The organism is Gimesia aquarii (genome assembly GCF_007748175.1).
GTDB classification, from domain to species: domain Bacteria; phylum Planctomycetota; class Planctomycetia; order Planctomycetales; family Planctomycetaceae; genus Gimesia; species Gimesia aquarii_A.
This window is the reverse complement of sequence record NZ_CP037422.1, coordinates 1,346,629-1,404,299: the sequence shown is the minus strand read 5'-3', so window position 1 is coordinate 1,404,299 and position 57,671 is coordinate 1,346,629. Positions and strand designations below refer to the sequence as shown.

44 protein-coding genes (2 of these 44 only partly in view) are annotated in these 57,671 nt (G+C 44.7%); 24 read left to right on the top strand and 20 right to left on the bottom strand.

The genetic code is table 11. The annotated features are described in order from the left end of the window. Window positions 1-1,007, bottom strand: the 5' portion of a protein-coding gene (locus tag V202x_RS05715) for a hypothetical protein (RefSeq protein WP_145172034.1). It extends 622 nt beyond the left edge of the window; the window shows 1,007 of its 1,629 coding nt (coding positions 1-1,007); it begins with the start codon at window positions 1,005-1,007; its stop codon lies off the left edge, out of view. A 544-nt stretch (window positions 1,008-1,551) separates the two neighbouring features. Here V202x_RS05715 and V202x_RS05710 point away from each other — a divergent pair. The 4 genes from V202x_RS05710 to V202x_RS05695 all read left to right on the top strand — a co-directional run bounded on the left by V202x_RS05710 (window position 1,552) and on the right by V202x_RS05695 (window position 6,860). Beyond that, window positions 1,552-2,448, top strand: coding sequence for a DUF58 domain-containing protein (locus tag V202x_RS05710; protein WP_145172032.1), 897 nt, complete (start codon window positions 1,552-1,554; stop codon window positions 2,446-2,448). Window positions 2,449-2,895: 447 nt separating this feature from the next. Next, on the top strand, window positions 2,896-3,801 hold the full coding sequence (locus tag V202x_RS05705) for an ABC transporter ATP-binding protein (RefSeq protein ID WP_144983683.1): 906 nt from the start codon (window positions 2,896-2,898) through the stop codon (window positions 3,799-3,801). A 120-nt stretch (window positions 3,802-3,921) separates the two neighbouring features. Continuing rightward, window positions 3,922-5,535, top strand: a complete 1,614-nt coding sequence (locus tag V202x_RS05700; protein WP_145172030.1) for an ABC transporter permease — start codon at window positions 3,922-3,924, stop codon at window positions 5,533-5,535. Further along, window positions 5,532-6,860: a hypothetical protein gene (locus V202x_RS05695; protein WP_144983676.1), complete on the top strand. Its 1,329-nt coding sequence runs from the start codon at window positions 5,532-5,534 to the stop codon at window positions 6,858-6,860. Before V202x_RS05700 ends, V202x_RS05695 begins: the two co-directional genes overlap by 4 nt. Before the next feature lie 75 nt (window positions 6,861-6,935). On the opposite strand, the gene V202x_RS05690 is transcribed toward V202x_RS05695, so the two are convergent. After that, the gene (locus V202x_RS05690; protein ID WP_145172028.1) at window positions 6,936-8,588 is read right to left on the bottom strand and encodes a LamG-like jellyroll fold domain-containing protein; all 1,653 of its coding nucleotides are present in this window, start codon (window positions 8,586-8,588) and stop codon (window positions 6,936-6,938) included. Between the two features lie 297 nt (window positions 8,589-8,885). Here V202x_RS05690 and V202x_RS05685 point away from each other — a divergent pair, with 297 nt between their 5' ends. The 4 genes from V202x_RS05685 to V202x_RS05670 all read left to right on the top strand — a co-directional run bounded on the left by V202x_RS05685 (window position 8,886) and on the right by V202x_RS05670 (window position 12,280). Further along, the gene (locus V202x_RS05685; RefSeq protein ID WP_145172026.1) at window positions 8,886-9,599 is read left to right on the top strand and encodes a GntR family transcriptional regulator; all 714 of its coding nucleotides are present in this window, start codon (window positions 8,886-8,888) and stop codon (window positions 9,597-9,599) included. 177 nt (window positions 9,600-9,776) lie between these two features. Next, window positions 9,777-10,073: a hypothetical protein gene (locus V202x_RS05680; protein ID WP_145172024.1), complete on the top strand. Its 297-nt coding sequence runs from the start codon at window positions 9,777-9,779 to the stop codon at window positions 10,071-10,073. 494 nt (window positions 10,074-10,567) lie between these two features. After that, window positions 10,568-11,746: a hypothetical protein gene (locus tag V202x_RS05675; RefSeq protein WP_145172023.1), complete on the top strand. Its 1,179-nt coding sequence runs from the start codon at window positions 10,568-10,570 to the stop codon at window positions 11,744-11,746. A 222-nt stretch (window positions 11,747-11,968) separates the two neighbouring features. After that, window positions 11,969-12,280: a hypothetical protein gene (locus tag V202x_RS05670; protein WP_145172021.1), complete on the top strand. Its 312-nt coding sequence runs from the start codon at window positions 11,969-11,971 to the stop codon at window positions 12,278-12,280. Between the two features lie 80 nt (window positions 12,281-12,360). On the opposite strand, the gene V202x_RS05665 is transcribed toward V202x_RS05670, so the two are convergent. Next, complete coding sequence (locus V202x_RS05665; RefSeq protein ID WP_197993246.1) at window positions 12,361-14,628, bottom strand: bifunctional SulP family inorganic anion transporter/carbonic anhydrase; 2,268 nt, start codon at window positions 14,626-14,628, stop codon at window positions 12,361-12,363. Window positions 14,629-15,155: 527 nt separating this feature from the next. On the opposite strand from V202x_RS05665, the gene V202x_RS05660 reads away from it, so the two are divergent. The 3 genes from V202x_RS05660 (at window position 15,156) to V202x_RS05650 (ending at window position 18,991) form a co-directional block, all read left to right on the top strand. Beyond that, on the top strand, window positions 15,156-16,409 hold the full coding sequence (locus tag V202x_RS05660; RefSeq protein WP_145172017.1) for a PQQ-binding-like beta-propeller repeat protein: 1,254 nt from the start codon (window positions 15,156-15,158) through the stop codon (window positions 16,407-16,409). 2 nt (window positions 16,410-16,411) lie between these two features. After that, on the top strand, window positions 16,412-17,914 hold the full coding sequence (locus tag V202x_RS05655; protein ID WP_232098867.1) for a deoxyribodipyrimidine photolyase: 1,503 nt from the start codon (window positions 16,412-16,414) through the stop codon (window positions 17,912-17,914). A gap of 141 nt (window positions 17,915-18,055) precedes the next feature. Next, window positions 18,056-18,991 (top strand): sugar phosphate isomerase/epimerase family protein, encoded by a 936-nt coding sequence (locus tag V202x_RS05650; RefSeq protein WP_145172015.1) that lies wholly within the window; start codon window positions 18,056-18,058, stop codon window positions 18,989-18,991. Window positions 18,992-19,061: 70 nt separating this feature from the next. Here the strand turns inward: V202x_RS05650 and V202x_RS05645 are convergent, their stop codons facing one another. The 3 genes from V202x_RS05645 to V202x_RS05635 form a co-directional block, all read right to left on the bottom strand. After that, complete coding sequence (locus V202x_RS05645; RefSeq protein ID WP_145172013.1) at window positions 19,062-19,505, bottom strand: nuclear transport factor 2 family protein; 444 nt, start codon at window positions 19,503-19,505, stop codon at window positions 19,062-19,064. 183 nt (window positions 19,506-19,688) lie between these two features. After that, window positions 19,689-20,231, bottom strand: coding sequence for a dihydrofolate reductase family protein (locus V202x_RS05640; protein ID WP_145172010.1), 543 nt, complete (start codon window positions 20,229-20,231; stop codon window positions 19,689-19,691). Between the two features lie 25 nt (window positions 20,232-20,256). Beyond that, the gene (locus V202x_RS05635; protein ID WP_145172008.1) at window positions 20,257-21,246 is read right to left on the bottom strand and encodes a metallophosphoesterase family protein; all 990 of its coding nucleotides are present in this window, start codon (window positions 21,244-21,246) and stop codon (window positions 20,257-20,259) included. Between the two features lie 180 nt (window positions 21,247-21,426). On the opposite strand from V202x_RS05635, the gene V202x_RS05630 reads away from it, so the two are divergent. Next, entirely contained in the window at window positions 21,427-21,630 is a 204-nt protein-coding gene (locus tag V202x_RS05630) for a hypothetical protein (protein ID WP_145172006.1), read from the top strand. Between the two features lie 46 nt (window positions 21,631-21,676). Here V202x_RS05630 and V202x_RS05625 read toward each other — a convergent pair whose 3' ends face one another. The 3 genes from V202x_RS05625 to V202x_RS05615 form a co-directional block, all read right to left on the bottom strand. Beyond that, window positions 21,677-22,822, bottom strand: a complete 1,146-nt coding sequence (locus tag V202x_RS05625) for a lactonase family protein (protein ID WP_145172004.1) — start codon at window positions 22,820-22,822, stop codon at window positions 21,677-21,679. Between the two features lie 89 nt (window positions 22,823-22,911). Then, window positions 22,912-23,241 carry a rhodanese-like domain-containing protein gene (locus V202x_RS05620; RefSeq protein WP_145172002.1) on the bottom strand — a complete coding sequence of 110 codons (330 nt, stop codon included), beginning with the start codon at window positions 23,239-23,241 and terminating at the stop codon, window positions 22,912-22,914. Window positions 23,242-23,320: 79 nt separating this feature from the next. Then, window positions 23,321-24,781: a sulfatase gene (locus V202x_RS05615; protein WP_145172000.1), complete on the bottom strand. Its 1,461-nt coding sequence runs from the start codon at window positions 24,779-24,781 to the stop codon at window positions 23,321-23,323. A gap of 277 nt (window positions 24,782-25,058) precedes the next feature. Between V202x_RS05615 and V202x_RS05610 the strand changes: the two genes are divergently transcribed. From V202x_RS05610 to V202x_RS05590, 5 genes are all read left to right on the top strand, one after another. Beyond that, entirely contained in the window at window positions 25,059-26,351 is a 1,293-nt protein-coding gene (locus tag V202x_RS05610) for an Nramp family divalent metal transporter (protein WP_197993245.1), read from the top strand. Between the two features lie 35 nt (window positions 26,352-26,386). Next, window positions 26,387-27,826 (top strand): sulfatase-like hydrolase/transferase, encoded by a 1,440-nt coding sequence (locus V202x_RS05605; protein WP_145171996.1) that lies wholly within the window; start codon window positions 26,387-26,389, stop codon window positions 27,824-27,826. A 493-nt stretch (window positions 27,827-28,319) separates the two neighbouring features. Continuing rightward, a complete protein-coding gene (locus tag V202x_RS05600) occupies window positions 28,320-28,880 on the top strand; it encodes a DUF309 domain-containing protein (RefSeq protein ID WP_144983624.1) in 561 nt (186 codons plus the stop codon). Between the two features lie 75 nt (window positions 28,881-28,955). After that, on the top strand, window positions 28,956-30,410 hold the full coding sequence (locus V202x_RS05595) for a sulfatase (RefSeq protein WP_145171994.1): 1,455 nt from the start codon (window positions 28,956-28,958) through the stop codon (window positions 30,408-30,410). A 622-nt stretch (window positions 30,411-31,032) separates the two neighbouring features. Beyond that, on the top strand, window positions 31,033-31,473 hold the full coding sequence (locus tag V202x_RS05590) for an STAS domain-containing protein (RefSeq protein ID WP_145171992.1): 441 nt from the start codon (window positions 31,033-31,035) through the stop codon (window positions 31,471-31,473). 12 nt (window positions 31,474-31,485) lie between these two features. Here V202x_RS05590 and V202x_RS05585 read toward each other — a convergent pair whose 3' ends face one another. Beyond that, the gene (locus V202x_RS05585) at window positions 31,486-32,409 is read right to left on the bottom strand and encodes an HDOD domain-containing protein (RefSeq protein ID WP_145171990.1); all 924 of its coding nucleotides are present in this window, start codon (window positions 32,407-32,409) and stop codon (window positions 31,486-31,488) included. Between the two features lie 405 nt (window positions 32,410-32,814). On the opposite strand from V202x_RS05585, the gene V202x_RS05580 reads away from it, so the two are divergent. After that, complete coding sequence (locus V202x_RS05580; protein ID WP_145171987.1) at window positions 32,815-33,873, top strand: M42 family metallopeptidase; 1,059 nt, start codon at window positions 32,815-32,817, stop codon at window positions 33,871-33,873. Between the two features lie 30 nt (window positions 33,874-33,903). On the opposite strand, the gene hemL is transcribed toward V202x_RS05580, so the two are convergent. Both hemL and V202x_RS05570 read right to left on the bottom strand, forming a co-directional pair. Then, complete coding sequence (hemL, locus tag V202x_RS05575) at window positions 33,904-35,199, bottom strand: glutamate-1-semialdehyde 2,1-aminomutase (protein ID WP_145171985.1); 1,296 nt, start codon at window positions 35,197-35,199, stop codon at window positions 33,904-33,906. A gap of 14 nt (window positions 35,200-35,213) precedes the next feature. Then, the gene (locus V202x_RS05570; RefSeq protein WP_145171983.1) at window positions 35,214-36,485 is read right to left on the bottom strand and encodes a PQQ-binding-like beta-propeller repeat protein; all 1,272 of its coding nucleotides are present in this window, start codon (window positions 36,483-36,485) and stop codon (window positions 35,214-35,216) included. 155 nt (window positions 36,486-36,640) lie between these two features. Between V202x_RS05570 and V202x_RS05565 the strand changes: the two genes are divergently transcribed. Further along, window positions 36,641-38,347, top strand: coding sequence for an ABC1 kinase family protein (locus V202x_RS05565; protein WP_232098865.1), 1,707 nt, complete (start codon window positions 36,641-36,643; stop codon window positions 38,345-38,347). 54 nt (window positions 38,348-38,401) lie between these two features. Here the strand turns inward: V202x_RS05565 and V202x_RS05560 are convergent, their stop codons facing one another. After that, on the bottom strand, window positions 38,402-42,163 hold the full coding sequence (locus V202x_RS05560) for a family 16 glycoside hydrolase (RefSeq protein ID WP_145171981.1): 3,762 nt from the start codon (window positions 42,161-42,163) through the stop codon (window positions 38,402-38,404). Window positions 42,164-42,529: 366 nt separating this feature from the next. Then, complete coding sequence (locus tag V202x_RS05555; protein WP_144983599.1) at window positions 42,530-43,594, bottom strand: protein arginine kinase; 1,065 nt, start codon at window positions 43,592-43,594, stop codon at window positions 42,530-42,532. Window positions 43,595-44,051: 457 nt separating this feature from the next. Between V202x_RS05555 and trpE the strand changes: the two genes are divergently transcribed. From trpE to V202x_RS05535, 4 genes are all read left to right on the top strand, one after another. After that, window positions 44,052-45,560 (top strand): anthranilate synthase component I, encoded by a 1,509-nt coding sequence (gene trpE, locus V202x_RS05550; RefSeq protein ID WP_145180385.1) that lies wholly within the window; start codon window positions 44,052-44,054, stop codon window positions 45,558-45,560. An 87-nt stretch (window positions 45,561-45,647) separates the two neighbouring features. Further along, complete coding sequence (locus V202x_RS05545) at window positions 45,648-47,333, top strand: Nramp family divalent metal transporter (protein WP_145171979.1); 1,686 nt, start codon at window positions 45,648-45,650, stop codon at window positions 47,331-47,333. Between the two features lie 270 nt (window positions 47,334-47,603). Then, the gene (locus V202x_RS05540) at window positions 47,604-47,951 is read left to right on the top strand and encodes a histidine triad nucleotide-binding protein (RefSeq protein WP_144983593.1); all 348 of its coding nucleotides are present in this window, start codon (window positions 47,604-47,606) and stop codon (window positions 47,949-47,951) included. Window positions 47,952-48,134: 183 nt separating this feature from the next. Beyond that, the gene (locus V202x_RS05535) at window positions 48,135-48,773 is read left to right on the top strand and encodes a hypothetical protein (protein WP_145171977.1); all 639 of its coding nucleotides are present in this window, start codon (window positions 48,135-48,137) and stop codon (window positions 48,771-48,773) included. Between the two features lie 23 nt (window positions 48,774-48,796). Here V202x_RS05535 and V202x_RS05530 read toward each other — a convergent pair whose 3' ends face one another. Then, the gene (locus V202x_RS05530; protein WP_145171975.1) at window positions 48,797-49,084 is read right to left on the bottom strand and encodes a hypothetical protein; all 288 of its coding nucleotides are present in this window, start codon (window positions 49,082-49,084) and stop codon (window positions 48,797-48,799) included. 352 nt (window positions 49,085-49,436) lie between these two features. Continuing rightward, the gene (locus V202x_RS05525) at window positions 49,437-52,889 is read right to left on the bottom strand and encodes a pyruvate carboxylase (protein ID WP_145171973.1); all 3,453 of its coding nucleotides are present in this window, start codon (window positions 52,887-52,889) and stop codon (window positions 49,437-49,439) included. Window positions 52,890-53,266: 377 nt separating this feature from the next. Between V202x_RS05525 and V202x_RS05520 the strand changes: the two genes are divergently transcribed. Beyond that, window positions 53,267-54,247, top strand: a complete 981-nt coding sequence (locus V202x_RS05520) for a class I SAM-dependent methyltransferase (RefSeq protein ID WP_145171971.1) — start codon at window positions 53,267-53,269, stop codon at window positions 54,245-54,247. Window positions 54,248-55,363: 1,116 nt separating this feature from the next. Here the strand turns inward: V202x_RS05520 and V202x_RS05515 are convergent. The 4 genes from V202x_RS05515 to V202x_RS05500 all read right to left on the bottom strand — a co-directional run. Next, window positions 55,364-55,705 (bottom strand): hypothetical protein, encoded by a 342-nt coding sequence (locus V202x_RS05515; protein WP_145171969.1) that lies wholly within the window; start codon window positions 55,703-55,705, stop codon window positions 55,364-55,366. 63 nt (window positions 55,706-55,768) lie between these two features. After that, the gene (locus tag V202x_RS05510) at window positions 55,769-56,362 is read right to left on the bottom strand and encodes a hypothetical protein (RefSeq protein WP_145171967.1); all 594 of its coding nucleotides are present in this window, start codon (window positions 56,360-56,362) and stop codon (window positions 55,769-55,771) included. Between the two features lie 266 nt (window positions 56,363-56,628). Beyond that, window positions 56,629-56,808, bottom strand: a complete 180-nt coding sequence (locus V202x_RS05505; RefSeq protein WP_145171965.1) for a hypothetical protein — start codon at window positions 56,806-56,808, stop codon at window positions 56,629-56,631. A 302-nt stretch (window positions 56,809-57,110) separates the two neighbouring features. Next, window positions 57,111-57,671: the 3' portion of a DUF5060 domain-containing protein gene (locus V202x_RS05500; RefSeq protein ID WP_145171963.1), read on the bottom strand. The gene runs 2,109 nt beyond the window's last position; 561 of the gene's 2,670 nt are visible here — the last part of the coding sequence; the start codon falls outside the window, past its right edge — the gene reads right to left on this strand; the stop codon is at window positions 57,111-57,113.

Below are 57,671 nucleotides of genomic sequence, written 5' to 3'. Positions count from 1 at the left end.
TGTTGTTTATCTTTGTTACCTCCAAGGAGGCCACCTTTTGATAGTACCGGCAACAACATTTTTTCATTAGAAATCGCCAGATCGACTAATGTGAATGTCTTTTCCAGACTATTTGGCTTTAACTTAAGTTTTGTGGGGTCAATCGCATGCAACTTAACGTCATTGAACCAATATTTATAAGCACCAGTGTTTAATTCTGAACCACCATCTTTGCTGGACGTAGTCTCAGCTTCATCAGTTTCTGGTTTCTCTTCTTCTTTGTCTGTTGCCAAAGGTACAAGGTATAACACACCACAGGCTGGGCATTTACCGGCAGCACCTCGGTATTCTTCACGAACACGAATTCGATGCCCATTGGGGCAATAAACGACTACTCCTCCCTCGATTTTACCAGAACGACGCCTTCTTTTACCTTTGCGACGTTTTCTATCTTCCTTCTCTTCTTGCATGGCGACGTCTAACAAGACATCACCTCCTGTAGCCACCGAATGGTCTTCGGTTGGTTCTGCATTTACCTCTTTTGCTTTTGCATCCGAGGCACTCTCTGCTTCATTGGTATTGTCGGTATCCTGCTTTGTATCACTATCCTGCTCTGACTCAGCTACCGTCTCCTCTCGTGCCAGAGGGATGGTAGACTGATCTGAATCACTGATTTTCGTATTTTCAGTAAGCTGAAAATCATCATCCGAGGCTTCATATTCTGTGACTGCAATATTCTCATCTAACTCAAAATCATCGTCATCACGGCCTCCAAACGAAGACATCGTGGCTGTGGAGAGTTGGGAGTCTGCTTCAGTTCCCTCGTCGGAGTCATCAGGTAGTTTACTGAAAATCATGGGAGAGGGATTTTCCTGCATCTTACGATATGCTTCTGCAATATCTTCGCGCATAAATGCGCTGCAGTTCCAGCAACGAACCAGGCCAACACGGACCATCTCACCACAACACGGACATGGTATCTCTGTAGGATTCTTTTCGTGTTCATCCGGAGTTACGCCATTTGACATTATAAATCCCTAATACTTCGATAAATACAAATTATAATCTTCAGAAAAATAAAATCATCAATGCTTCTGCTCTATGAAAAAGATCAGTAAATATGAGTTGATAAAATCAGAAGCAGATTCCAATTGGGAAATTGATGGATGTAAATTTCAACATCTCCTGCTGCGGAATGTCAGATTAACATAGCACCCAGGCAAATGCAGTATCGTTTTTTGTTTTTATAACTAATTCAAAGTACTGAGAACTGTCTCATATTCTCAATTCTCATGAGAACAAATTGAGCGGATTCAGTCTAGAATCTTTATGATAAACCTACTTTATTACACTTTCAAATCAAGTTTAAGATTGAGATTAGTTGATCCCATTCGGATATCTAGATTATACAAGTGAGACAAAATGTTCAAGGGTATACACTCTCGGCTCAGCCAGACCATATAATTACTGCAATCGATTCCCCTATCTTGGTAATCAGGCCCCTTACCGGCTGGGAATTGCTAACTCGCTGCTGTTATAGTAGGAGACGTATCTAAGCGGAGACTCTCACCAATGCCTAATGTGGAACAATATCTCAAACCTGAAGTCATCCAGACTGTAGCCCGCCTTGACTTGAGGGCAAAATTCATTGTGGAAGGGTTCCTCAGCGGCCTGCATGCCAGCCCTTATCATGGTTTTAGCGTGGAGTTTAGCGAACACCGCCGTTACACCAAAGGAGATGACCCGCGCGATATTGATTGGCAGGTCTACGCCAAAACTGACCGCTACTACATCAAAAAATATCAAGCAGAGACGAATCTGACCGGTTATCTGGTACTCGATTTGTCAGAGAGTATGGCCTACACCTATCGCCAGCAACTTTCGAAGTTTGACTATGCAATCTGTCTGGCAGCGTCTCTTGCTTATATGATGATCCATCAACAAGACCCAGTAGGATTGATCACCTTTGGTAATCAAATTAAAAACTACCTCCCTGCTCGCAGCAAACGAGGACAATTGGGAAATATCTTGGCCATGCTGGCAAAATCACAACCATCGGGCACCACAGAAGTTTCACGTAATGTTCAACACATTGCCTCTATGGTCAAACATCGTAGTTTAATCATGATTTTCTCTGATTTACTAACCGACCAAAAAAATGTTTTAGACAGTTTGCAAAGACTTCGTTATGCAGGTCACGATGTAATCGTTTTCCACATACTCGACGAAGCCGAAGTCTATTTCCCCTTCAAAGGTATGGTTGACCTGAAAGAACCCGAAGCAGGTGATTCACTGGTTCTGGATGCGGAAGGAATGAAAGCCGACTACCTTGAGGCAGTGAATGAACTCAGACAGACCTATCAGGAGAAGTTGCAGGCGATGAGAGCAGATTACGTGCCCCTCGATACCAGCATGCCCTTTGATAAAGCGTTGATCGAATATTTATCGCAAAGAAAAGCCCGATTCTGACTATCCGCATGAACACAGACGATTCGGTTTTTTCTTCCAACCTCATGCATAGGGGGTTAAATTATAATGATTCAGCCCTGTTTACAGGTTACCCCCTAGAGTTCTTGAAATCTTAATCTAGTAAGCTGCTGAAATAGCTTGCAAGAGCAGCCCGTCGATTTTAGAGTGTAAACCACTTTGGATCATTGTTTTGAATGGAATCCTTAGTTTCGGGCCCCTGTAATGGATGATGGCCAGGCATTGATCTTTGCAAACTCTCTGTTTTTTGATTTCCGCTACCGGGAAATTGAATTTTTTACCAACAGAGTTCTGCCACATATCGTAGTAAACTCGCAGATATTCTAGCGTTAGTTTAAATTGGTTCTCTTTTTTTAACTGAAAAACTGTTCTTTCTATTGATCATATTTTTTATCAAAATCTAACTAACAGTGGAGCAAAGAACCGTCCATGGACAATGAACCAGTCATTCAGATTAGTAATCTGACAAAGATTTACCGTGACTTCTGGGGCCGAAAGAAAGTTCGTGCTCTCAATTCTTTGAGTCTTGAAATAAAAAAAGGAGAGATTTTTGGACTCCTGGGTCCCAATGGATCAGGAAAAACCACCACTCTCAAATTGCTCCTGGGGCTGCTTTTTCCGTCTGAAGGCGACATCAAAGTACTCGGCCAACCAGCATCAAATGTAGAAAAAAATGAACGCATCGGTTACTTACCTGAAGAATCGTATCTATACCGATTCCTGAATGCTGAGGAAACGCTTGATTTCTATGGGCGACTTTTCAAAATGCCCGCAAAAGAGCGTCGTGAACGAGCTGCTGAACTGATTGAAAAAGTCGGCCTCGGACATGCCAAACGACGTCAGCTAAAAGAATATTCAAAAGGAATGACCCGACGAATCGGACTGGCTCAAGCACTCATCAATAATCCTGACCTCGTGATGCTGGATGAACCAACCAGTGGTCTGGACCCACTTGGTACAGATGACATGAAACGCATGATCCTGGAATTAAAGGAGCAGGGCAAAACAGTTCTGATGTGTAGCCACCTTCTGGCTGATGTTCAGGACGTGTGTGACCGTATTGCAATTCTGTATGGTGGTGAATTAAAAGTGATGGGGCGCGTGGAAGACTTGCTGAAGGAACAGGATGAAACGCAAATCATGACCTCCCGTCTGAGTGATGAAGCAATCAAGGAAATTGAGCAGGTCGTTGCAAAACACAATGGAAAGGTCGGCACAATCGACCATCCTACCGCAACACTGGAATCACTGTTCCTGAAAACCGTTCAGGAAAGTAAAGACCGTCCGGGACAACGGTTTGTTCCAGACACAGAAGAGAAAAAGGCTTCCGAGTAAGCAACATTATTTATAGTACGTTCCTAATGTCTTTACTCAAGATTATTAACTCTGGCTCTAACTGATCAAAACAGAAGAGCATCATTTCCTATGAGATGTTATTCACAGAAGTAAATCACTATGTCTTTTGATCCTATTCCATACGACCTGCTTGGTGCTTTTCAATATTTTCTCGTTGTATTTGGCAGCGCGATGCTCATCGCAATTGTTGTCTGCTTGATCGTGGGCACTCTCACACGGGGAGCCAAAGGTTTCACGGGCGTCTTTCGTGCCATACTCGATTTCTTTGTGCAAATCACGCATGTTTCCTGTCGTCGTGTCTGGTCGCTGACAGTTTTAACGATTCGCGAGGCTTTAAGGCAAAAAATCCTGTTCGTCTTTATCATTTTTGCAGTACTCTTCATGTTCGCAGGTTGGTTTCTTTCTGGTACTGCTGATAGACCTGACTTACAAGTCCAGTCCTACATTGATTTCGTTCTCAAAGCGATCAGTTGGCTCGTAATCCCAATCATGTTGCTGCTGGCATGCTGGTCTCTGCCAGAAGACATTAAAAGGAGAACCATTCATACCGTCGTGACTAAGCCTGCGTATCGCATTGAAATTGTCATCGGTAGAATGCTGGGCTTTACGCTTCTGGGAAGCGCTATCCTCGTTGTCATGGGAACCATTGGATACATCTGGATCAATCGCCAGGTTCCGAAGAGCGCGCAATACAAACTGGTTTCCAAAGTTCCCGTCTATGGCAGTATTTCTTTCACCGATCGTGAAGGAGCTCCCACATCATCGGGTCTTAACGTAGGGGATATCTGGGATTTCCGAAGTTATATTGAAGGGGCCACTAAAGCACGTGCGATTTATAAATTTGCAGGAATCGACGAAAGTGACGCGATTAACGACAAGCTAGTCCTGGAGTCTTCGTTTGAAGCATTCCGAACGCACAAAGGGAACATGGAAAAGGGAGGGATTCTCTACCAGTTCATTTTTGTGAATGAAGATAAAAATCTGCGAGTCCCCTCTCGACCATTAATCAATAAAGAGTATTCAGATAACGTTCTGGAAATTAATCGGAAACTCAAGTATGACAATCCGGAAGGGAACTCCGGAGAAGAACTGGATATCTTCAACGATGTAATTGACAAAGATGGAAACCTGACCGTTGAAGTCCAGTGTCTGGAGGCAGGACAATTATTGGGAATGGCCCGGCCCGACCTCTTTGTTCGTACTCCGGACCGTGCGTTCCTGGCAGGCTACTCAAAAGCTGTTTTTGGAATCTGGTTACCAATGGTGCTCGTCATCATGCTGGGAGTGACCATTAGCTGTTTTGTAAAAGGTCCTGTCGCGATTCTGACCACTCTGACGATAGTGCTGGTTGGCTTTATGTCCAAAGAATACATGAATGAGATTCTCAGTGGTCAAATGCAGGCAGCAGGAGCCATCGAAGCCTGGTACCGTCTGATTACCCACATGAATTCGCAAACAGCACTTCCAGATGGCTCCGTGAAGTTTATCATTGAATTAGTTGATGCCGGTATTATTAATTTTCTCTGGCTCTGTCAGCAGGTTATTCCGAACTTTGGCATCTTCTCAAATATGCGCGAATACGTGATCAAAGGTTTTGATGTGTCCTGGAATGCCGCCTTACTGCCGGGCATTATCACAACCGCAGCTTATTTTCTTCCTTGTTTAATTGTTTCTTTTTACAGCTTGAAGCTTCGCGAATTGGAGGCGAAATGAACAAACTCACTTCCAAACACCGTAAACTTGCGTATGTCATTGCCATTATCGTATTGCTAATCCCTGTCATCTGGCTCGGTATGCCTTCCACAGGTGAAGAAGGCTCTGGTGGTGAACTTGCACAACTACGTGTTAAACATGAACTCGGTGAAAGCACATTAGGCGATGTGGACCCTTCCAGTGCTTCCATGAATTTTGTCTTATTGGGACTACGGGGCATTGCTACAAACCTGTTGTGGATGGATGCCAATGATTATCAAAAGCGAAAAGAATGGGCTAAGCTCCGTTCTACCGTAGATTCAATCATCTTGTTACAACCTCACTACATGAAAGTCTGGGACTTTCAGGGCTGGAATCTGGCCTATAATGTTTCTGCAGAATGGGATGCCGTAGAAGACCGTTATTTCTGGGTTAAGGAAGGTATTAAATTTTTGAATGAAGGTGTTCGACGCAACGAACGCTTCCCCGAACTTGACTGGAAAGTCGCAAACCTGCATGGGCAAAAAGTAGGACGTTCCGATGAATGGAGACTGTTCCGAAAATTCTATAAAGTCGATCCTGATACAGAACGATATGAAAACGGCCCTGATCCGGAAATCAATCCCGAACGCCTGGACAATTACCAAGTCGCCAAAGAGCACTTCCTGCTGGCAAATGAAAAAGAGTTGAAGCATAAGCAACACTTGCAAATGCGTATGTTGTTCCGTGCTTCTCCCTGGCACGCCCAATTCGATTACGCCAATGCCATGCAGCGGGAAGGAACGTTTGGAAAACAGCGAACTGATGCCTGGGCACAAGGATTCAAAGATTGGACCACTATTTTTGGTCGAGAAGAATTCATTACTCCCAAAGGTCCTATCGTATTAGAATGGACCGAAGACGACATCAAGGATCTCGCGAATCGAGATGAGAATATTACCGAAGCCGATGTAAGACATTGGACGAATCGTTACCAGGATACGTCCAATTATCGCTTCTGGCGAACTCGGGCGCTCTCTGAATCGGAAACAGAAACCATCGACGCTCACAAGGCAATCTATGATGGTGAACAGCTCTTCCGCAGTGGTAAGTTCGATGAAGCGAATGCAGAACTTGAGAAAGGCATGCAGTTATATGCAAAGGTATTAAACAAATACCCCAGCCTATTGAGCGAAGATCTGGCGATAGAGGAAGGGCTACAGGCCATCATACTCTGGCGTTACATTCATGATCTGAAAGGGCTGCCTATTCCTGAAACCTATCCTCTAAAACAATTGTGGATTAAAGAACAAGGCCGTGTGCCGCAGCTAGAGAATGATTTACGTCGTCGCTACGGAATTCAATAACACACGCTTGTGACTTTAAAAAGACGAGGAGCCATCTGAAATCAGATGGCTCCTTTTTTATTGCTCGAAATGGTATTACTTATTTGACTGATATAATTTTGAAATCTCGTCAATATTCAAAGCACGCTGATAGAGTCGCAAATTTTTCATGTTCCCGTTGAAATAGTCGTGTGAACCAAAGCCAATCTTCAGCGGTTTACCGTTCGACAAATCATAATCGGCGGGGTCAAATTGAGAAGACGTTGCCACTAACTTGCCATCGACATATAGTTTGAGTCGGTCTTTTCCTTTAACAGCTACGATGTGCCGCCAGCCTGGTTTGAGAGCGGTATCGTAAGTCGCACTTTTACCTGCTTCGATCGAATGCACCCGTCCTGCAGGCAGGGTACCTGCAAATAGCCGCCCTTGATACACGGCCATTGACCAAACCCGACGGTAGCGTACATCCGGAGTGAAATCCAGTCGACCAGTATTCGTCCAGTCGACTCCACCGTCATAACGATAAACCTCAGCCAGTGGAAGCGAACCTGCATACATCTTGCCATTATAAATGGCCAACGGCATGCTCTCTTTTTCTTCACCCAATCGACCTGCGAGTGTCCATTGATTATCGCTGGTATAGCGATACACTTCTGCGTGTGGCCACTCACTTACATAGAGATTTCCTTCATAAACAGCAAATCCATAGGTTTGAGTCGACTTGCCTACTTTCCCGGCATGTGACCAGTTTTTCCCATCAAAACGATAAACTGCTCCTTCATCATAGCCAGAAGCGTAGAGATTCCCATTATAGATTGCCAAAGATTCCACACGCTTGCCATCAAAAACGCCACATGAAGTCCAGCGTTTTCCACCATCATAACGATAAAACGAAGCAGGGGCATACATCGAAGAAGCGTATAAATTTCCCTTGTAAACGACCATGCCATTGATCGCTTCGACCTCTGGTAATTTACCGCAATGCACCCAGTTACTGCCGCCTTCATAACGATAGACATTACCTCCCAGATTCGGGTTTTCTGATTCTGTTAAGGAGGAGCCTCTTAGTCGATACTTACCCGTGGCGGCATAGAGTTTGCCGTTAAAGACAGCCAGCGAAGTGACCGAGTTACACAGATCGGGTGCACCACAGTCGATCCATTTTTGATCCGCATCAAATCGAAAAACACGACCTGCTGCATCCTTGCCAGGAACGCAAGTACCCGCAAAGAGTTTTCCATCATAAACGGCCATGCTGAAAACCAGGATGGCATCCCCCAACTGTCCGTGGTCAGTCCACTTTGCATCAAGCTTACCATTATCAATCCCAAACTGAAGATGGCGGTTATTGGATTGACTGCTGGTAACTCCCGCATTATTTTTGATACAGAGTTGAAAGCCTGTTCGATTCTGGGCGTCATATTTACTAAGTACATTGCCAATGACATCTCCTAAGTCTGCCCTTGTATTCACATTCACAGAGATGGAAAATTCACCGGTTCCTAAAGCCAAAGACTTGGAATGCGGTACTTCAATGTAAGCTGACTCCCCATTAAATGTCGCTGGATGATGAGGTTTGAGAAGCACACCACGATTCAAACCATTGTTATGAAAACCCGACTGATCTTTCACATCTCCCATGAGCCGCCAATGGCCAATCAATGCATCTTCTTCAGCCAAAAGGGAAGTGGGTGTGAAATTAATTAGACAGCTTGTTATCAACATCAACGGGTATACGAGGTCTTTCATTCGAACGTGCCCTTTCGAGAATGATGCAAAAAAACGCGTGCTTTTGCATATTTTTAAGAAATCTAATAAATTTGAGGACTAAAAAATTTTTATACGAATTTAGTTGCTCTCCCTGGATAAGTCTCTTTATGACTGTTAATCACTAAAAATGAACTCATTTCAAACCTTAAAAAAGGAGATTTTTGTTAAGTCATTCGTATTTTCAGCAAAGCAGTACTATTATAATTACACATACAATGAAACCAAGTCAATCTCGACATCAATTAATGAATTCATATTTCACAGGAAATATACTGTATGAACACCTCGGAGTATCAGTCAGACCAGAGCCCCTCGGACATTTTGAATCTGTCTCGTGAAATCCCCCAAGAGACCTCGACTCTCGTCGAAACAGCATACAACCAAATTCTGCTGCAAATTGTCAGGGGAATGCTTCCGAGTGGCACCGTGCTAAAAACGACGAAATTATCTGATAAACTAGGGCTCAGCAGAACCCCCATCGTCCAGGCTTTACAACGCTTAATCGCTGATGGCATTGTGACCCAGGTTCCACAACAACGGGCCGTTGTCGCAGAGGGAGCGGAACACTGGCTCGTTGATATTCATGAAATGCGGTTACTACTTGAACCTCACGCCGTATTACAGGCGACCAGACGGTTGACTCCCGAAACATTGACATTGCTATCGGAGCATGGAAAAGCTGCTAAGCCAACGACACAACCTGACTGGATTCCCAAAGCACATGCATTTGATTATCAACTTCATACATCGATCGCACGTGCTTCTGGAAACCTGCCTCTTAGCGAGTCGATTTGCAAGTGTATGAGTTTCAAACGACTGACATATGAAATCTCAGATGATTCGTCTGAACTGTTACGGCGAGACTACGCAGAACATTTAATAATTTTAGAAGCACTACAAAAAAGACAACCAGAAACGGCTTCTGCAGCAATGTTATTTCACCTGAGAAGCTCTGTAGAATTTCGAAAAGCAGGCGGAAACATCATCTGAATCTCCTCCCCAGACCTGACATGACTCATATGATAACAGTGAAGTGTTCTAGCAAATACCCAAAGAAGTCACCAGCCCTAACGTGCTGGAACAACTACAAGCGAAAGCACAATCTAAGAGTCAAGAGAATCCTGACGTTACAAATTGAGTTTTCTTTTTCAGTCGAGAAACTGTGCTATGAGAAAACCGATTCACACAATTCAGGTGGCAACAGATTCCGAACTGGAAATTGAGAAATTATTGCGGGATGCGTATCTGAATATTCCCTCCGAGATCGAACAGCAAAACACAGAACAAGATCTTTTTGCGATTCGTTTATATATAGAGGAGTTTGTAGTCGGATTATTACCCGAAGTTAGATCAGAGACTGAATCCCCGCGTTGGAAGAGCCCACGTTATGAGATCAAAATTGAACTGGGAATCAAATATTTCTCGATCTGCTTTAATGGACATCGAAAGATATTTAATTGGTGACCAGCAGTCCGATAACATACTCGAAACTGAAACAAAAATACTAATTACACTATTCAATTTCTCTTGAGGTCTATTGCCTACAGTAAAAAAAATTTCTGAATATTAACGTCATTCTGAGTCAATCTAAAACTCTTTCAGATTAGCCTCTTAGGGTCGGTGTGAGTCCTACGATTTAACTATAAAACGACCTGTTCTCTTTACCATATTCCCTCTAGTCTCACACATATCTAAACTATTCTAAAAAAAATTATTTGACATTTTACTCATAAAAAGTAAGCTGGAAACCGGGATGAAAAAGTGACAACTATCTGTTCGTGGAAATATCAGTGTGCATACCTACTTTCCACAAGCACTCATCCATTCAAATCGTTCCATTACCGAAACCACTTCCAAACCATACCTAGTAATACCAGAGGTAAAATGCACCACATTTATTAAGACCTTCTACAACAAAGAAAAATACCACTGCTCAGGGAGGTCACAAGGAGGATCAAATGCAGTTCGGAAATTTTTTACTCCAAAGACAAAAGATAAACTGGGAAGAGTATAAGAAGCTTTTAACAGAGCAACATAGTCACATCTCACGCTCCCAAACATTCAATAATTTCCTCGATGTCTCCTACGATCTTTCAAAACGCAGACTTCATCCATTTGGTGAAGTCTTAAGGCATCATAAAATAGGCCAAATCGCCGCGGATCGATTTGGTCAGACAGTCGATGAATTCCTAAAAACATCGGTAGAAGAATGGTGGCAATGGCATTTGGATTCTTTAGAACCTCTCGGAATCTATTCCACTGCTTCTCGATATGGCACTCAGCTTTATGAAAGGCAACTCGAGAAAAAACTTGTCGGGAGACTAATCGCCAATTCTAAAGTTCGAGCAAATGGAACAGCATCCATCGTCCGAGATGGAGACAATGTAGTCATTCCCGATGGTTCAAGTTGTACTTACGCCGGTTTAGCAATCGCTTCATTCCGAAAGAATGTTCGAATTACGACTTCTAATGACGTATTAATTCGAGAGATGCGAGACAATCCATGTGTTGCCCGTGCATTCCATCGCGGTTTTTCAATAATAGGAGGTGATGCCGATTTCGATGCAAACCTGCAATGCACACAACATGGAGGTACATTTAAAACTGATGCGGAAAATCAGTTTGAACGTGCCATTTCACACGACCCTCAGGCAACAGTTGTGATCATTTCTGTAAATGGATTGTTACCGGATGATGGTCCATTCAGTAAAGATGGAGACACTTATGCCGTTAAGAAACAAATTATCGATTCTGCACTCGAAGCGAACGTAAGAGAGATCGTTTTCATAGCAGATTATCATAAACACCTCCAAAACAATCGTAGTAACTATGGGATTCCCATCTATGCAACTGCAAAAGAATGGAGGTCGACGATAGAAAAAAACTATGAACGATTTTCGATCGCGACATCACCTCCACCTGCAATTCATTCACATTTTAAATCGATTGAACCAAATATTCAGGATCGTGATATAATTTCAACTGACATTAAGGAACTCAAAGCCCCTTCTATCCGGGATTATGTGCAGGCAGCAAAAGCCTTCGATTCCATGTTGCGTAGTACACCAATGAATGAAAGCCGCTTTCATGAGGCTATTATTGATGGTAACTCTGAACAATTAAGTCAACTAAATTAGAGATTTCCCAATCAGTGGCAGACGTTTTTAAGTAAAACCAAACAGGCTTTTGGAAATACATTAGTTATTGACTGTTTATTGATAAAGGAGAAAAATCCATTTCTTACTAGCCGCAAACTCTTTAAGATCCATATGCAATATTCAAGGGATGATATTTCTGTTTATTTAACAGCATTTGTTCTTGCTGCTTGAGCAGTATTAAAAAATTAAAGAAGGGATTCGATGATGTTTCATTTTAAAACGATCATTTGTGCGTTAGTCTGTCTCTTTACGATTACCTGTTTTTCGGTGTCGGAAGGAAATCAAAAAGGGTTCTTCGAGAGTGAGATGGCAATTCTGCGTTCAATTCAAACAAAACAAGGCCCTATGATTGAAATTACAATTGGCGATCTGATTTGCACCACTCCTCATTTAACGATTAAACGCAAGCAAAAGCCAGTATCTACAGTAATTCCTGTGAAGGGGAAGATTGAAATCAAACAGGGAAAAGCATCGTATAGTGCTGCAATGTTTGAGATAGCGTTACGCGAATAAGTAGAAATCGCAAAAAAATATAATTAACGATTGCTTTGTTCTAGTTTTATCCATTCCTAACTTGAAATCCTGCTTTCAAGTTAGGAAGCTTGTGTTTCTCTCACCGGTGGTTGCTCCAGGAGAAACTCCATTTCTCCACTTTTCACGTCATATAACGCACCAACAACCATCACCAGCCCGGCATCCATTTTTTCTCGGATCGATTCACTGCGTTCTATAATTTCATGCACTGTCCTGAGAACGTTTTGCTTGGCGACATCATCTATGAATGTCTCTCGATCTGCTGGACTCATATCATTTAAGCGTTTGCAGGCTTCTTTGTCCGTAGAATGTTCGACCTCGTTGATAATTGCTTCCAGATGGGAACAACCTGTTGTTTGTTGAACATCTTTATTTTCTGCTAAAAGTTCAAGCGAAGACTTCACCGCACCACAACGTGTGTGCCCTAATACAAGAACCAGTTTGACACCAGCGACCCCCACTCCATATTCGATACTCGCCAGTGATTTCGTACCGATCACATTTCCGGCAACACGAACACTGAAAATATCCCCAATCCCCAAGTCCAGAACCAATTCAGCGGGTACACGAGAATCAATACAACTTAGCACAACTGCTAATGGGTTTTGTTCTCCAGCTGTGGCATTAACTTGCCGTCCAAAGTCTCGTGAAAGTCGATTGCCGGTGTAAAAACGTCGATTGCCTTCACGCAAAATTTCGAGAACCTGTTCCGGCGTAACGCGATCTTGCAACTCCCGTGTCGTGAAGTCTGCAAATTGTATTTCATCGTGCAATTGGTACCTTTTACGAAACCCACGCAGACTCACTGAAATACCTCGTGTTGGCGCAATATTGTATTTAAACTCTTGGATCAAACTCAAAATATCAGGATCGATATAGTCAGTCCCAGTAGCATCAATCAGCAAATGAGTGCCGCGTTGTGCGTCATCGAATAGTCTATTGAGCGCTGCACGGTTCAGAAAACTAACCTGATTTGCCAATTCGATATGCAGAATATCGCCATCCAGATGGGTCTCTACAATCCGCCGAATCGGCTGGCGAAGATTGCTGTTAAGGATAAACAAGACACTGACAGCCAACCCAATCAAAATACCAACCAGCAAATCTGTGAACACGATAGAGAGCAGCGTTACGAGAAACGGTATGAACTGGTAACGACCTTCCTTCAACATTTGGCGAAATAAGGCCGGGCTTGCAAGTTTGAACCCTGTAACCAACAGAATCGCAGCCAACGCGGCAAGCGGAATCATATTCAAGTAGATGGGAAACAACATAACGGAAACCAAAAGCAGTATACCATGAAAAATGGTGGCCAGTTTGGTTCTCGAGCCAACACTTACGTTAACAGAACTACGCACGATCACAGAAGTCACTGGGAGTCCACCGATCAGGCCCGAAACAATGTTTCCTACTCCCTGCGCTACCAGCTCTCGACTGGGTGGTGAATTGCGTTTCAACGTATCAAGCTTGTCGACCGCTTCCAGATTTAGCAACGTTTCAAGCGAAGCCACAATGGCAATGGTAATACCCCCGAAATAAACGGCCGGATTATTCCACTGTGAAAAATCAGGAAACTGGAAAAAAGTCCAAAGATCATTAGCAGATTCAGCAACAGGAATCTGGACAAGATGAGTGACTCCAATCGCCCAGGGTTTGCCTAGACTTTGAAAAAATATATGAAGCAGAACACCAAGCAATACAACAACCAGCTGTCCTGGAATCAGCGAATTTTTTAAGAATCGAACTCGTCCCCACACTACCAGCAAGGCGATCGAAAATAGCCCCACAACAGCAGCTCCAAAATGAATATCCCCTGCAATAACCGTGAGGATTTCTGAAAAGGTATTTTGCTCATCAGGCTGAGAAAACGACATTTCCCCTTCCGGATCGGTATCGTGCCCCAGCACATGGGGGATCTGTTTCAGAATGAGAATCACACCAATGGCAGCCAGCAAGCCCTTGATCACACTTGAAGGAAAAAACGCTGATAGTGATCCAGCTCGGATGATCCCCAGTCCAATTTGAATAATACCACCGATAAAAACGGCTAACAGAAAAGCTTCAAAAGACCCCAAAGCAGCAAGCTGTGCGATAACAATCGCTGTCAATCCTGCTGCCGGCCCACTGACACTAGTACTGGAGCCACTGATAGACCCGACAACAAGCCCACCAACAATCCCGGCTAACAAACCGGAGAATAAGGGAGCTCCGGAAGCCAGTGCAATTCCCAAACAAAGAGGCAACGCCACAAGAAAGACGACTAACCCCCCAGTCAGATCTCGTGGAACGTCAGAGAAAATAGAATCCGAGAATTGTTCGTCTGCCATATTTATTACTCAGAGTTGAAGCGATCTTAGTGAAGAATTTAGAGCAAACAAAGTCATTAAAAATTGGTTATCTTCCAGAATGAGAATTCCGGAATCCTTCCATTACATTCAACGAACTAACGTACTAAAAAACAACTCTATCCCACTCCTCTTTTTTTCTACCACGGTATGATTTACAGATTTCGTATTATAACCACTAACTTCGGATTCTAAATAGACTTTGGATATTTTACAGAACTATCTCAATAGTGAATGTTGGAGCATCAAAACGATATTAATATCCAATTAATTCAATCGGTTTTCTAATAAAAAGTGGTCGAATCACTGAAAACGTCTAAAATCTACTGTTAAATAGTAGTGATGAAATACCAGTCATTGGAAAAAAATTCCATACCAATTTGCATGCAAAATTATAGTATTTATTTTCACACTCTATGACAGATACCCCTCCAATGTTGCTTATGAATGATTCTTAGGGCTTCGAATCACTCAAAAAAAGAGATCTAAATAGGGAGAAACAAACAACGATGATGAAACAGAATCTGTTGTTAACGACTTGTCTCATACTGCTGCTCGTTCCTAAGAATACTCCCCTAGTTGGTGCAGACCCAGTCAAAAGTTCATGGACGCAGTGGCGAGGCCCCAGTCGCGATGGTTTCATTCAAGGAATAAAACTACCCGAATCACTGTCAGAAAACCGCTTGAAACAAATCTGGCAAGTCAAGCTGTCCCCCAGTTATTCAGGTCCTATTGTCAATGCTGATCGAGTCTTCGTAACTGAAACTCAGGATAAGAAAAATGAGGTCGTTCGTGCATTGGATCGCAAAACGGGGCAAGAGCTATGGAAGCAAGATTGGCAAGGCGCGATGACTGTTCCTTTTTTCGCAAAAGCAAATGGTGACTGGATTCGCGCCACGCCGGCTTTTGACGGTGAACGCCTCTATGTCGCTGGCATTCGTGATGTGCTGGTTTGCCTCGATGCTGATTCCGGCGAAGAACTCTGGCGACTGGATTTCGTTAAAAAATTAGGTACGAATCTTCCCGCATTTGGATTTGCTTCTTCACCCCTCATAATCGGCGACCATGTTTTTGTGCAAGCTGGAGGTGGTTTGTGTAAAGTTGATAAACTTTCTGGTGAGATTCAATGGCGTGTACTCGATGATGGTGGAGGCATGTTTGGCAGCGCTTTCTCTTCACCATACTATGCACAACTAAATGGTGAGCCTCAACTCATCGTACAGACTCGAACTAAGTTAGCTGGCATCGACCCCGAAGATGGCAAGATCCTTTGGAGCCAGAAAATCCCTGCATTTCGTGGCATGAATATTCTGACCCCTACAGTCTATAAAAACTCAGTCTTCACCAGTAGCTATGGTGGTGGCTCATTTCTATTTACAACTTCGAAAAATGAATCAGGATGGAACCTGGCTGAAACCTGGACAAATAAGACACAAGCTTATATGTCTTCACCTATTATCATTGACGGTCACGCCTATCTTCATCTGCGAAACCAGCGTTTTACCTGCATCGATCTTGAAACCGGCAAAGATCGTTGGACAACCACTCCTTTCGGTAAGTACTGGAGTTGTGTTACCGATGGTGAAAAGATTCTGGCGTTAGATCAAAAAGGTGATCTGCTGTTGATTCGAGCCAAACCCGAAAAGTTCGATTTGATTGACCGCCGTAAAATCGCCGATGATTCCTGGGCCCACATCGCAGTCAGTGGCAACGAAATATTTGTTCGTGCCTTGAAAGACTTATCCGTTTATCGCTGGGAATAACATTGAGCTCAATAAATGTCCCTGAAATTAGACTAAGACGACTTAACAAGCATCCCATAAACACGAACGGCGACTATGTTTTGTATTGGATGATTGCCAATCGGCGTATGGACTATAATTTCAGTTTGCAGCGTGCTGTTGAAGTTTGCGAACAATTAAACAAACCGCTGCTTGTATTTGAAGCTCTGAGATGTGGATACAAATGGGCATGCGACCGCATTCATCAGTTTGTTTTAGAAGGAATGTCTGTCAATCAGGAGCGTTTTAAAGACTCGACAGCAACCTATTATTGCTACGTTGAACCAGAACTAGATCACGGGAAAGGGCTGCTGGAAGCACTGGCAAAAACAGCTTGTGCCATTATTACTGATGATTTCCCATGTTTCTTTATTCCCAAGATGTTGAGGCAGGTTGCCCCTCGTTTACCAGTAGTCGTGGAAGCCGTTGACTCAAACGGTTTATTACCGATGAGGGCGGCCCCACAAATTTACCCAACAGCCTACGCGTTTCGCCGGTTTCTTCACAACGAACTTCCTGAATATTTGCGAGACAAGCCGCAGGCGAATCCACTCGCAGGAAAGAAATTACCAAACTTAAAAAACATTCCCAGCGAGATTCGTGCCCGTTGGAAACCGATATCTGCAAAAAGCTTACAAACTACTTCGAAGATTCTAACGAAGTTACCAATCGACCATGAAGTTGGATCTGTTGCCTTTGAGGGGGGAGCAGTGGCCGCTAAAAGGGCACTAACCAGCTTTCTCAGCAAACAGTTCGATCACTATATTGAGCAGCGTAACCTGCCTGAAGAGGAAGTCACCAGCGGTCTCTCTCCCTATTTGCATTTTGGACATATTTCCGCACACCACATTTTTAATCAAATCATCAAACAGGAAGAATGGTCGGTTGAGCAAGTGTGCGATCAAAAGGCAACGGGAAAACGTGCTGGCTGGTGGGGCATGAGTGAAACAGCCGAAGCTTATCTCGATCAACTGATTACCTGGCGCGAACTAGGATATAATATGTGCTGGCAGCGTGAAGACTATGACCAATACGAATCACTGCCTGACTGGGCTCAGACCACTCTTGAAAATCATGCCAGAGATCCACGAGAGTACTGCTATACATTAGAAGAATTTGAAAAATCAAAGACGCACGATGCACTATGGAATGCAGCCCAAATGCAACTCGTAACTGAAGGCCGCATGCACAACTATATGAGGATGTTATGGGGAAAAAAAATCATCCATTGGTCGGAATCACCGCAAGAAGCACTAAAAATCATGATTCACCTCAACAACAAATACGCAGTGGACGGTCGCAATCCCAATTCTTATAGCGGCATCTTCTGGTGTTTGGGACGTTATGACCGCGCCTGGGGACCAGAGCGTCCCATCTTCGGCAAAATTCGCTACATGAGCAGTAAAAACACCGCGCGAAAGTTCAGCGTCGACGGTTATCTGGAACGCTATGGAAATCAAAAGCGTCAAAATTCTTTGTTCGATTGAGGGTTCCCGTATAAGTTGAAATCCTTACCACATTTCATCTTTATGACTAAAACCTTTCATTGTTTCTCCAACCTTGTAATCATGGATATTACAGTCTAATACCTTAATTGCCCATTACCTGTTCGAACCGGAGAAGCGCACATGGAACTATCCAGACGACGTTTTATACATGCTGGTACTGCCACGTTCCTTTCTGGCGCTTTAGGAACCAGTTCCCAAACATCAGAAGCTCAAAGTAAACAACAGGTAGTGAATCCTCTCGACAAAGCGCTTGGGATCACCACTTCTTCTTTGACCTATCAGATGTCATCAATCCCGGCAAAGGGAAAATTTACACTAGTGGAGCTTCCTCATATTCTACGAAATGAACTGGGGATGACTGTGATTGACCTCAACACTTCTACTCTGGCTAAGACCGATCAAAAGTATCTTGATCAGGTTCGAGACGCAGCGGAAAAAGCAGGTTGTATTCTCACCAATTTAAAGATGAACCAGCGCAATTTGGATATGGACAGTATCGATGCAACAACGCGCAATAAAGCACTCACTGTCTATAAAAAATCGATCGATGTTGCTGCACATCTGGGTTTGAAATGGGCACGCCCCTTACCTCTTGTTAAACGTCCCGATATGAAAATTCACGTTGCCAGCTATCGGGAATTGTGTGAATATGGAGCCGAGCGTAATGTGCAACTGCTGGTAGAAAATTATGGCTGGATGCAAAATGATCCGGAATCAGTTGTGAAGTTAGTCAAAGCCATCGGTGGCAATGTTGCAGCGTCCCCCGATACAGGAAACTGGGACAGTAATCCCATACGTTACGCCGGACTGGAAAAAACATTTCCCATCGCCGTTACCTGTGATTTCAAAGCTCGTACGATGGGCCCCAGGGGAGAGCATTCTCTCTATGATCTAAAACGTTGTTTCGAGATTGGTTGGAATGCCGGTTTTCGTGGGCCGTGGTGTTTCGAACATGCTAACAAAGATCAAAGGCAACTCTTTCGTGAACTGTCACTATTGCGCGACATGCTGCAAGGTTGGATGAAAGAAGCAGCAAAAAATAACTCTGATTGTTAATTCAGAGATGATGTGGTATTGCCCGTTCTGGACCTCTCTCTTCGAATTCAACATATTGTCTGCAATAACTTCATGGTAACGGAGTTTCCTGGTAAGAGACTTCTATCCATTTTCCCTTACGCTTTACCCATGATTCAAGAATCTGTACGCGGGCGGGTAATTTCTCCCCGGCATAGGTTCCCGCCAATTTTGCTTTATATGTAATTAATGCAGTTTTAGGAGTCACGTGCAAAATCTTTTTAGGCTCTGCTTCGAACAACGTAATTTTCAGTTCTGGCAATGCTTTCAACTGATCTTTTCGATTAAAGAACTGATAGGAGGGAGCAATCGAAATATGGTTGGGATCGATCAACTTTCGTATCGTAGCGTCATCCTGTTTTTCAAAAGCGGTATCCAAAATTTCAACGGCCTTAAGAAGTTCGGTATTTTTACCGTCGGCGTGATCTTCTGCGAACAAAGTGGTTTCTGCTAACAGATTGAAAATGATGGTCATGACAATAAGACGAATGAACATGAGCTATTCCTTTCGAAGAAAATCGAATGTGTCAATGATGAGTGAGTTTTCAATTTCGACAGGGTTGGGACTTGAGAACGATTCGAGAAGCTTTGAGAGAAAATATATTATATTAGAAAACTGATGTGTGACATAAAATTCCAAGTAATTAATCGAAAATTCAAGGAAGACAAGTCATCCTGATTACTTCACCAATTCGTACCTGCTTTGGACAAATCCATTTTCATATGTAAGAGTTTCGATGTGCTGTAATTTTTTGTCTTTGTCCAAAGGTCCAAATAAAGGAATGCCACTCCCAATCAGAACAGGAACTTTAGTTATGATCAGTTCTTGTATCAAACCGGCTTTCAGAAAACTTTGAATTGTTTTACCACCATCAATGTATAAGTGCTGTAGCCCCTCATCTGAAAGCTTCTGTACTAAGTCAGATGGGGAACACGATGTCGACTCTACCGTAGGAGGCAAGTGGCTCGGAATTGGAAGCGGTTTGCTGCTGAGCACGATCACCCGTTTGGATCCATAAGGCCACTCTCCAAAGGAGAGTACTAATTCAAACGTGTTACGCCCCATTACCAGAGCATCGACCGAATCCATGAATTCGTGATAGCCATAGTCTTCCCCATTAGGATCACTTTGCCCATCACTGCCGGGCAACCAATCGAGTTCTCCATTTTCTCGGGCGATAAAACCATCCAGACTGGTGGCAATGTAAACCGAAGCTTTCACAAGTCACTCCATTTTCGTTTAAAACTCAGTGTACTGGATCGGGGGTAATGGGTGGTTTTTCTTGTGCAACCGAGTAATCACGTTCATTCACAGGGGGATGTCCCAATGGACCGAACGTACCAAATTCTTCACATTGATCGTTGCCTAAAATAAACTTCACGTCGATACCTGCTTCACTCACATCACAGCGATGAAAGCCAAATCGAGTATCTGCATCCGGCCAGCGTTCAGACAATTGTCCTGTATTACCAGCAGCCTGTGTGCGGTATACGCGAATGTTATCGACGACTTGAACGGGACGCCCTGTGTGAACGTGCCCACAAAATAGAATTTCAACTTTGGATGCTTTGAGAATTTCCCATAGCCGCTGTCGGTGTGGAGGATCAATCGAAAAATACCAGTTGTCATACTGATCTCCATCAGTCAGATCCCATGCTGGTTCGTCAGGTTGTTCCATAAACGGCCAATAATGCATTACAGCCACATGGTGCTTTGCTGGCGGAAGTTGGGGCAAACGTTCCATCATCTGCCAGAAGCGTCGTTCGTGTGGGAGCCCCGTGCCTGCGACGGCAGCATAAAAACCGGTGAATCGCACATCACGATGTCGAAACGACCATTGAAGCGGGCCAAAATAGGCGCTAAACAGGTCCAGACGCTGGGCTGTCATATTCAAATCGGGATCATGCCAACCTAACCCCAATGGGTCCCAACGATTTTTTATACCGTTTTGAGAGGCGTGTTTGTTGCCTACATCCATATTTCCGGGAATCACAAATGCGGGAAAGGGGAGTGTATCCAGATCTTCGCGTGCTTGCTGATATTCAAACTCATGTGTGTCTCCGTCACGGGTGAGATCACCACCATGTAAGAGCAAATCAGCATCAATGGCAGCAATTTGTTGCTTAATCGCTGCCCAGCGTTTGTTGATCGCAGGCCGAAATCGATACGAACGGGGAGTTCCCATATGGCTGTCATTAACATGCAGGAAAGTCCATGGATGGTCTGGTTGATTCATGTTTTACTCATGCAAAATAAGTGAAAGCTTCTGATAATCCCGAATGCGATTGCTATTGCACACTCAAGTGCAAATACATAAAAATAAAGGTAATGGAGTTCAATTTTGATATCATCCCATAATCGGGATTCCAGTAACGTTAATTTGTTTGACGGTACAATAAAAAGGAGTAGACAAATCATGGTTTGCACACACCTAAAAGAACTATATCAACTTTGCGAGAAGAATCAGTTGAAACTCGCAGGAGCTGACCTGATTCACATTATTTGCAAACAATGTGAGCAAGAGGAAACCTGTCCTTCTACCTTGATGGATGAATATGATTTCAATCACGCTGATGATGACGAATCTGCTTCCAAAACGGAAGGTAAACATCCTGCCTGAACCCAGTTTGTCAATGGCGTATTATTTCCAGAATCACAACGTTGCTTTAACGAATCATGATACAGGACGGACTTGGCACTGAAACTGGCTCGCCTACGGGTGTCAGGCCACCAGTTTCTTTACCGATTCGAAATACCACTACATTATTGCCGGGCATATTCGCGCAAAGTAGGAATTTGCCGTCTGCCGTGATCGCCAGGTTTTGTGGGCCTTTGCCAAGGCTTGGTTCAATTCCCAATAGAGTCAACTGCCCTTGATCATCAATCCGATACGCTGCAATGCTGTCGTGCCCGCGGTTCGTACCATACAAAAAACGACCATCAGGCGTAATTTTCAAATCGGCAGTATGGCTTGTGCCTTCAAAATCTTCGGGCACTGTGGATATTGTTTGACGTTCAATGAGCGTTCCAGTTTTGGGATCATAATCAAATTCAGAGATGGAATTCTTTAGTTCGTTGATGACATAAAGGTGTTTTCCATTGGGATGAAATGTCAGATGTCGAGGACCGGCACCGGGAAGTGTTCTCACAAACGGTTGCGGACTTTCCGAAAGCTTGGCTGTTTTGGGATCAAGCGCATAAGCTAATACCTTATCCAGGCCTAAATCTGCAGCATAAACAAATTTCTGATCGGGACTGACAACAATGCTGTGTGCATGCGGTTCTTTCTGACGTGCGGGATTGACGCTCGAACCGGTATGTTGGATAAACGAGGCCGCTTCTTCTAACGAACCATCTTCTTTGACGGGCAGAGATGCCACACTACCCGATGAATAGTTGGCAACGACGACTGCTTTTCCTGACTTATCAATATCCAAATAACAGGAGGCCGTTCCCAAAGAAGACTGTCGATTCAGTAATTTCAATTTTCCGGTGCGACCAAGCAATTCGTAAGCGGCAACATATTCGTTTTCTTTACCGCCAAATTTTCCTGGTGCATGAATTGAATATAGGTATTTGTTATCCGGTGAAACTGCCAGAAAAAAAGGATGTTCGACATCGGTTGTCCGCTGTACCAGTTTCAATTCCCCAGTTTCAGGATTCAATTGATAGGCATGTATAGCTCCCTTATCACCAGGAGCAAACGCCGAGATAAAAACGAGTGGTTCTTCTGCAGCCACTTTTTGTGCGGTAGAACTGAAAACCAAGCCTGCGATAATCGGATAGAGAAATAATGCGTAGTCGTATGACATACCAAACTTCCAAGTAGAGACAATGGGTGAATACTCAAAGTTGATCAACAAATTATATCAACAGAACAAGGCAACTTCCATATCGTCGTTCAATATCGTATTTTCGAATTATCAATTTCACAGGACCAGGCATCAATTCCTCCCTGCATGCTTTTGACATTTGCAAAGCCCTGCTGCAACAACCAGTTAGTCACTTGCAAACTACGCATACCATGATGGCAGTAGACAATAATCTCTTCTGAGCGATGTACTTCCAACTCCGATACACGCTGCTGAATCTCACTCATAGGCAACAGTCGGGATGCTGAGATATTGACTAAGTCATATTCTTCTTGTTCCCGACAATCGAGTAAGATAAATTCATGATTTGCATCGATTTTTTGTTTGACGGTGTGACAATCAACTTCATGAGGAGACATGAATGAATTCTCTATTCTTTAAAAATGCACGATCGTAAAAAAATTGGAAGCTGCCTGAATAAAGTGCTATTGGGAATGACTAATTTCTAGACGTTGTTTCAAGCGTGGGTGGCAGGGGGTTCTCAATTTTCCCGGGTTTTCGTTGATTGGCGCCAGGACGATTTGTATCGCCTAAATCAGCGCGGCCTTTTTCCGCTAGAATCATCAGTTCTTTCACAATCTCCGGATGTTGCTCAGCCACATTGTGTTCGGAACTAATGTCGGTCACCACATTAAACAAAAGTGGTTTTGAGCTTTCTCCCTTTTTAAAGTGAGGATGGCGACTGAAATTTTTTAGAGGCAGGAAAAGTTTCCAAGGCCCCTTACGCACTGCTTGTAACTGATCCATTGCATAATAGTAAAAAACATCATACGGCGTTTTCGCACCTGCTTTGCCGACCATGAGTGGACGGATATCATGACCATCGATGATCCGATCCGTGGGCACTTTTGCCTTTGAAAGATGTGCAAAAGTAGGCAGTAAATCCATGGTCGTCGTTAGCTCTTCACAAACCGTTCCCGCGGGAATCGTTTTCGGCCACCACATGATTGTTGGCACACGGAACGCTCCTTCCGCCGTCGTGTATCCACGACCGTGCAATGGATTATTGGTACCTCGCTCGGTGCTGGCCATGTTCCTGGCCATTGGCGAGCCGTTGTCTGACGTCCAGATGACAAGCGTGTTTTGGTCGATGCCCAACTCAACAAGCTTATCCAGAATTTGTCCGGTTGACCAATCGAGTTCTTCGATGCTGTCTCCCCAGGGACCATTTTTACTTTTGCCACGAAAAGCTTCACTGGAAAAAGGTTTTTGTGTACTGCCTGGCATTGCTTGAGGAAAATAGAGAAAGAATGGTTGATCTTGATTCTGCTCAATAAATTCGACTGCCTTCTCGGTATATTGTTTAGTTAACAAATTGCGATCGACGCCTGCTTCGATAACCTTGTCATTTAACATCACAGGCAGGGGAGGCCATTGATTTCCTTCAAACCGTTCTCCGAGTCGTTTGCCAACAGCTTGAGTCATGTCATCACTGTAAGGAATCCCATAAAAGTATTCAAAACCTTGTGCCGTAGGGAGAAACGGGGGCTGATCACCCAAATGCCATTTCCCGATCATCCCGGTTTTGTAACCTTTGTCTTTCAAAATTTCCGCCACAGTGATCTCGTCCGGATGTAAACCATAGGGAGAAATCGGGCGTAGAACTTGACCATCGCGGGGATTCCAATGCATACCAACCCGTTGAGAATAACAACCCGTCATAATCGAAGCACGAGAAGGAGTGCAGACACCGGCGGTCACACAGAAATGGGTAAACTTACGACCTTCTCTCGCCATTCGATTTAAACAGGGTGTCCGGTTGACGGTAGAGCCAAAGGGTTCGATATCACCATAGCCCAGATTATCACAAAAGATGACAATAAAATTGGGAGGCTGATGATGAGAAGCGGCAGCTTGTTTCGGTTCAGCAGACACCGATTCCAGCACGAGGCCTGACATTACTCCTGTTAATAAGAGTAAATTCCATAGACATTTCACTTTGCTACCCTTTATTTTTTATAGATGTGGCTTTGATCAGCCAGTTCAAATTGAGCGAGTGAACGAGAATCATTTTAGTCTCACTAAGATTTCATCTTAAATGGTACACCGACTGTTTCCAAAATAAAACCGGACAAACGAGCAAATGGATTGTGAATCGTAGCAGGATTCGCATAATAAATATCATAGAGCTTTGATTTGACACACTATGAGTGACTCCCTAAGGATACCCGGTAACGTGACTGAAGAACAATCGACAACTGTCAGGCCACATTGGTGGCAGCGAATTGGCCCTGGATTAGTAACCGCCTGTGTTGTGATTGGCCCGGGCAGCATTTTGACGAGTTCCAAGCTTGGTTCCGAGCATGGCTATAGCATGATCTGGGTTGTACTCGTCTCGGTCATCTTCATGCTCATCTATACTTCATTGGGCGCAAAGCTGGGAGCGGTAACCAATGAATCAACTTGTACATTATTAGCTCAAAAGGTTGGCAGACCATTAACTGTGTTAATAGGATGTGGCGTCTTTTTCATTTCTGCCGCCTATCAGTTTGGGAATAATCTGGGTGTTCACTCGGCCCTCGAAAATTACACTGATTTTAAATACGGCATTGTAATATTCAACGCGATCTCAATTGCATTTTTGTTCGGCTTTAAGAACCTCTATAAACTCATCGAACGTCTGATGTCTGTTTTTGTTGGTCTCATGCTGGCGTCTTTCGCTATCAATCTCTTTTTTGCGAAACCGAATTTGCTGGAAATGGCACAAGGAATTATTCCCGGTTCTGGTGGGAATGGTGTCGATTCGATTCTTAATATTTCTCTCCTGGGGCTTGTTGGTACAACTTTTGTCATCACTGCCGCCTTCTACCAATCCTATCTGGCTCGGTTCAAAGGCTGGACAGTAAAAGACCTGAAAGATGGTCGGATTGATGCCCGTGTCAGTGCCGGCATTATGGCCTTAATCACGATCATGATTATGTCCACCGCAGCTGCCGTGCTTAGAGGACAAGATCTTAGAGGGGTCGGTGATGTAGGAAACGCTTTGAAGCCCCTGTTTGGCGAAAAAGGACAAGTTTTATTTTGTATCGGTTTGTTTTCTGCTGCCTATTCGTCCTTCATTGTAAACTCGATGATTGGTGGATTTATTTTATCAGACAGCCTGGGATTAGGTAGCACACCTCAACACAAATCGACACGTATACTGACAGCCGTCGTTTTACTTACAGGAATGTTTGTCGCCCTCTACGTCATCGAATCAGGAATTCGTCCTGTTGCTGCAATCGTAGCGGCACAGGCAGTCACAGTCGTAGCTGCACCGTTAGCTGCAGGTGGACTACTCTTGTTAACCGGCAGTAAAAAAGTGATGGGCGAACATCGTAATGGTGTTTTAATGAATATTTTCGCAGGTATCGGTTTCTTGTTACTCTTAGGAATGGCCTGGTATATCGCAACCCAGAAAGTGATTCCTGAAATTCAGAAAATGCGGGGGCAATCGGCGGCAGTAGCGCCGGTGGAAAATTTGGAATAGAAAAAATAGTATTCGACATTGCAAATGAGATCCCTATGAAACTTTTGATTCAAATGATTTGTTTTGTTTTTTGTCTATTCCCTATGCAGCAATCGATGCTGTTTGCAGCAAAAGCGAAAGCAGACAATCGCCCTAATATCATCTTTATTCTGCTCGATAATGTGGGAAAAGACTGGTTTCGCAGCTATGGCAGCCAGGAAAACCAGACTCCGAATATCGATCATCTGGCTTATAACGGACTACGATTTCGGAATTGTTATGTGACTCCAGTCTGCAGCACTACACGACATATGTTGCTGACAGGCCGCTATCCTTTCCAGTCTGGCTGGCATACGCATCATGACCCGGCGATCTATGGCGGCGGATATTTCGACTGGGACCGGGAAGTCTGTTTTGCGCGCATCCTCAGAGACGCCGGCTATCATACCTGTATCTCAGGTAAATGGCAGATCAATGATTTGTTTGATCCCGCTCAGAAAGATGCGCTCAAAAAACATGGATTTGAAGAACATTGCATCTTCCCGGAAGGGAAAAAAGGGCATCCGGCACATAAACAGCGTTACTGGGATCCGTATGTCATCAAAAACGGTCAGCGAATGGAGACAAAAGGGAAATTTGGTCCTGATATCTTTACTGACTATCTGATCGAATATATGAAAACACACCGGGATCGCCCCTTCTGTGCGTACTATTCCGCGATTCTCACTCACATCCCCGTTGTCTCGACTCCACATAATTTGGGGAAAGAGTTAACGCCCCGCGAAAAGTTTGCCGGGATGCTAAATTACTCTGACTACTTGATTGGTCGATTAGTCACAGCGATGGATGAACTGGGAATTCGTGACAATACAATTCTCTTCATTGTTCCCGATAATGGAACCGATAATGGAACTGATCAGAACGCAGAACAGAGCCTGGGAGGTCGCATCAACGGTCGAGTCTCTGGAGAAGGAATTTATTCTCTCAAAGAGCAGGGGATCAATATGCCATTGATTGTGAATTGCCCGAAGCTCGTCGGCGGTGAGCGCATCAGCGATGACCTGATTGACGTGTCCGATGTGCTTCCGACATTAGCCGATCTGGCAAAGGCCCCACTCCCCAAAGGAGTAAAGATCAATGGGAGATCATTTGCACCACAAATTCTGAATCAGCCTCTCAAAACTCCCTGGCGTCCCTGGTGTCTGACACAATATTACAAACAGAGAGTGGTTCGAGACCAACGCTTTAAGCTCTACTCGACGGGTGAGTTTTATGACCTTTCAGAAGACCCTCTGGAGTTGCATAATCTCGCAAATTCCAACCGGACTAAAACAGACAAGGTGAGCCTGGAATCGTACGCACAACTCAGGAATGTGCTGGACTCACTACCCGAAAACAGTAAACTACCCTGGGAATTTCGGAGTATTTCCGCCAGAAGAATACGTGCAGAAGAAGCCCGGCAGAAACAAGCTGGAGATTCAAACCTCAAACCGTAATTGTCGTCCCCAATGAAGCCAGAATCTTTCAATCGGAATCCCTGGAATTCGATAATTCATCGCTATTTCACCTGATTAGAACTGGAAAATAGGGAAATTCTCGAAATTCGCCCAAAATCCCAAATCTGCTCTTTATGTTCTAAAAAGCTCGTATATGATGGATCCATGAAAGAAAGGCTTGTAAAACAGGCTTTAGTGGCTCGTTTTTCAGTTTCCTACCCCCTTTGCTCAATACTGCATTAAATGAAATGCCTACACTTTGAGCCCAGAAAGAGCCACCCCAATATGGAAATGGGGGGAGAACCCAAATCAATGAGGTTTCTGGCGCTATCGTTGCGGAACCTCTTATGAATAAATGAGTTAGATTTGGCTAAATTATCAGGTTTGGTCTAACCAGACAGACTCACTCAATACCGTTACCTCAGCTTTTGTTGCTGAAACGCCTGAGAAACATTTACCTAATTATTTGAAGAGAAATTGGAGATTTAAAAGGATGGTTTATCCTGTTGCTGAAGTTGTGCGTTTATTACCTTCATCCCGGCTACCGGAATATACTTTTGTTCCCGGTAAAAATCTGCCGCATCCTTACCGCGATCCAAAAGGTCACAGCTATGGTAATAAACCCAAACCCCCTAAAGCTCTGACCGAAGATAATTGGGTTGAACATCGTAATTACCTGAATGCCATCGACTATTTCAATCTGGGATTCTATTGGGAAGCCCATGATGAATGGGAGCGCCTGCTGAGAGTATGTGGCCCGGATTCTATTCCTGGTCGGTTCCTCAAAGGATTAGTGAAGCTTTCCGCCGCGGGTATCAAAGTTCGAGAAGGAAGTATCCATGGCGTGCGTCGTCACGCTGCTTCCGCTGGTGAAGTCTTTGCAGACGTTGCAGCAGAATCGAACGCTGACCACTATTGTGGACTCGAACTAACGAAGCTGCAATTTGCAGCTGACCGCGCCGCTCAACTTCGTTATCCCGATGATTTAACGATGGGTGAGCCAATTCGGGTTTTCCCATTCATGCTGGAGCCGGAACCATTTCCGCTCGGTTAAATGGCATGAACCGCTGATTTGATTTTGAAGTTCTAAACTTGATATCCTCGATTCCCAATCAGGCAGGAAACCATTGTGATACGCGTTCAAAGAACATTCTTTAGTTTCGTATGCCTGATTGTGTTTTGTCAACAGGCTCTGCTTGGTGCTGAACCAAAGTCAAAACCGAACTTCATTGTTATTTTTGCGGACGACCTGGGATATGGTGATCTGGAATGTTATGGTCACCCGCGGTTTAAAACTCCCAACCTGAATCAGATGGCGGCTGAAGGGGCACGCTTAACGCAGTTCAACGTGCCTGTTCCCTATTGTGCGCCATCGCGGGCAACGCTGCTAACAGGCCGTTATCCCTGGCGGCATGGTGTTTGGTTTAACCCGGCGCCTGACGGAGGACGGTTTCGGAGTGGAGTCGGAATTGCCAAAAGTGAGCTTTTGCTAAGCGAGTTGTTGAAAGAGAATGGCTATGCCACGATCTGTGTAGGCAAATGGCACTTGGGACATGATCCACAATTTTATCCCACGCGACATGGATTCGATGACTACCTCGGTATTCTCTACTCAAATGACATGCGCCCTGTTAATTTATTTCAAGGCGAAAAAGTGGTTGAATATCCGGTGATTCAAGCCAACCTGACGAAACGTTATACAAACCGTGCTCTTAAATTTATTCGTAAAAACCAGAAACAACCTTTCTTTCTGTATCTACCACACGCCATGCCCCATAAGCCTCTTGCGGCGTCAGAAGCGTTCTATAAAAAGAGTGGGGTAGGTCTGTATGGAGACGTCATCGCCGAACTGGACTGGAGCGTAGGAGAGATTTTCAAAACTCTCAAAGAATTGAATCTCGATGAGAACACATTCGTAATTTTTACATCAGACAATGGTCCCTGGTATGGTGGTCATACAGCAGGTCTCTCTGGAATGAAATCAACAAGTTGGGAAGGGGGGCTACGCGTACCGATGATTGCGCGCTGGCCAGGCAAAATTCCCCCTCAACAAGTCATTGACACTGTATGTGGATCGATTGACATCTTTCCCACTATCTTAAAACAGGCAAATATAAAACTACCAACGGACCGACTTATTGACGGAAAAGATTTGTTTCCTGTACTAACAGAGAAAGCGGATTCTCCCCACACTGCGTTGTACTCCATGAAGGGAAACGCTTTATTTACTATTCGCAGTGGCCCGTGGAAACTACATGTCAAACAATCACTACGTCGGGCACTCAAAACCCAAAGTAAAGACTGGATTGATCCACGGGGTCCTGATGGGGTCACAATTATCGCCCCTTATGAACAAGCCATGCCCAACCAATTCCCAGGACTGGTGAGTGGCGATCAGCCAGCGTCGATGATGTTGTTCAATCTCAAAGACGATCCCGCTGAACAACACAATGTCGCAAAGCAAAATCCGCAAGTCGTAGCGCGACTAAAAAAAATGTATGACGAAATGCACGCGCAGGTTCCCAATCAAATTCGTAATTTCAATAAGCAACCACAGAAGAAATTCTTGCGTCAGAAAAAGTAAGATACGAGTTGTTTATCACAAGTTGTCAATGTCTACATAGATCAAGTCGAAGTTTGCACTTAATTTTTCAAAACTGAATTAGCAATCCTTAGTCAAAACAATCCCGTCCAACCGCATTGATTATTGTAGGCTAATCGTGAATTCCCCTCTGACCTTAAACCCTGTGTTTAAGGTTCTGTAGATTGTTCTTCACCACATCTGCACAGTAACCCCGCTTTTTGTGAGTTAGGTTTTTCGTTCTGAAACGTCGCTCGTCTTTTGTGTTCGCTGTCACCATTATCCAACGCTTGTCAGGTGCCTTTCGTAGATATAATTAGACATTGCAAAGAACTGAAAAGTTGGGTTTGTTGAGTGTTTCAACAGTTGGGTCAGCCATGATGTCTTTTTACACCACATGTTGCCTGGATGTAGAAAAAGCACAACAGTGCCTGTTAAGAGTTTATGAATGTCAGCGGCGATAATTTTTCGTAAGCCTCTTCTTAACAAGGGTTTGTTGACATTGTTAATAGAAAGTAAATGAATCTGGACAAAATTGGTCCGCTCTTTGCGTCTATTCAATGTTCTTAACAGTTCACTGTTTAACAGCTTTGATAGTCAACAAGCAGAAAGAGAGAACGACGGCATGGCTTCAAAACGCGATCGAATGAGCGTCTATGTGCGTGAAGGAGTGACTGTACTGGATTTCGGAACGATGGAAATCTGGGATGGTGCCGATCTGTCCTTGTTGCGAGAGACCCTGGCTCGTTTAGTCGATCAAGAAAAATGTAAATCGATTGGAGTCGAATTGACATACGTAAAATATATTCCGAGCGGTTTTTTCGGGATGCTTTACGATCTCTATGAAAAAGGGATCGCGGTAACACTTTACAGTCCGCAACCAAACGTTGCCAGTATGCTCTGGTTCAAACAGTTCTGTGTGCATACCGAAGACGGACGTTATCTATTAAAAAGTGATTCAGCAATTGATCAGGAAAAACTTTCTGAAGAACAAATTCGAACCGAAAAAGAAAAGTGGGACAAAAGCCTGAAACAAACAAGCGATTATTCCACAACCGTCTCCTGAAAAAAACAGATACTAATTGCTCTCAATTAGAGCTGCATGTTTTTCCAGGCGATTTTTCAGTGAAAGATAATTGCTGGCCGCCGTCGATTCTTCTCTGAGTTCAGTATCAATCTGTTCTGCCATTTCGAAGAGATTAAATTCTTCCCAGGCTTCATGCAATTGAATTAATTGGTTTAACCCATTGGGATCCTGACGGAGCGGGTCCGGGATCAGTGAAGCTACGGTAACTGCTGCTGCAGTTGTTTTGCTCAATTCAGGATGAGTCAGCAGCTTCAATCCTTCATGATGCAAATAGACGGTGCAGATTAACTCATCAGGAAACGACCAGTCTAACATCACATTTGCTGCTGCTTCACAGTGATCCCAGCTAAAATGCCTCCGCTCATATTCATTGATGAGACAAGGATTGCTATCCTGATTGATGGTAAACTGCAGATAGAGGTCGAATAATTCTTTCGATAAAATCGGAAGCAAAAAATCCTGCAACATCGCTGCTGAAAAAGCAATATCTGGATCGACTTTCATTAATCGTGCTACTTCTCGTGCCATCAATGCCCGCTCGAGATTTGTGCTCCAGAAATTCGGTAGATTGATCAGCTTGGAATCATTGGTTGACATAGCCTGCTTTAAGCCAGTCGTAATCAAAAAGAGCTTTGTCGAGCGAATCCCCATCAAAGTGATCGTTTGCTGAATAGATGAAACTTTACGACGTAATCCTAACGCGCTGGAATTCACCATCCGTAATAATTCACAAGAAATTCCTGCATCAGTTTCTATGATCTTACTGAGTTCTTTGGGTGTCGCTTTGGGATCTTCAGACTTTTGTGAAAATTCCATCACCGCTTTCGGTAACATCGGCAGCTTGATTTGAGGAGGTAATGGGCTTTTTTTTCCTTCTCCAATCAATTCCTTACGTAATTTTGTCCAATCAACCATTTTATCCTCAGAGTTTTAATGGGGAGATAACATAACCGATCATTTATTCTTGTCTTCAGAGCCATTCTGATGCTTCACTTCCATCGTGACTTTGAATCGCTCTTTTGGGAGAAGATCTTATATCACTTCTGGACTCTAAATTTGTTCTCAAATCATTACTCAAGCTTAGCTTAAAGATTTGATCAGTGGCTGAATCTTTTTTCTCAAATTTACATCCTTCCAAATAAAGGAGCCCATTTTAAAGCGTTTCAATCAAATGAGCTTTTTTGAGTGCGGATTGAAATTAAATCATAAGTTACTAAAATTATGACACTTACAATCAGTCGACTGATCGTTTCAGATGATGAATATCAAGTATATTCTCCTGTATACAGGTAAAACCCTTCAATTTTTTGGACTCAATTCATGGATGCGCAATCACTCGATTTTTTGAAAAACCTGCTTCATGCTCCCGCTCCTTCTGGATACGAAGGCCCTATCCAAGAGGTTGTTCGTGAATATGTTGGTTCATTTGCTGATGAAGTCACAACAGACTTGCACGGTAACGTCATTGCAGCGGTTAATCCGGATGCCAAAAGACGTGTCATGTTTGCGGGGCACTGTGATCAAATTGGTCTTTTAGTGCAGCATATCGACGATGATGGTTATCTTTGGGCAAACCTGATTGGTGGCTGGGACATTCAGATGTTGCTGGGACAGAACATGCAGGTACACACTGCCTCTGGACCAGTGCATGGCGTCATCGCTCGCAAAGCCATTCACTTGTTAACTCCTGAAGAAAGAAAATCGGTTCCAGAAATTAAAGACCTCTGGATTGACATCGGTGCCAAAAATGGAGACGAAGCACGAGAGCTGGTCGCGATCGGAGATCCTGTGACCTTTGAGCTTGGGTTTCGTCCCATGCTGAATCAGTTAGCATCTGCGCCTGGCATGGACAACCGAGTCGGCGTCTGGGTCGTGATGGAAGCATTACGCCAACTAAGTGAAAAAAAGCCTGAAGTGGGAGTTTTCTCCGTTTCCACAGTGCAAGAGGAAATTGGACTGAGAGGCGCAAAAACCAGTGCATATTCAATTGAGCCTGAAGTGGGAATTGCCGTTGATGTGACACATGCCACGGACTGCCCCACAGTGAGCAAGAAAGAAAATGGAGATATCAAAGTTGGTGGTGGACCAGTCGTTTATCGTGGACCGAATGTGAACCCGGTTGTGTTTTCCTCATTGACACAATTAGCTAACAAAACAGAAATTGCCTGCCAGATAAATGGCATCTCTCGACCTGCCGGAAACGATGCCAACGCAATGCAATTGAACCAGGCAGGTATGGCGACAGGAATCGTGGCCATTCCAAATCGGTACATGCATAGTCCAGTAGAAGTCATCTCGTTAGAAGATCTCGACAACGCCGCAACGTTACTAGCAACGTTTTGCAGGGGCATTGATGAAACGACAGACTTCACCCCTTAAATTTGTACGATCTGTACCTGATCAATGGAATCAGGCGATTTCTTGCAAAACTTCCTCAGCTGCTTGAATGGTTTGATCAATATCATCATCGGTTAACGCCGCTGAGGTAAAGTTGGCTTCAAACTGGCTGCAAGGAAGATAAATCCCCCGATCCAGCATGCCTTGAAAGTATCGAGCGAATCGATCCGTATCATTACGAGCAGAAATCGTATAATTAGTGACTTTGTCTGGATTGAAAAAGAGCGTGTACATGGAACCGCATTCTGCCAATGTATGGGGCAACCCCGCTTTACTGGCAGCAGAAACAAGTCCTTGTGTCAAACGTTGTGTTTTCTCTTCCAGTTGTGGATAGGGGTTGGTTTCTTTCAAACATTCCAAGGTCGCAATTCCCGAAGCCATTGCGATAGGGTTCCCGGAAAGTGTTCCCGCCTGGTAAACCGTTCCAACAGGAGAAATCGTATCCATGATTTCTGCTTTACCGCCATAAGCACCCACAGGCATTCCACCACCAATGACTTTCCCCAACATACAAATATCAGGTGTGATGCCAAATCGCTCTTGCGCTCCTCCTATGGAAAGGCGGAAACCGGTCATAACCTCATCCATGATAAAGACTGTGCCATGTTCTGTACAAAGCGCGCGGATGGTTTCCAGAAAACCAGGTTCTGGCAACACGACCCCCATATTACCGACAACGGGCTCTAGAATCAGACAGGCTATTTGCTCTCCCATTTTTGCAAAAGTCTCTTTGAGTTGATCGAAATCGTTGTACTCAAGCACCAATGTGTCCGAGGTACAACCTTGAGGAACACCGGGACTCGACGGCGTTCCCAATGTCAGTGCCCCACTACCGGCTTGAACGAGTAAACTGTCAACATGCCCATGATAACAGCCCGCAAACTTAATTACTTTATCTCGCCCCGTATATCCGCGTGCCAATCGAAGGACACTCATAGCCGCTTCCGTACCGGAATTCACCATACGAACCTTTTCAACACAAGGTACCAGTTCAGCAACGAGTTCGGCCAGTTCCGTTTCCAGTAATGTGGGTGCACCAAAACTGGTTCCCTTCTTAAGTGCCGCTTCAATTCTGAAGACAACCTGCGGATGACGATGCCCGAGAATATGAGGCCCCCAGGAACCGACGTAATCGATATAGCGATTGCCATCAATGTCATAGAGATACTGACCTTCCCCCCGATCAATAATGACTGGATGGCCTCCCACTGCGCCAAACGCCCGCGCAGGACTATTGACACCTCCGGGTATCACTTTGAGAGCACGTTGAAACTGTTCTTCACTATGCGAACGGCGGCTGGATGACATTATGAAACAAGTCCTTACTTTAAAGTGGCTTTATCAGGCTTTTCTGGAACAGGATTATCCGACTTTAACTGTAAACATTTCAGAGTTTTTTCACTTCGTACAAAGAGGAGACCGTTAGACAAAGCCGGTAGTGCCCGTGTAGTTGAATTCAGAACCTGAGCACGAGCGAGTTCTTTATATTCTTCCTGCGACGCTTCGGCCAATACTAATTTCCCATCTGATTTCATAATAATCAATTTATCATCGGCTTCAATCAAAGTGGCATAACCAAAATCATCTTTTGACCAGAGCACTTTTTTGGATTTTGGATCAAAGCAGAGCAGCCTCGACGAACCAATATCCTGACGCCCATCAATACCAATTAATGTTCCTCCGTATTCAACGGGCGTCGTATATTGGCTGGACATGATTTGACCATTCCGCCAGACTTCACTCGCACTATCACGTTCAGTCTGAACCCAAAGTCCTCCTACGCCATAACTGGCCGTTGCGAATATATACTTTCCGACGACGACAGGATTCGCACCATTCACTGTCGGACCACGTTTCCCGAAAGGAAACTGAAACAAGACGTTTCCATTTCGAGGATCAACGCCCACTAAATGGAGTCGGGTGATAAAGATGGCATAATAACGGCCATGTAAGAATGCAGAAACAGGAGAGGAGTAACTGGCGTCATCCTGCATTGTCTGCCAGAGCGTGATCCCTTTATCCAGAGAAAAAGCAACAATCCCTGCGTTTTTACGTTTTCCCCCAACATTGACGATCAGTTTGTTTTCCACAATGATGGGAGTACTACCAACACCAAAGTAACCTTCGCCCACCTGATAATCCTTGTGCGTATCGCGCATCCAGATCTGTTTACCAGTCTTGAAATCGAGACATTGTAGCTTACCACTGATCCCATAAACGTAAATACGATTGTTATAAATCAGAGGTACCGCAATGGGACCATCATTGGGATTGAATGTGCCCCGGTAATTTACGGGAATCGAATGTTTCCAGATTACTTTACCTGTTTGAGCTTCCAGCGCTTCGACTGTTTCCTGATCTCCAATTCTATGAAATAAAATAGCCACATTCTGAGAAATCGCCAGCCCGGCAAAGCCACTCCCGACCGTGCGCTGCCACTTCGTAATGGGTCCCCCTTCGGGCCATGACTTGGCAAGCGATTCTCCTCTAATATGGCCATTTCGATAGGGACCGAGAATCTGAGGCCAGTCGCCTGCAAAACTGTCAGAAGCCGTGTAGAGCATTATCAACAGGATGTATTTCAGAAAACGCATAATTCCGTCTCCGCGCTTCAAGTTAAATATAAGAAGATGACTACCAGTTCTATTTTAATAGGATAGAGGGTTTGCTGCATAGGAACGTCTGTTATAGTCTGATAAGATAAAAAGTAAAACTGAACTGAATGCAATGCTTACTGATGAGGAAATTCGTGAGGCCGCTTTCTTTGCAGGAGAATCCCTTGGAATCGAACCCACTACGGTTATTAAGAAATCTACGAAGAAGCCGCGAAATCGTAACGGTTCTTGTGAATTATGGTTTTGATGATCTGGTAGATCAATTGGGGCTACGACGCTATTTACGGTGGGGCCGCCGACTTCTATTCTGGAAACGGTCCGAACCGGAAGTCAGATTAACTCGTGCCAAGCGCATTCGGCTTGCTTTAGAAAGCCTGGGTGTCACATTTATTAAATTTGGCCAGGTTGTTAGTACACGCCCCGATCTGATTCCCAAAGATGTTATTCGGGAGTTATCAAAACTTCAAGAACGAGTCCCCTCATTTCCCAGCAACACTGCGATTGAAATTGTCGAACGTGAATTGGAAAACTCGATTGATTCTCTTTTTTCTGAATTTGACCATAAACCACTGGCCGCGGGATCATTGGGGCAGGTACATCGTGCCCGCCTCCATGATGGGACACAATTAGTAGTAAAAATAAAACGTCCTGATATCGATCGCGTCATAGAACAAGATTTAAGTCTGATGTACGAGTTGGCAACGATGATCGAACGCCATTTTCCAGATGCAGAAGTCTTTGATCCGGTCGGTCTGGTCAATCAATTTTCTCGTACAATCCGGCGTGAACTGCAATTTACTCGAGAGGCACGTTCGACTGATGAGTTCTATCGCCTGTTTCAAGATGATGCCACATTGCATGTCCCTAAAATTTTCTGGGATTTGACACAAGGTGATGTCATCACCATGGAATATATCGATGGCTACCGGATTGACGATATTGATAATGGTGAGCAGTTAAAGAACTTGCCAATCAGCGCGCATGATGTCGCGGCAAACGGGGCCCGCATTTTTATGAAAATGACTTTTGAATTCGGAATTTTTCACGCGGACCCTCACCCGGGTAACATTCGAATTCTACCGGACGGCTCCATCTGTTTTATTGATTATGGAATGATCGGAGTTCTGGAAGCGGAACGACGGGATTTACTGGTCGACTTATTATTGAATGTTGCGAAGAAAGACGCTTCACGTCTGGTCGATGTCGTACTGAAAATAGGTAAAACAAAACGAAACGTTGATCATCAGTTGTTACGCGCTGACTTGCGTGATTTCATCGGAAATTATTATGGCATCCCGCTGGATCAGATCAGTGTGGGAAAAATGCTGACTGATTTTATTAATATACTGGCGATCCACCGTATTCGTTGCCCCGTCGATATCATGTTACTGATTCGCGCTTTAATTACACTGGAAGGTGTCGCATCTCGTATTGCTCCCGACTTGAATATCGCTCAGGAAATGGAGCCTTACATCTATCAGATTTCTTCCGAACGTTATCATCCTCGTGCCATCGCTGGACGAATCTGGTCAGATGCCTGTAGCTTGTCAAAGGTATTACATGAACTTCCCGAACAGATTGGCCGAACCTTGGGAAAATTGAGTGACGATGAGCTCAGGATTCAACTGGAACATAGAGGGATCGATCACTTAACAACTGAGATGGATCGATCAGGCAATCGGCTAACCATTGGAATGGTTGTGTCTGCACTCATTTTAGCATCTTCCGTAACAATTCTATCCGATGATCGGCTGGTTTATATCAGCATTCCCATTTTTATGTTGTCAAGTCTGTTGGGAATCTGGTTGATCTACGGGGTCTTTCGGAGCGGGCGACTGTAAAGTCCATTTATCCTTACAATCGCAAATCGAAAAACAACGCGTGATCTTTAATGTTTATTTTTTGTAAACTCGCGATTTCGGATCACCGCCCGACAATAAATACGCGATCAAGTCACGCACCTCGTCAGCGTTGAGTGCATTCAACATCGACTGCGGCATTTGTGAGACAGAGGACGGCAGAATTTCTTCCACTTTGTTTAAAGACACAGCAATCGGTTTGGCTTTTGCATCGGCTGGATAGACAATCACTTTGTCTCCATCTTTGGAGACAAGTCCTGTTAATGTGCGACCATCCTCTGTCACCACAATTGATGACTGGTATTGATCTGAAATGACCTTACTTGGCTCGATGATCGATTCAAGAATGTATCTGGCATCGAACTTATTTTTCACCGTTGTCAAATCCGGCCCCACATCACCGCCAAGTCCGTCAAATCGGTGACATGCGGCACAACGCATCGCGTGGAACAAATTACGACCGCTCTCAAAGCTTGCAGATCGCATCTTGTTACGATTTGTATGCTTGCTCGCTTCTGCGATAGTCCAAGTTTTGCCAGGCCCTTGTGGTGTGGTAATCTCAAAATCGGGTACGGGATTAAAATTCTCACCACTGATATCAGCCAGCGCAGCGCGGTCGGCGTTGCTCAGATAACCGAGGACTTCATCACGCAGATTGCCGAGAAACTTGGCATAGCTATTGCCACCGTGATACTTCGCAGCCGAGTTGATAAACTCGATGTAGCTGCGACGCTGGTCCATGGTCCAGCCTTGACGCAGGTTGCGAAGCATGAAAGCATAGTTAACTTCATGTGTCGGCGGGTGGTTTTCGAGCATCGCGAGTACACGTCCTCCATAGTTTTTATTACGACCCGCGAGTTCGGTCCAGTCCGGTACTTTTGGCTCTCCACGGTTTGCGATGAGATCAATGGCTTTCGAAATGACGTTCGGTGCTTCAAGATAAACCAGAACACGGACCAACTCAGTATTGATGTTCTTATTCTTATTTGGCAAATGCGGATCGAGTGTAGCGATAATCTGCTCGCGTTGCGCGGCTGTCGGTTTGCCGAGACGGATAAAAGTAAGGGCATAAGCGCGGAGGAGGCCGAGGAACTGGGTTTCGCTCAACTCAGCCGGATTTAGTTTGAGGAGCGCCGCAATTTGGGCATCGCGATGCGACTTGTTTCCCATACGGGCAAGTGCAACTGCACTGGAAATTTTGGCCTGGGAGTTTTTCTCTGTAAAGACTCTCTTAGCCCACTGATCAACGGGCTGTGACTCAATCGCGACGCGTGCTGCGTAACGTAGCCAGCGGTCTGAACTGGAAAGATGAGGCCAGGCGGATTCTACTGCAGCAGGGGACTGCTTACCGTGATATGCTTCAAGACTACGACGGAGTTTTCGCGCCTTGGCTCCCGCAATTTCTCCCGACACGGGTTTGGTCGATTTTTTACCAACGTATGTGATGCGGAATAATGCCGACTTGGTGCCACGACCACCGATGGTAAAGTAAAGCGCACCATCGTGCCCAATAATCGCGTCAGTCAATGGAAGTGGTGAGCCATAGCAGAATGCTTCCTGTTCGCCACGGTAACCAGCACCATCCGGGGTAAGATGAATGGCATAAATCGTACCGAACGTCCAATCGAGCGCAAATATCGCATCCTGATATTTGGCAGGAAACTTGGCGCCTAAACCACTGATCACACCGGTTGGAGAACCGGGACCAATATTAACCACGGCTGGCAAGCTGTCTTCGTAATATTCGGGCCATTTCCCAGAACCACTGCGCCACCCGTAATCAGAACCGCTCACTGCACAGTTAATTCTTGTTGGACGATACCAGGGCGTACCGAGGTCCCATTCCATATCGGCATCGTATGTGAAAAGATCACCGAATCGATTGAGGGCAATGTCGTACTGGTTACGATAACCTGTTGAGATAATCTCATGTTGTTTCGTTTCAGGAGAGAATTTGGAAATCCAGCCCCCTGGTGCAAGACGGCCACGCGCATGACCGTTTGCATCCCATTCGCGTGGTAAAAGCAGGTCTTCATCCCAGGTAGGTACGTGCGAGCGAACAATACTGTCTTGTGGTGGTAAGGCAGCGTGATTTCCACCAATGACGTAAAGATGCTCTCCATCCTCAGCCACAATCACGGCGTGGTTGCCGTGCTCTCCCCCACTGCGTTCGCTGGGTAATACTTCGGCTTTATCAAACTGGTCATCACCATTGGTATCGGTCATTTTAAAGAGATTGCCACCATTCCTGTGAAAATAAAGCGCGTCGTTGTGCCAGACCATGCCCTGTGCACCGGAAAGATCCATTTTCAGTTTTTCCACTTCGACCTGCGGTTCTTCATCATGTTTTGTAACAGTAATACGGTAGAGCCCCTTGTCTCCTTGATCGCTCGCCAGTAAGCGGCCTTTGCCATCAGTTGTGAGCGAAACCCAACTCCCTTGTTCATTGCCGGGAACTTCGTAGAGCAGCTCAACCTTGAAATCTTCGGCAACCGTAATCGTCTCTGTGAGTTCTGCAAGGTCGACTCTACCACTACGGCTCGTGATCCCCGGCTTACCCCAGGGACGACTGCCAAAGTTTCCCATTTTTTTCAACTTTAGTTTCCAGGTGGAATCGTCAAAGCTGGCAAGTTTCCAGCCTTTGGCTTTAGAGTCAGAAAGTTTCCAATCAGGAGAGGATGTGATCGACTGTTTTTTTTCGTCGGTAGTTTCGACTTCCAGTTTCAATATAAACGCAGCAACGCCGCCGTTATTTTTGGCCTGAACCGCAATTTGATTTACTCCTGTCTGGACGAACTTTTTCGCATTGCTCAGGATGACAGGGTTGCCCCAATCGGTCGCTGTGCCAACCTCTTTCCCGTTGATCCAAACGGTTGCGCGGTTATCACAAGTGAAATATAAACGTGCTGCTTTGATCGGGTCTGAGACCTCAAATTTCTTGCGAAGGTAGATCGGTTCATTTCCAGTTGGATTCTTAGTACGCCATACCCAAACGGGAGCCGGTTTTTTCGACACCCAGTCATATCTGCCAGGCTTTTTCGATTTGGATACAGTTTTCTTAGACGCGGGTTCCTTTTTCTTGTTCTCAACTGCCGCTTTGAGAACAGCGGTCGCTTCGTCACCGACCAACGGACGGTATTTTAGATCTTTAAATTCGACTCTCATTGGAGGCCCCGCGTGGAGTTGCAATCCCAAAACGCCTTTTGAAAAAGCCTGGGGATGGTCATCGGTCAGATCAATTGTATTGACGCCATTGATCTGATGAACCATACGGTTACCAACGGCAACAATTCGAATTTCGTTCCATTCCCAATCAACGAGTTCTTGTTTTTTATCACCTATCTCTGCAACAACGGTTGGCTTACCTTTTGTACCCGCTTCGACACGTTGGAACCGCTGCGCGATAATCCCTCGCCCGGTTTTCTCACCATACATCATGCCAAAATATTCTGGTTTCGGGTGCAGATCAGCCTGATAACCTTTCAATGCAAAATTTACGGGATCAACCAACTGGCTACGATATTGAATGCCGGAGTTGTTACCTTTGAACCGGACGGTGGCCTTGAATTCAAAGTCCCTTACCTCGCCACCTTGCCAGACGAGGAAGGTGTTCGGTTTGGCCGGTTTTTCTTTCGTCGTTTCACCGACAATAGCACCATCTTTGACGGTCCAAAAACCTTTTTTTCCAGCCCAGCCATCGAGGTCTTTCCCGTTAAAAAGGCTCTGGAACTCTTGTGCGTTTACTGTACTGGTAGTAAATGCGAGTAAGGCAAGAAGAATGCAAATATATTTTCGCATAGTCGTATCCCGATTGAATGGACGAGTTGCTGTTTTTGGGAACTTGTTATCGAAATTCGTGAGGAACGTGGTATGTATGGTGGACGGAATTGATTCCGCCACCTTATTCACTATTTCCCATGTTGGTTAATCCTGGGAAATGGTTTTCTATCTTAGGTTTTCTATCTTAACAGTGTCTCCCATCCCATGTCGAGCACGTTAGTGAATTTCATATGATTCTTTGCGTGGTTTTCTTACATACGAATTGTCACTTCATTTGGTTTCTTTATTAAATGCAATGTCTGTTCTACATTATATGATGGAAGCATTCGACGCTCGAAAAAGCTGCGTGATAACCAAGCTACTTCTAACAGTTTGCAGGATCACTTAATTAGAACCGTTGGAGTCGTTTATCCGATGGCGGAGATAATTAGCGCGCGCAGCGTTACGTTCGCTCGATTCCAACTCTCCTCCCTGCAATTTCTGTAGATGTGCGGGCTGTGTAAAGATAAACATTTCATTGACAGTTGAGATGGGTAACTCTTCAATCAATCCCAGATTCACACCCATTCTCACGCTGGAAAGCAGATGCATTGTTTCTTCTGAGCTGATGGTTTGCGCGGTACTCAAAATACCATAAGCACGAGAGACCTGATCATGCAGCCCCTGGCGATTTTCTTTAATTAATGAATTCCTGACACGTCTTTCATACGAAATGATATTCGGAACAACCTCTTTAATACTATCGATCAACTGACGTTCGGTTTGTCCTAAAGTGACTTGATTGGATATTTGGTAAAAATCGCCCATCGCCTGGCTGCCTTCACCATACAGACCACGAACGGCTAAATTAATTTTCTGTAGCGCCTGAAATACTTTTTGGATTTCCTTTGTGATCACTAATGCAGGCAGATGCAACATGACGCTCACGCGTATTCCAGTTCCGACGTTTGTAGGGCAGGCTGTCAAATAACCAAATTCTTCACTGAAGGCATAGGTCACTTCCTGCTCCAACAGGTCATCGATCTGATTAATGGTCTCCCAGCATTCGTTCAAAGAAAACCCACTTCGCAATACCTGGAGTCGGAGATGGTCTTCTTCGTTGACCATGATGCCGATGTTTTCTTCACTATCTAGACCTACGCCTCGAGGCCCCGAACGCTCTGCATGTTCACGGCTGATAAGCTGTCGTTCCACAATGAACTGCCGATCCAAACTACAAAGTTGGTTCACATCCAGATACGACAGTTTTACATCCATAGGAAGTGAGGTGATAATAGGACGCACGAGTTGTTCGATCTCGCCCAGTGTTGATTCTGTACAGCGATTAATAAAAGGGAATTGCGTAAGGTTTCTGGCGAGTCGAATCCGACTGGACATGACGATATCCGAGTCGGGACCGATTCCTCTCAACCATTCACCACTTGTGCGAGTGAACGCGTCCAAATTCACCCTGCTTCTCCTTTATTAACCCCAATTTATATCAATTTAATCGGTTAGAAATAGTCTCTATCCCTGAATTCTCGCTTACGTGACATTCTTTCCCAAACGGTGTAGACTCGGGAAAGGAATAACATACTCACTTAGCCATTGAAAACAAAGCCTAATCTACTTTGATCTCATTGAAAGCTATGATTGAAAGCTTTGTAAGATTAAAAACCCTGTTCCATTTTATGCAATAGACGCCTTGAATACCATTGCACATCTCCGAATCAAAATCGCAAATACGGGAAAGTTCAAAAGGAAATCGAGGTAAGATAAAGTCGAAACCGAACATTTTTGAAATTTTTGAGAACTGCGGCTCCTCGCAGCTTGTCTCAAAGATCGGAAATGTTCATAAGAGAGTCCACCACAAAGGATTAAAACCGGGATGCTTGTTCATCCTCAGACAGACCAATTAAGAGAGTCCATGAAATACGTTCCAGATTTTGAAGCATTTAAGCAGCTTTCGAGTAAGGCCAACCTGGTTCCCGTCTATCGACAGTTAACAGGGGATACTCTGACACCAGTGAGTGCCTACCAATTGCTGGAAAAGGGACCATATTCCTTTCTCTTTGAGAGTGTTGTCGGGGGAGAACAAATCAGTCGCTACAGTTTTCTGGGAGCGAATCCATTTTTGATGGTAGACGCTTATGAAAAGCGCTTGGTGATACAGCAGGACGGACAAACAGAAGAACGAACCGTCGATGATCCATTACATGAACTGGAAACCATCCTTTCACAATATCAGGCTGCCGAGCTTCCTTCACTGCCACGTTTTTGTGGTGGTGCTGTTGGATATGCCGGCTATGATGTCGTGCGTTATTCAGAGAATCTACCCAACGCTCCAAAGAATGATCGTCAACTACCCGACCTTTCCTTTGCCTTGTATGACCACATGGTGGTCTTTGATCAAATCAATAAAACCGTTTTAGTTGTCGCGCACGCTCACGTCGAGCCAGGGTTAGACGAGAATGATCTACAAGCCGCTTATCAGGCCGCCTGTCAGCGCATTGATCAAACATGCGAACGTTTTCAAAATGGTGATTCCTCTGTTTTAAAAATGGCTGACATCAGCGTCGATACTCATACCGAACCTGACTTAACCTGGAAATCAAATTTTACTCAAGAGAAATTTGAAGCAGCCGTCGATGCCTGTAAGGAATACATTGTAGCCGGCGATATCTTTCAGGTCGTATTGAGCCAACGTCTCAATCTGGAAACCTCAGCAACGCCACTTGACATCTATCGTAGTTTAAGAGTGGTCAATCCCAGTCCATTTATGTTCCTGCTGAAAACTCCCGAAGTCGATCTGGTCGGCAGTTCGCCTGAAATTATGGTGCGCGTGGAAGATCGTCTCACCACAGTTCGCCCTTTAGCCGGTACGAGAAAACGGGGAACGACGGAAGCCGAAGACAAACGTCTGGCAGAAGAATTACTGGCAGATCCAAAGGAGCGAGCCGAACATGTGATGCTGATTGATCTGGCAAGAAATGATGTGGGCCGCGTGAGTGAATTTGGATCGGTGGAGTTATCTGACGTGATGGTCGTCGAGCGTTATAGCCATGTCATGCATATAACATCCAATGTGACTGGCAAGTTGACAAAAGAACGATCCGCACTGGATGCTTTAAGAGCAGGACTGCCCGCGGGAACGGTATCGGGCGCTCCGAAAGTACGGGCGATGGAAATTATTGATGAATTTGAACCACACCGACGTGGTCCTTATGCAGGAGCTGTCGGCTATCTCGATTTTACCGGGAACATGGATACGTGTATTGCACTTCGAACATTAGTAATGCAGGGATCAAAGGCCTATGTTCAGGCCGGCGCCGGGATTGTTGCAGACAGTGTTCCAGAAACAGAATATTATGAAACTCTTAACAAGGCAAAGGGGTTACTCAAAGCGATTGAAGTTGCAGAAAAACAACTCAAATGAAAGTTCATACCGTTTGAATTCTTCTGGCTCTGAGTAGTGTTTCGACATCACCCCATCTGTCGAAGTCAAAGGTGAAGTAGGAGTACGATGGAATCTCAACAGGAGAATAAAGCGCTCGATACATCCAATGGTTCCAATAATAACGACATCATCAATGCTCCCACTGACTTTTGGGGGATTGTAAAACGCTTAGGACCAGGGCTGATTATTGCCGGCAGCATCGTGGGTTCCGGGGAATTAATCGCTACCACAAAAACGGGTGCACAAGCAGGTATCACTCTTCTCTGGTTAATCATCGTCGGCTGCCTGATCAAAGTGTTTGTGCAGATTGAGCTCGGGCGCTATTCTATTTCTCGAGGGGAGACGACGTTATCCGCTTTAAACCATGTACCTGGCCCCCGTTTGGGATTTTCACGAGATCAGCATCGACTTGCCCCAAACTGGATCCTCTGGTTCTGGTTGGTCATGAGCATCTGCACGATCGGGCAACTGGGAGGAATCGTGGGAGGAGTTGGTCAGGCTTTAGCTCTGACACTGCCGATTCAGGGAGATTATCTCAAAGCGATTCAGGTTCCTTCAGAAAAAGAGTTTGTGCACTATCTGAAGATCGAAGAAGAACTAAAAGACGATCAGAGTCCCATGGCCTCGATGAATCCCGATCAACGGGAGCGATATCTACGCGGCCACGCGAAGCTCAAAAAACGCATCGAACGACTTGAGGCGCAAGGCGAACTCATTCTACAAAAAATTCGCAAACAGGAAAAACTGGTGGATCAAACAGGACAGTCATTGATCGAACCTCAAACCTGGGACGATAAGATCTGGGCAGGAGTGATTGCCATATTGACCTCATTTTTGTTGTATTATGGTCGCTATAATCTGATCGAGAATTTATCAACAGTGTTAGTCGTTTCGTTTACATTTATCACGATTGGGAACGTCATTTCTTTACAGACTTCTGAAGTCTGGACTATCTCAACAGAAGAGATTATCCGTGGTCTCTCTTTTGGAATTCCTGAAGCCACCAATGGTATGAACCCGCTACTGACAGCGCTCGCCGCGTTTGGGATTATTGGTGTCGGTGCGACAGAATTAATTGCTTATCCGTACTGGTGTCTGGAAAAAGGATATGCTCGATTTACCGGCCCGCATTCTGAAGATGAGAGCTGGGCACTACGGGCCAAAGGCTGGATGCGTGTGATGAAAATAGACGCCTTTGCTTCAATGTGTATTTACACATTTGCAACATTGGCGTTTTTTTTAATGGGGGTTGCCGTCCTGCATAAGGAAGGCTTAGATCCTGATGGAATGCGAATGGTCAGTACGCTGGCGGAAGCGTATGTACCGGTTTTTGGAGAATACGCAAAGTGGCTATTTTTAGTAGGCGCGATCGCAGTACTCTACTCGACATTTCTGGTTGCGAATGCGGCGAATGCCCGCATTTTCTCAGATGGACTACGCTTTTTTAGTGTGGTCGACGATCGCAAACCGAACGCCGTTCAAAACTGTGTCAAGCTGATGTCTTTACTCTTACCTCTGCTTTGTCTGACTGTATTTTTAACGGGAGCCAACCCGGTCAGGCTGGTCTTAATTGCCGGAACAATGCAGGCCATTATGCTGCCGATGCTGGGAATCGCAGCCCTCTACTTGCGTTTTACAAAAATAGACGCGCGTCTGATGCCAGGCCGTCTTTGGGATCTGCTGTTGTTCCTGTCTTGTCTGGGCCTCTTAGTGGCAGGTAGCTACGGCGTATATAAACAACTTTTTGCGTAGTGTTTCATACAAGAGTAGTCATACCCATATTTAAAATGCGCTGACGTTCTTGCGCTGAGTTTGATGACTACTTCGAAATGAAACGAGGGAAATCATTGATCTAATATGGAAGCTTATTGCTGATGTGAATCAAATCGGCATTCGCTATAATCGAAGCCAGTTGATCGTCACGACGTCATAAACCGATTGGTAAACGAGACGCTCTTTTTACTTGTTTTTCTTGTAGAAATTCAAAAAAGCGTCGAATGAAACAGAAAGGATGTGGGTTAAATGACTGGTGAGAAAACAATTTTCAAGAAAATTATCGATCAGGAAATTCCAGCCGAAATCATTTATGAAGACGAATTATGTTTGGCATTTAAGGATGTGAACCCACAGGCTCCCACGCATGTGCTTGTGATTCCCAAACGGGAAATTCCTTCGATGGCTCATCTGAAATCTGAGGACCAGGAACTGGTTGGTCATTTGATACTAACTGTCGGAGAGGTAGCAAAGATACTCGGACTCGAAAATGGATATCGTATGATCGTCAATACCGGCACAGAAGGAGGCCAAACAGTTGATCATCTGCATCTGCATTTATTAGGGGGTCGTGCGATGAGTTGGCCACCCGGTTAAACCTGTTATCGATTTGCCTGCAAGCAAGTCTGAAAGCAAAAATCTGTTTGTAAATCGTATGACTCGCCGACCATAATAGACTCTGGTACAAAAATTATTCTGAGTGAGCAAGGGAAGAGTAACGTGTTAAAATATAAAAATATCTGCCGAACTTCATGTTTCGTCATAGGGAGTTTGATTGTAATGTTCGTTACAGCTCAAGCCTCCTATGCACAATCTTCTTCCAAAAAAATAAATGTGAAGCAACTCAATTTGCAGGCAGATAAAGTTCGGGATGCATTTATCAGGCAGTCTGCCGACATCGCCAAGAAATATTCTGATGCAGGAGACTACGAGAGTTCACGTAAGATGCTAGAGTCGATTCTCACAATCAAAAAGGATGTACCTGGTGTAAAAGAAATGATCAAGCAGCTTAACGAAAAGCTGATGACATCCAATTCATCTGATTTTGATATCGATGCTTCTCGTAACTGGAGTACCCCTGCCGGATTCCTCGCGAAAGGGAAAACCGTTCGCATTCAAGCTACCGGAACCTATAACTTTATTACCGATCTCAAAGTAGGTGTCGAGGGCTTACCAGATGAAACGCCGATGAAAGAACTGGCGAAAGGAATTCCTGCTGGCGCTCTGATGGGAATTGTGGTTTCCAAAGAAAAAGGGAAACCCAAAATGAGCAGACCATTTAAGATTGGTAACAAAGTAGAATATGTACCAAAAGAGGATGGTCTATTAATGATTGGTCTCAATTTACCTGCGGGTCATCGTTCGACAGGAAAAATAAAAGTTCGTATTAGTGGATTTATCAGGCGAAACTCAAATTGAATTCTCGGTGAGAGAAATCTGAACTAGCTATTTTTTTTCCGGGAAGCGAGTTCAGTTCGTATTTCTCTCTGCAGCAGTTCCGTCATCTGACTCCGTTCCTGCAGTAAAGGAGCGGCCTGAGCAATGGCATTCCGCATGTCGTTAATTATGCCGTTTTCAAGTTCTTCTGTGGTAATTCCATCACAGGCATTTACACAAGCGACCACTCGTCGAACTAGTTCCTGATTTTCGGGCGTATCTTCTCCCAGGATCTCTCCCTCACTAGAGATAACAAAATGGGGGGGATTAACCGACTGACTCGCTCCACTCATTCGCCACGTACTCCGAATGCTTGATAGAAGATGACCCAAGTAATACTGTTCTAATACATGGTTTACAGAAGATGATCGTTAAACCAAGGCCTGAGATGGATGACCTGCTAACTAATCTATCGGCGAAGATTTAAGCCAGCATTGAATTTCTCTCGTCTCTAAACGCAAAATGTGACCTGTTTCTAGAGAGAAGAAACTGCTTTGCGGAACGATGGTATATTTAGGATAAATAGGCTAAAAGTCTTTAAATCAATTGCAACATGATGAGGGAAATACCTGCTCAAAATACTCTCACATGTCTTCCAATCAAGATCGCGATGGAGGGGTTTACTTTACATGTATAACCGAGAATTTAGTCTAACATGATCAATAAGTCACCAGACTCCACTTGTGTACCAGGTTCAACCAGAATCTGACTGACCTCTCCATCCTGTTCAGAAATAACACTGGTTTGCATTTTCATTGCTTCCAGCATCAATAATTGATCGCCGGCTTTAACCTTACTACCAACTTTGACCGCCAGCGAAACAACGACTCCCGGCATTGTTGCTCCGATTTGTTTTGGATCGGATTGATCTGCTCTGCGTCTCGATTCATCTTGCGGTTTCAAAGATTTATCGACAATGATCACTTCGCGTGGCTGACCATTCAATTCAAAAAAGACAGTACGGCAACCGTCGGTCTGTGGTTTGCCGACAGCCAAAAATTTGAGGATCAACGTTTTCCCAGGCGCGATATCAACCATGATTTCTTCTTCCGGTTCCATTCCGTCAAAGAACGCATAGGTAGGCAAGCCACTCGTATCAAAATAGGCTTCCTGATGCTTCATAAAATCTTCGAACACTTTCGGGTACAGCAGAAAGGAAATAACATCCTGGTCGGTGGGAGTATGATTCACAAATTTCTGCACCTCTTTAGCCGCTTCTTCAAAATCAGCCGGAGGCAGAATACTTCCCGGTCGTTCGGTTAAGGGCTTTTCGCCGCGTAGAATCTGCTTCTGGACTTCTTCAGGGAAACCGCCAGGAGTCTGCCCCATGCGGCCACTCACGAGGTCAAGCACAGACTCTGGAAATGCCAGGTCACGATCACCACTTACAACATCATCGCAACTCAGATCATTGGCAACCAGGAACAACGCCATATCACCAACGGCTTTGGAAGTGGGGGTCACTTTGACAATATCACCCAAAAGCTGATTCACTTCCGCATAAATATGGCAGACTTCAGACCAGCGATCACCCAATCCCAGAGACTGGGCCTGTTGCAAGAGGTTTGTATATTGACCACCGGGCATTTGATGTTCGTATAAATTCGCGCCCGCAGGAAGTACGGGACTTTCGAATGCAGAATAGAAGTTCCGAGTGGCGCGCCAGTACTCAGAAATTTCATCCAGTTGATGCACATCAACAGTTGGCTGATGGTCTGAGAATCGCTGCGCTTCAATCACCGTATTGAGATTTGGCTGTGAAGTTCCTCCTGACATGGAGGGGACAGCGCCATCGGCAATATCCAGGCCCGCTTCTGCTGCTTTCAAAATCGAAGCAGCCTGACCACCACCTGTATCATGTGTATGGAAGTGGATGGGAATGCCGATTTCTTCTTTCAATGTTTTGACCAGTAATTGCGCCGCATAAGGTTTGCAAAGTCCGGCCATATCTTTAATGGCAAGAATATGCGCGCCCATGTTTTCCAGTTCTTTGGCCATGTTAACGTAGTATTTCAAATCATACTTCGTCTTGGATGAATCTAAAATATCGCCGGTGTAACAAATACTGGCCTCGCAGATGGCGCCGCTCTTCTGGACCTCTTCCATGGCGACTTTCATGTTGGGAACCCAGTTCAACGCGTCAAACACGCGGAACACATCAATGCCTGCAGCGGCAGCTTCTTTCACAAACGCACGTACGACGTTGTCTGGATAGTTGGTATAACCGACGGCACTCGACGCACGGATCAACATTTGAAACAAAATATTGGGCACCCGGGTTCGCATCTCCGCCAGGCGTTGCCACGGACTTTCTTTCAGAAATCGCATAGAGGTATCAAATGTAGCACCACCCCACATTTCCAGCGAGAACAATTCCGGGCAATTATGTGCGTAGACATCTGCAATCTGCAGCATATCGTGCGTACGAAACCGGGTCGCATACAATGATTGATGTGCATCGCGGAAGGAAGTATCTGTCAACAGCAGCGGCTTTTGTTCCAGAATCCACTTACTGAATTTCTCTGCTCCCAGTTCCTGTAATTTCTGTTTCATGCCATCAGGAGGCGACGCCTGTTTCTTGTTGTAAGCAGGAATCGGAGCTGCTTTACGACGCTTCGCTTTAGGACGATCCTTAACCAATGGATTGCCATTGACGATTGTTTCTGCCAGATATGTCAAAAGTTTCGTAGCACGGTCATGCCGCTGAGGAAAATCAAACAGTTCCGGTGTCTCATCAATAAAACGCGTATAACAATCTCCGTTGATAAATGTCGGATGCGTTATCAGCTTCAAAACGAAGGGGATATTCGTTTTCACACCGCGAATTCGAAATTCCTGCAAGCAACGTTCGATGCGCGCACTGGCCACTTTAAATGTCCGTGCCCAAATCGTAACTTTCACTAGCAGCGAATCATAATAAGGAAATACCATCGCTCCCGAGAACGCCGTTCCTGCATCCAGACGCACGCCCATACCGCTGGCAGACCGATAATGCGCAACTCGCCCGTAGTCGGGCATGAAATTGTTTGTGGGATCTTCAGTTGTCACACGACATTGAATCGCAAATCCATTCGTCTCAATTTCTTCCTGTGAATTAATTTTGATCTCAGGATCTGCGAGAGGCGTCCCCTGTGCGATCAAAATCTGTGATTTCACAATATCAATCCCGGTCACTTCTTCAGTCACCGTATGCTCAACCTGAATTCGCGGATTCACTTCGATGAAGTAGAATTCATTCGTGTCGGCATCCAGCAGAAATTCCACCGTTCCTGCACATTCATAATCCACACTTTGACCAATCTTCAAAGCGGCATCACAAAGTGCCTTTCTGACGTCGGGATCAATGTTGGGAGCAGGTGCAATTTCCACCACTTTCTGGTGGCGTCTTTGAACCGAACAATCACGTTCATAAAGATGCACGAGATTACCATGCTTATCCCCTAATAACTGCACTTCGATGTGACGTGCACGGGAGATGAATTTTTCCACAAAGACATCAGGACTACCGAAGGCAGCCAGAGATTCGCTACGTGCCTGCTCGAAAGCAGCATCAAACTCCTTTTCGTCCTGAACCACACGCATTCCGCGACCACCGCCACCATGGGCGGCTTTCAGAATAATGGGGAAACCGATACTCTGTGCCGTCTTTCGACCTGAGGCGGCATCGGTAATTGCTTCGCCACTTCCCCCCAGAACGGGAACACCTGCTTTGTCAGCAATCTTACGGGCAGAAATTTTATCGCCCAGTTGTTGTAAAGTTTCGACACGGGGACCGACAAAAATAATTCCGGCATCAGCACATGCTTGAGCGAACTCGGCATTTTCCGATAAGAATCCATAACCGGGATGGATTGCATCAATCTTTTTCTGTTTCGCCAAAGTAATAATCGCATCAATATCCAGATACGATTTCACTGGATGACCAGGCTTCCCGATCTGATAAGCTTCATCTGCTTTCGTGCGGTGCAGAGCATAGCGATCTTCGTGAGTATAGATGCCAACAGTTCGAATTCCCAATTCATGGGTACTTCGAAAAATACGGATCGCGATTTCACTACGATTGGCGACGAGGAGCCTTTTGATACTGCCCGTTGACATGGAATCTCCTAACTCTTTGTATACTTTTAGCTTGAAGGCTTATTTGAGGTTAAATTCAGACTGGCTTTCTAGGCAGGAAAACCGTCACTAGAGTACATGCCTTGCTTGAGAAACACAATGCACCAAGTCCTTGTTGAGTCTATTTTAGTCAGGGCCTTCAAATCTCAAAGATGAAGAATCATAGTCCCTGAATGATACGTCTCATTAATCGCTAAGCTCTGTTCAGAAAACGCCTTCTAGTGATTCATCTTGACCTGATTTCCCTCTGAGATTAGGGTTCACGCCGTTTAGTTCCGTTCAACTACGGCTAACTTGTTTTTCAGACAAAAAAGTGGCAAAACTTCCTCAAAGTCAGGTATTAAAAAGTGGTGAAACAAATGGAACATAAGCAGTGCGATCTTTGCTCAGGTACCAAGTTTGAAAAAATCGGAAATCGAGATCGTCACGGGAATCCTTTGGAGTCGGTTATTTGTAAAACATGCGGACTTGTTGCACATGGACAAATTCCGACCGACGAAGAACTCGCACGCTATTATGCCACAGAATACCGACAGAGTTATCATGGCGAATTAACCCCTTCAGAGCGCCGCGTGATGCGGGCCTGGAAAAATGGCGAACGAATTTTCAATCAATTGCAACCACATATTAATTCAAACGCTGAAGTCTTTGAGGTTGGTGCCGGCATTGGTTGTACTGTTAAAGTCTTCGAATTGAATGGCCATCGTGCCAGTGGAATCGAGCCGGGTGAAGGCTTTCAAAACTATTCTCAGCAGAAGTTGCTCACCGATGTCGTCCGTGGCGATCTGTTTGAGCAACCGCGCGATCACAGTCGCGAACTGGTACTTCTGGTGCATGTCATTGAGCATTTTAATTCACCCCGAAGGGCCCTGGAATACATTCGCAGTATGCTCTCCGACACGGGGCAATTTTATGTCGAGTGTCCGAACATCGCAGCCCCCTTCGCCCGTCGCAGCAAAATGTTTCACTATGCTCACATTCATAACTTCACTCCTTCCAGCCTCAAAATGTTGGCAGAGAGTTGTGGGTTCAAACTGGAACAACAGTTCGGCAGTAAAGAAGATCCCAACCTGCAGATGCTCTTCTCATGCAGCGAAAAATCAGAACCGATCATCGATCCCACCAACTACCAACAAACCATGCGCGTCATCAACGAAGCCACTCCGCTCCGTTATCATCTGCGCCCTTATTACTTCTCTTCACGACTTACAAAAGTCTCCAGCTACCTGAAAGAACACCTGACCGCCAGACAGTTCGTGGCCGATGTGATTCAGCAATGTCAGCAGCATGCCGCGAACACTCATAAAAAGACACTGTCAGAAACTCGTTCTGCCGCTTAACGCTTTCCACAATAATCCGCAGAAAAACAGACGCACTTGACAGGCTCGTGACTTTATGTAGCTCACTTTGGCTCTCTTTGTTTAGTGATCTTTCTAAGCTTGACACAGCCCCGCCCTTCCCGAAACTCCGTGGTTTGGCTCGCGCGCGAGGCGTTTTTTTCTGATGACGAAAGATCACGTATAACTTCAGTTTCTTCACCTGAATACGAGCTGTTTTTTCCAGATTTTCACCTGATGAGCGGGAACCAGTTCCCCATGTCTCGTATCGAGTCACTCCTTTTGAGCACGCTTTCCGAAGCCGCAAGGGAAAACAAATCACAATTTTGTACCACTTCTGAGACATTAAGGCGCATAAGTTTCTCTCGACCGCAGTGAGCCGATCCACATGATAAGACTGGCACAACAAAGCAAGCACACGTTCAATCAAAGAATAGACGAACATAATTAGCTTCACCTTTCAAATCACAAGAAAACAGCACAGAACGGCAAACTCAGAAAGACAGCATTTCGCAGGTTTTTGATCTCGAACGACATCAAAAACCTGTCTGACGAAGCAGAAGAAACCACCTACCAGAAACTGACAAAAGAATCTGCCGAGCACAATCAACCGGGAATCATAAACAATAGAGACGTGCGGCCCTAACTGAAAATCTGGAAGTGCAAAAAGAGCATCAAAACGCTGTGTCAACCACTGTTGAATCGATCCTTTTTGATTGACTCTCGTCTTAATAAAAAGAATCATACTACCACGAAATACACGAAACTCACGAAATCCTGCGGGTAGACAGTTCAATGGGTGCGACTGGCAACAGACTTGACAATCCAGAATGATACTTGGGAACACGTAGGGTCGAACCCATGTCTTCGACCGCAGCTATCCAGCGTCTCCAAACTTAAAAACAAAACACAAAAGTTTCGCCGACAAAATATAATTACAGCTTGATTTTCAAGACAGTCGCTACATGATGCGTTACTCGTTGGGCGATATGAGGCTCTCGGCAGCGTCACTGTCTTTCGCGCTGTTCGTGAATTTCGTGGTTCAAAAAAGTTCAATTCGCAGCAATACCGTTGAAAAAGTCAATCCGTAACAACCCAACGACGAATCAGAAAAGGCCCTCAATTTCCGTCTTTACATTTCTTCAACCCCATTTCTTTTACTTTTCTGATGATATCTAAGGCAGGAGGTCTCCGCCATGGTGAACTTTGTAGAGACATAACCCGCTCTTCAAGTTGGGAATCAATCGGCTGTGGTAGTTCGGCAAAGGAATTATCCTCTCTATATTGCCAAACACGAGTTCCGAACTTATCGTTCGAAACTGCAAATGTGTCGACATCTAACCAACCGGCTTTCCACTGAGCATTGAGTGCCTTCCATTGCTTATCGTTTCTTTGTCCCAAATATTCCACAGAGAAATAAAGATCAAATAGAGAATAATTCTGTCCTTTTTGATCTGACATTCGGGCTTTCAACTGATATCCCTCTAAACCCTCATATACAACCCACTCATGTCTGACAAACCACTATCGATCGGTCGAATGAAGGCGTTTTTTAGGATATCTTATAATAGCATCACAATGAAGTATCTTTCCTTTTGCTTTAAACTCCATGATGAAATCTTTGGCTAATAAATAGTCTTCCGAATTATCTCTCCGCTCGTAGTTACCAGGCCAACTGCGATTTGTACGAAAGTCGTGCATTATCACGACATTAGAAACAAAGATAATAGCAACAAGATCCCCATCGTCTGCTGACACCATTTTAAATTTTTCAAACGGGGCATGTTGTGGCCCAACCCCCTGAAAGACACGTTTTGATACAAGAGTTTTTCCATTTTCAACGACGTCATAATAAACATATCCTGGCGGTTCATAAATCCATTCATGCTCACAATAGATAACAATGGATCTCTCATTAGAAAGATTAAAACGTTGAAATTCCTCATGCGTCTGTCCTAAGAGATGGATTTTCGCAAGGGTGACCAGAGTCATGAAGATTATGATTACAATTGGAAAAAATAATATTAATAATTTAAACACCCAACGTAGTACGGAACTAAGTCTAGCCCCTAAGTAAGCGTCAATAACATATTTCCCTTTCTTTACTATCGACATCATAATAATTGAGGCCTTTATTGTCTTACACGCTAGATAATGCTGACTTCTGAAGTTCCATATATAATACCACACTTACTTTGTATTCGCACGAAGATTATCTTATTGTTCTTTCTTGCTATTCTCAAAGCTAGAAGAGATAAGCAAAAAAAGAAACCCAAGCATTTCTGCCATGCTTAGTTACACCATGGAACTATTCCGAATTCCATTTAGAGCGATTCAATCAGATCATTTTCGTGCTGTTCGAGTTTTTCGTGGTTCAGAAAAACTCAATTCGCAGCCGGTCCCAGTGGTCGTGATTCCTGATGTGGAAACACGCGAATCGTGGTCACGATCTGTTTCTGTTGTTCGAATTCGCGGCCGTTGGCCAGTTTGACGATGGTTTCCATAAAGCGCTCGATTTGGGAAGGAAAAGGTGTCAGGAACCAAATATCAGATCCATTATTCATCACTGGCGATCTCGCATTTCCCGTGTGTACCTTTAGCCGTAATACTGATCACGCCGTTTTAAAAAAGTCAAATCGACTAACCAATCGGTTGTGGCATGAGCACGTTGGGCTCTGGTTTTTCTTCGGGGGTTTCTTCGGCCAGGACGGTTTCGCAGAAGAATTTCAATTCTTTGTCGAATTACATTCGCACTCACCTTGACGGTTGAAGGTGTCAGTTTTTTTATTCGACGATCAGAAACAACAATTTTACTTGCGAAATTGATTCTCGCCTATGACACTCTTTTTTCTCTTTTTAAACCACATCATTTACTGTTTTTGCGAACTACGATTAGCCAGTCCTCTTTTGGATCCACAGGAGGTGATCCCAGGTTGACTTTCCCTCCACCAGTAATTGATTTCACTGAACCTGTTGTTAAGTCGCCGCCAGCACGAGGATTAAACCACTTGACGTTAAAATCGCCCTTCGCATCAGACAGATCCAGTTTCGTGGTTCCGCCTTGTGGAAGGTAAACCAGGTAGAGGTTTCCCTGCGAGGCGAAGCAGAATCGCGATACGCTATGATTTGGATTTCCAACCAGTTCATCGGCGTTTGTCATCGTCCAGAATGGGATGTGATGCTCGTGAAAGAAGTTGATCGCGATGCGGCAGTAGTCCCAGCTTTGATCGCGACTGCGCCAGTCTTCGCACTTGAGATCGTTCTGGTCAAATTTATAGCCGAAGTAGTATTCGTTGCCTGCTCCCCCCGCCATCAGTACGGCCCACAAGGTTTGTTTGCGGACTTTGTGCTGCGTATAAATCATCTTGCCTTCGCGGTCGCGTCCATCGAATCCGTTGTAGCCGAGGTCGGGGCATTGAGCGTGAGC

Bases quoted from the DNA above. Each gene is read 5' to 3' on its own strand.
- V202x_RS05710 (WP_145172032.1), top strand. From the start codon at position 1,552: ATGCCTAATGTGGAACAATATCTCAAACCTGAAGTCATCCAGACTGTA.
- V202x_RS05705 (WP_144983683.1), top strand. From the start codon at position 2,896: ATGGACAATGAACCAGTCATTCAGATTAGTAATCTGACAAAGATTTAC.
- V202x_RS05700 (WP_145172030.1), top strand. From the start codon at position 3,922: ATGTCTTTTGATCCTATTCCATACGACCTGCTTGGTGCTTTTCAATAT.
- V202x_RS05695 (WP_144983676.1), top strand. From the start codon at position 5,532: ATGAACAAACTCACTTCCAAACACCGTAAACTTGCGTATGTCATTGCC.
- V202x_RS05690 (WP_145172028.1), bottom strand. From the start codon at position 8,588: ATGAAAGACCTCGTATACCCGTTGATGTTGATAACAAGCTGTCTAATT.
- V202x_RS05685 (WP_145172026.1), top strand. From the start codon at position 8,886: ATGAACACCTCGGAGTATCAGTCAGACCAGAGCCCCTCGGACATTTTG.
- V202x_RS05680 (WP_145172024.1), top strand. From the start codon at position 9,777: ATGAGAAAACCGATTCACACAATTCAGGTGGCAACAGATTCCGAACTG.
- V202x_RS05675 (WP_145172023.1), top strand. From the start codon at position 10,568: ATGCAGTTCGGAAATTTTTTACTCCAAAGACAAAAGATAAACTGGGAA.
- V202x_RS05670 (WP_145172021.1), top strand. From the start codon at position 11,969: ATGATGTTTCATTTTAAAACGATCATTTGTGCGTTAGTCTGTCTCTTT.
- V202x_RS05665 (WP_197993246.1), bottom strand. From the start codon at position 14,628: ATGGCAGACGAACAATTCTCGGATTCTATTTTCTCTGACGTTCCACGA.
- V202x_RS05660 (WP_145172017.1), top strand. From the start codon at position 15,156: ATGATGAAACAGAATCTGTTGTTAACGACTTGTCTCATACTGCTGCTC.
- V202x_RS05650 (WP_145172015.1), top strand. From the start codon at position 18,056: ATGGAACTATCCAGACGACGTTTTATACATGCTGGTACTGCCACGTTC.
- V202x_RS05645 (WP_145172013.1), bottom strand. From the start codon at position 19,505: ATGTTCATTCGTCTTATTGTCATGACCATCATTTTCAATCTGTTAGCA.
- V202x_RS05635 (WP_145172008.1), bottom strand. From the start codon at position 21,246: ATGAATCAACCAGACCATCCATGGACTTTCCTGCATGTTAATGACAGC.
- V202x_RS05630 (WP_145172006.1), top strand. From the start codon at position 21,427: ATGGTTTGCACACACCTAAAAGAACTATATCAACTTTGCGAGAAGAAT.
- V202x_RS05625 (WP_145172004.1), bottom strand. From the start codon at position 22,822: ATGTCATACGACTACGCATTATTTCTCTATCCGATTATCGCAGGCTTG.
- V202x_RS05620 (WP_145172002.1), bottom strand. From the start codon at position 23,241: ATGTCTCCTCATGAAGTTGATTGTCACACCGTCAAACAAAAAATCGAT.
- V202x_RS05615 (WP_145172000.1), bottom strand. From the start codon at position 24,781: ATGTCAGGCCTCGTGCTGGAATCGGTGTCTGCTGAACCGAAACAAGCT.
- V202x_RS05605 (WP_145171996.1), top strand. From the start codon at position 26,387: ATGAAACTTTTGATTCAAATGATTTGTTTTGTTTTTTGTCTATTCCCT.
- V202x_RS05600 (WP_144983624.1), top strand. From the start codon at position 28,320: ATGGTTTATCCTGTTGCTGAAGTTGTGCGTTTATTACCTTCATCCCGG.
- V202x_RS05590 (WP_145171992.1), top strand. From the start codon at position 31,033: ATGGCTTCAAAACGCGATCGAATGAGCGTCTATGTGCGTGAAGGAGTG.
- V202x_RS05585 (WP_145171990.1), bottom strand. From the start codon at position 32,409: ATGGTTGATTGGACAAAATTACGTAAGGAATTGATTGGAGAAGGAAAA.
- V202x_RS05580 (WP_145171987.1), top strand. From the start codon at position 32,815: ATGGATGCGCAATCACTCGATTTTTTGAAAAACCTGCTTCATGCTCCC.
- hemL (WP_145171985.1), bottom strand. From the start codon at position 35,199: ATGTCATCCAGCCGCCGTTCGCATAGTGAAGAACAGTTTCAACGTGCT.
- V202x_RS05570 (WP_145171983.1), bottom strand. From the start codon at position 36,485: ATGCGTTTTCTGAAATACATCCTGTTGATAATGCTCTACACGGCTTCT.
- V202x_RS05560 (WP_145171981.1), bottom strand. From the start codon at position 42,163: ATGCGAAAATATATTTGCATTCTTCTTGCCTTACTCGCATTTACTACC.
- trpE (WP_145180385.1), top strand. From the start codon at position 44,052: ATGAAATACGTTCCAGATTTTGAAGCATTTAAGCAGCTTTCGAGTAAG.
- V202x_RS05545 (WP_145171979.1), top strand. From the start codon at position 45,648: ATGGAATCTCAACAGGAGAATAAAGCGCTCGATACATCCAATGGTTCC.
- V202x_RS05540 (WP_144983593.1), top strand. From the start codon at position 47,604: ATGACTGGTGAGAAAACAATTTTCAAGAAAATTATCGATCAGGAAATT.
- V202x_RS05535 (WP_145171977.1), top strand. From the start codon at position 48,135: ATGTTCGTTACAGCTCAAGCCTCCTATGCACAATCTTCTTCCAAAAAA.
- V202x_RS05530 (WP_145171975.1), bottom strand. From the start codon at position 49,084: ATGAGTGGAGCGAGTCAGTCGGTTAATCCCCCCCATTTTGTTATCTCT.
- V202x_RS05525 (WP_145171973.1), bottom strand. From the start codon at position 52,889: ATGTCAACGGGCAGTATCAAAAGGCTCCTCGTCGCCAATCGTAGTGAA.
- V202x_RS05520 (WP_145171971.1), top strand. From the start codon at position 53,267: ATGGAACATAAGCAGTGCGATCTTTGCTCAGGTACCAAGTTTGAAAAA.
- V202x_RS05515 (WP_145171969.1), bottom strand. From the start codon at position 55,705: ATGTCAGATCAAAAAGGACAGAATTATTCTCTATTTGATCTTTATTTC.
- V202x_RS05510 (WP_145171967.1), bottom strand. From the start codon at position 56,362: ATGATGTCGATAGTAAAGAAAGGGAAATATGTTATTGACGCTTACTTA.
- V202x_RS05505 (WP_145171965.1), bottom strand. From the start codon at position 56,808: ATGAATAATGGATCTGATATTTGGTTCCTGACACCTTTTCCTTCCCAA.